Origin of the sequence: Nonomuraea sp. ZG12 (assembly GCF_052068115.1) — a bacterium.
Taxonomy (GTDB): Bacteria; Actinomycetota; Actinomycetes; order Streptosporangiales; family Streptosporangiaceae; genus Nonomuraea.
The window spans coordinates 56,785-111,997 of record NZ_JBQHCW010000010.1 but is presented as its reverse complement, the minus strand read 5'-3'; the positions used below and the strand labels follow the sequence as shown (position 1 = coordinate 111,997).

58 protein-coding genes (2 of these 58 running past the window's edge) are annotated in these 55,213 nt (G+C 70.2%); 25 read left to right on the top strand and 33 right to left on the bottom strand.

Annotated features, from left to right (window positions below):
- Positions 1 to 183, top strand: partial view of a hypothetical protein gene (locus ACTMTF_RS26520; protein ID WP_441113099.1) — the 3' portion only. The gene continues 150 nt to the left of window position 1, outside the view; the window shows 183 of its 333 coding nt (coding positions 151-333); its start codon lies beyond the left edge, outside the window; the stop codon is at positions 181 to 183.
- Here ACTMTF_RS26520 and ACTMTF_RS26515 read toward each other — a convergent pair.
- The 3 genes from ACTMTF_RS26515 to ACTMTF_RS26505 form a co-directional block, all read right to left on the bottom strand.
- A complete protein-coding gene (locus ACTMTF_RS26515) occupies positions 180 to 749 on the bottom strand; it encodes a TetR/AcrR family transcriptional regulator (protein ID WP_397005792.1) in 570 nt (189 codons plus the stop codon). The two genes, ACTMTF_RS26520 and ACTMTF_RS26515, sit on opposite strands and share 4 nt — an antisense overlap.
- A gap of 123 nt (positions 750 to 872) precedes the next feature.
- Complete coding sequence (locus ACTMTF_RS26510; protein ID WP_441113098.1) at positions 873 to 2,636, bottom strand: SDR family oxidoreductase; 1,764 nt, start codon at positions 2,634 to 2,636, stop codon at positions 873 to 875.
- A gap of 19 nt (positions 2,637 to 2,655) precedes the next feature.
- On the bottom strand, positions 2,656 to 3,732 hold the full coding sequence (locus ACTMTF_RS26505; protein ID WP_441113097.1) for a CapA family protein: 1,077 nt from the start codon (positions 3,730 to 3,732) through the stop codon (positions 2,656 to 2,658).
- A gap of 167 nt (positions 3,733 to 3,899) precedes the next feature.
- Here ACTMTF_RS26505 and ACTMTF_RS26500 point away from each other — a divergent pair, with 167 nt between their 5' ends.
- Both ACTMTF_RS26500 and ACTMTF_RS26495 read left to right on the top strand, forming a co-directional pair.
- A complete protein-coding gene (locus tag ACTMTF_RS26500) occupies positions 3,900 to 4,307 on the top strand; it encodes a Fur family transcriptional regulator (protein WP_441113096.1) in 408 nt (135 codons plus the stop codon).
- A gap of 11 nt (positions 4,308 to 4,318) precedes the next feature.
- Entirely contained in the window at positions 4,319 to 5,767 is a 1,449-nt protein-coding gene (locus ACTMTF_RS26495; RefSeq protein WP_441113095.1) for a catalase, read from the top strand.
- A gap of 121 nt (positions 5,768 to 5,888) precedes the next feature.
- On the opposite strand, the gene ACTMTF_RS26490 is transcribed toward ACTMTF_RS26495, so the two are convergent.
- Both ACTMTF_RS26490 and ACTMTF_RS26485 read right to left on the bottom strand, forming a co-directional pair.
- Positions 5,889 to 6,110: a DUF397 domain-containing protein gene (locus ACTMTF_RS26490; protein ID WP_397005802.1), complete on the bottom strand. Its 222-nt coding sequence runs from the start codon at positions 6,108 to 6,110 to the stop codon at positions 5,889 to 5,891.
- A gap of 55 nt (positions 6,111 to 6,165) precedes the next feature.
- Positions 6,166 to 7,029: a helix-turn-helix domain-containing protein gene (locus ACTMTF_RS26485; RefSeq protein ID WP_397005804.1), complete on the bottom strand. Its 864-nt coding sequence runs from the start codon at positions 7,027 to 7,029 to the stop codon at positions 6,166 to 6,168.
- A gap of 328 nt (positions 7,030 to 7,357) precedes the next feature.
- Here ACTMTF_RS26485 and ACTMTF_RS26480 point away from each other — a divergent pair, with 328 nt between their 5' ends.
- From ACTMTF_RS26480 to ACTMTF_RS26450, 7 genes are all read left to right on the top strand, one after another.
- A complete protein-coding gene (locus ACTMTF_RS26480; protein WP_441113094.1) occupies positions 7,358 to 7,501 on the top strand; it encodes a hypothetical protein in 144 nt (47 codons plus the stop codon).
- A 160-nt stretch (positions 7,502 to 7,661) separates the two neighbouring features.
- Complete coding sequence (locus ACTMTF_RS26475; protein ID WP_441113093.1) at positions 7,662 to 7,877, top strand: hypothetical protein; 216 nt, start codon at positions 7,662 to 7,664, stop codon at positions 7,875 to 7,877.
- Complete coding sequence (locus ACTMTF_RS26470; RefSeq protein ID WP_441113092.1) at positions 7,878 to 8,525, top strand: hypothetical protein; 648 nt, start codon at positions 7,878 to 7,880, stop codon at positions 8,523 to 8,525.
- A 100-nt stretch (positions 8,526 to 8,625) separates the two neighbouring features.
- Positions 8,626 to 10,815, top strand: a complete 2,190-nt coding sequence (locus tag ACTMTF_RS26465; RefSeq protein ID WP_441113091.1) for a molybdopterin-dependent oxidoreductase — start codon at positions 8,626 to 8,628, stop codon at positions 10,813 to 10,815.
- Position 10,816: 1 nt separating this feature from the next.
- Positions 10,817 to 11,428: an HD domain-containing protein gene (locus tag ACTMTF_RS26460; protein ID WP_441113090.1), complete on the top strand. Its 612-nt coding sequence runs from the start codon at positions 10,817 to 10,819 to the stop codon at positions 11,426 to 11,428.
- A 120-nt stretch (positions 11,429 to 11,548) separates the two neighbouring features.
- Complete coding sequence (locus ACTMTF_RS26455) at positions 11,549 to 12,370, top strand: Rieske 2Fe-2S domain-containing protein (RefSeq protein WP_397005816.1); 822 nt, start codon at positions 11,549 to 11,551, stop codon at positions 12,368 to 12,370.
- Positions 12,371 to 12,398: 28 nt separating this feature from the next.
- The gene (locus ACTMTF_RS26450; protein ID WP_441113089.1) at positions 12,399 to 13,232 is read left to right on the top strand and encodes an NAD(P)H-binding protein; all 834 of its coding nucleotides are present in this window, start codon (positions 12,399 to 12,401) and stop codon (positions 13,230 to 13,232) included.
- Here the strand turns inward: ACTMTF_RS26450 and ACTMTF_RS26445 are convergent, their stop codons facing one another.
- The 4 genes from ACTMTF_RS26445 to ACTMTF_RS26430 form a co-directional block, all read right to left on the bottom strand.
- On the bottom strand, positions 13,233 to 13,451 hold the full coding sequence (locus ACTMTF_RS26445; RefSeq protein ID WP_189142088.1) for a hypothetical protein: 219 nt from the start codon (positions 13,449 to 13,451) through the stop codon (positions 13,233 to 13,235).
- 30 nt (positions 13,452 to 13,481) lie between these two features.
- Positions 13,482 to 14,237 (bottom strand): sulfite exporter TauE/SafE family protein, encoded by a 756-nt coding sequence (locus ACTMTF_RS26440; RefSeq protein ID WP_441113088.1) that lies wholly within the window; start codon positions 14,235 to 14,237, stop codon positions 13,482 to 13,484.
- 56 nt (positions 14,238 to 14,293) lie between these two features.
- On the bottom strand, positions 14,294 to 15,223 hold the full coding sequence (locus ACTMTF_RS26435; RefSeq protein WP_441113087.1) for an SPFH domain-containing protein: 930 nt from the start codon (positions 15,221 to 15,223) through the stop codon (positions 14,294 to 14,296).
- 78 nt (positions 15,224 to 15,301) lie between these two features.
- A complete protein-coding gene (locus ACTMTF_RS26430; protein ID WP_441113086.1) occupies positions 15,302 to 16,090 on the bottom strand; it encodes an ABC transporter ATP-binding protein in 789 nt (262 codons plus the stop codon).
- Positions 16,091 to 16,160: 70 nt separating this feature from the next.
- Here ACTMTF_RS26430 and ACTMTF_RS26425 point away from each other — a divergent pair, with 70 nt between their 5' ends.
- Positions 16,161 to 16,877 (top strand): hypothetical protein, encoded by a 717-nt coding sequence (locus ACTMTF_RS26425; protein WP_397005827.1) that lies wholly within the window; start codon positions 16,161 to 16,163, stop codon positions 16,875 to 16,877.
- Between the two features lie 22 nt (positions 16,878 to 16,899).
- Here ACTMTF_RS26425 and ACTMTF_RS26420 read toward each other — a convergent pair whose 3' ends face one another.
- The gene (locus ACTMTF_RS26420) at positions 16,900 to 17,541 is read right to left on the bottom strand and encodes a response regulator (protein WP_441113085.1); all 642 of its coding nucleotides are present in this window, start codon (positions 17,539 to 17,541) and stop codon (positions 16,900 to 16,902) included.
- On the bottom strand, positions 17,538 to 18,653 hold the full coding sequence (locus ACTMTF_RS26415) for a GAF domain-containing sensor histidine kinase (RefSeq protein ID WP_441113084.1): 1,116 nt from the start codon (positions 18,651 to 18,653) through the stop codon (positions 17,538 to 17,540). Before ACTMTF_RS26415 ends, ACTMTF_RS26420 begins: the two co-directional genes overlap by 4 nt.
- A 110-nt stretch (positions 18,654 to 18,763) precedes the next feature.
- Between ACTMTF_RS26415 and ACTMTF_RS26410 the strand changes: the two genes are divergently transcribed.
- The 3 genes from ACTMTF_RS26410 (at position 18,764) to serB (ending at position 21,754) form a co-directional block, all read left to right on the top strand.
- Entirely contained in the window at positions 18,764 to 19,420 is a 657-nt protein-coding gene (locus tag ACTMTF_RS26410) for an SDR family NAD(P)-dependent oxidoreductase (RefSeq protein WP_441113083.1), read from the top strand.
- A gap of 44 nt (positions 19,421 to 19,464) precedes the next feature.
- Positions 19,465 to 20,475, top strand: a complete 1,011-nt coding sequence (locus ACTMTF_RS26405; RefSeq protein ID WP_441113082.1) for an S-adenosylmethionine:tRNA ribosyltransferase-isomerase — start codon at positions 19,465 to 19,467, stop codon at positions 20,473 to 20,475.
- 61 nt (positions 20,476 to 20,536) lie between these two features.
- Positions 20,537 to 21,754, top strand: a complete 1,218-nt coding sequence (gene serB / locus ACTMTF_RS26400) for a phosphoserine phosphatase SerB (RefSeq protein WP_397005837.1) — start codon at positions 20,537 to 20,539, stop codon at positions 21,752 to 21,754.
- Positions 21,755 to 21,768: 14 nt separating this feature from the next.
- On the opposite strand, the gene ACTMTF_RS26395 is transcribed toward serB, so the two are convergent.
- The 4 genes from ACTMTF_RS26395 to ACTMTF_RS26380 all read right to left on the bottom strand — a co-directional run bounded on the left by ACTMTF_RS26395 (position 21,769) and on the right by ACTMTF_RS26380 (position 26,060).
- The gene (locus ACTMTF_RS26395) at positions 21,769 to 22,245 is read right to left on the bottom strand and encodes a SixA phosphatase family protein (protein WP_441113081.1); all 477 of its coding nucleotides are present in this window, start codon (positions 22,243 to 22,245) and stop codon (positions 21,769 to 21,771) included.
- Between the two features lie 215 nt (positions 22,246 to 22,460).
- Positions 22,461 to 24,746 (bottom strand): sodium-translocating pyrophosphatase, encoded by a 2,286-nt coding sequence (locus ACTMTF_RS26390; RefSeq protein ID WP_441113080.1) that lies wholly within the window; start codon positions 24,744 to 24,746, stop codon positions 22,461 to 22,463.
- A 536-nt stretch (positions 24,747 to 25,282) separates the two neighbouring features.
- Positions 25,283 to 25,708 carry an ATP-binding protein gene (locus ACTMTF_RS26385; RefSeq protein ID WP_397005843.1) on the bottom strand — a complete coding sequence of 142 codons (426 nt, stop codon included), beginning with the start codon at positions 25,706 to 25,708 and terminating at the stop codon, positions 25,283 to 25,285.
- Position 25,709: 1 nt separating this feature from the next.
- On the bottom strand, positions 25,710 to 26,060 hold the full coding sequence (locus tag ACTMTF_RS26380) for an STAS domain-containing protein (RefSeq protein WP_101786510.1): 351 nt from the start codon (positions 26,058 to 26,060) through the stop codon (positions 25,710 to 25,712).
- A 395-nt stretch (positions 26,061 to 26,455) separates the two neighbouring features.
- Here ACTMTF_RS26380 and ACTMTF_RS26375 point away from each other — a divergent pair, with 395 nt between their 5' ends.
- Positions 26,456 to 28,822 (top strand): DEAD/DEAH box helicase, encoded by a 2,367-nt coding sequence (locus ACTMTF_RS26375; protein WP_441113079.1) that lies wholly within the window; start codon positions 26,456 to 26,458, stop codon positions 28,820 to 28,822.
- Positions 28,823 to 29,424: 602 nt separating this feature from the next.
- On the opposite strand, the gene ACTMTF_RS26370 is transcribed toward ACTMTF_RS26375, so the two are convergent.
- Positions 29,425 to 30,033, bottom strand: coding sequence for a TetR/AcrR family transcriptional regulator (locus ACTMTF_RS26370; RefSeq protein WP_441113078.1), 609 nt, complete (start codon positions 30,031 to 30,033; stop codon positions 29,425 to 29,427).
- 91 nt (positions 30,034 to 30,124) lie between these two features.
- On the opposite strand from ACTMTF_RS26370, the gene ACTMTF_RS26365 reads away from it, so the two are divergent.
- Positions 30,125 to 30,874: an SDR family NAD(P)-dependent oxidoreductase gene (locus ACTMTF_RS26365; protein ID WP_441113077.1), complete on the top strand. Its 750-nt coding sequence runs from the start codon at positions 30,125 to 30,127 to the stop codon at positions 30,872 to 30,874.
- A 120-nt stretch (positions 30,875 to 30,994) separates the two neighbouring features.
- Here ACTMTF_RS26365 and ACTMTF_RS26360 read toward each other — a convergent pair whose 3' ends face one another.
- On the bottom strand, positions 30,995 to 31,678 hold the full coding sequence (locus ACTMTF_RS26360) for an FMN-dependent NADH-azoreductase (RefSeq protein WP_441113076.1): 684 nt from the start codon (positions 31,676 to 31,678) through the stop codon (positions 30,995 to 30,997).
- A gap of 65 nt (positions 31,679 to 31,743) precedes the next feature.
- On the bottom strand, positions 31,744 to 33,975 hold the full coding sequence (locus ACTMTF_RS26355; protein WP_441113075.1) for an LLM class flavin-dependent oxidoreductase: 2,232 nt from the start codon (positions 33,973 to 33,975) through the stop codon (positions 31,744 to 31,746).
- A 168-nt stretch (positions 33,976 to 34,143) separates the two neighbouring features.
- On the opposite strand from ACTMTF_RS26355, the gene ACTMTF_RS26350 reads away from it, so the two are divergent.
- Positions 34,144 to 34,524 carry a winged helix-turn-helix transcriptional regulator gene (locus tag ACTMTF_RS26350; protein WP_441113074.1) on the top strand — a complete coding sequence of 127 codons (381 nt, stop codon included), beginning with the start codon at positions 34,144 to 34,146 and terminating at the stop codon, positions 34,522 to 34,524.
- 74 nt (positions 34,525 to 34,598) lie between these two features.
- Here ACTMTF_RS26350 and ACTMTF_RS26345 read toward each other — a convergent pair whose 3' ends face one another.
- The 8 genes from ACTMTF_RS26345 to ACTMTF_RS26310 all read right to left on the bottom strand — a co-directional run bounded on the left by ACTMTF_RS26345 (position 34,599) and on the right by ACTMTF_RS26310 (position 42,318).
- Positions 34,599 to 34,976 carry an Rv3654c family TadE-like protein gene (locus ACTMTF_RS26345; protein ID WP_441113073.1) on the bottom strand — a complete coding sequence of 126 codons (378 nt, stop codon included), beginning with the start codon at positions 34,974 to 34,976 and terminating at the stop codon, positions 34,599 to 34,601.
- A gap of 713 nt (positions 34,977 to 35,689) precedes the next feature.
- Positions 35,690 to 35,974, bottom strand: a complete 285-nt coding sequence (locus ACTMTF_RS26340; RefSeq protein ID WP_441113242.1) for a TadE family type IV pilus minor pilin — start codon at positions 35,972 to 35,974, stop codon at positions 35,690 to 35,692.
- A 92-nt stretch (positions 35,975 to 36,066) separates the two neighbouring features.
- The gene (locus ACTMTF_RS26335) at positions 36,067 to 36,390 is read right to left on the bottom strand and encodes a DUF4244 domain-containing protein (RefSeq protein WP_441113072.1); all 324 of its coding nucleotides are present in this window, start codon (positions 36,388 to 36,390) and stop codon (positions 36,067 to 36,069) included.
- A gap of 553 nt (positions 36,391 to 36,943) precedes the next feature.
- Entirely contained in the window at positions 36,944 to 37,579 is a 636-nt protein-coding gene (locus ACTMTF_RS26330; protein ID WP_441113071.1) for a type II secretion system F family protein, read from the bottom strand.
- A 337-nt stretch (positions 37,580 to 37,916) separates the two neighbouring features.
- Positions 37,917 to 38,627, bottom strand: coding sequence for a type II secretion system F family protein (locus ACTMTF_RS26325; RefSeq protein WP_441113070.1), 711 nt, complete (start codon positions 38,625 to 38,627; stop codon positions 37,917 to 37,919).
- Positions 38,624 to 39,784: a TadA family conjugal transfer-associated ATPase gene (locus ACTMTF_RS26320; protein WP_441113069.1), complete on the bottom strand. Its 1,161-nt coding sequence runs from the start codon at positions 39,782 to 39,784 to the stop codon at positions 38,624 to 38,626. The genes ACTMTF_RS26325 and ACTMTF_RS26320 overlap by 4 nt, the downstream gene beginning before the upstream one ends.
- Entirely contained in the window at positions 39,781 to 40,830 is a 1,050-nt protein-coding gene (gene ssd, locus ACTMTF_RS26315; protein ID WP_441113068.1) for a septum site-determining protein Ssd, read from the bottom strand. The genes ACTMTF_RS26320 and ssd overlap by 4 nt, the downstream gene beginning before the upstream one ends.
- Positions 40,831 to 41,538: 708 nt before the next feature.
- Entirely contained in the window at positions 41,539 to 42,318 is a 780-nt protein-coding gene (locus ACTMTF_RS26310) for an oxidoreductase (protein WP_441113067.1), read from the bottom strand.
- A 316-nt stretch (positions 42,319 to 42,634) separates the two neighbouring features.
- On the opposite strand from ACTMTF_RS26310, the gene acs reads away from it, so the two are divergent.
- From acs to ACTMTF_RS26290, 4 genes are all read left to right on the top strand, one after another.
- Positions 42,635 to 44,608 carry an acetate--CoA ligase gene (acs, locus tag ACTMTF_RS26305; protein ID WP_441113066.1) on the top strand — a complete coding sequence of 658 codons (1,974 nt, stop codon included), beginning with the start codon at positions 42,635 to 42,637 and terminating at the stop codon, positions 44,606 to 44,608.
- Between the two features lie 373 nt (positions 44,609 to 44,981).
- Positions 44,982 to 45,410 (top strand): phage holin family protein, encoded by a 429-nt coding sequence (locus tag ACTMTF_RS26300; RefSeq protein WP_397005895.1) that lies wholly within the window; start codon positions 44,982 to 44,984, stop codon positions 45,408 to 45,410.
- The gene (locus tag ACTMTF_RS26295) at positions 45,400 to 46,320 is read left to right on the top strand and encodes an alpha/beta fold hydrolase (RefSeq protein ID WP_397005897.1); all 921 of its coding nucleotides are present in this window, start codon (positions 45,400 to 45,402) and stop codon (positions 46,318 to 46,320) included. The genes ACTMTF_RS26300 and ACTMTF_RS26295 overlap by 11 nt, the downstream gene beginning before the upstream one ends.
- Positions 46,317 to 46,760 (top strand): DUF309 domain-containing protein, encoded by a 444-nt coding sequence (locus ACTMTF_RS26290; protein WP_397005899.1) that lies wholly within the window; start codon positions 46,317 to 46,319, stop codon positions 46,758 to 46,760. The genes ACTMTF_RS26295 and ACTMTF_RS26290 overlap by 4 nt, the downstream gene beginning before the upstream one ends.
- 10 nt (positions 46,761 to 46,770) lie before the next feature.
- Here the strand turns inward: ACTMTF_RS26290 and ACTMTF_RS26285 are convergent, their stop codons facing one another.
- Positions 46,771 to 47,961, bottom strand: a complete 1,191-nt coding sequence (locus ACTMTF_RS26285) for a MarP family serine protease (RefSeq protein ID WP_441113065.1) — start codon at positions 47,959 to 47,961, stop codon at positions 46,771 to 46,773.
- Positions 47,962 to 48,042: 81 nt separating this feature from the next.
- Between ACTMTF_RS26285 and ACTMTF_RS26280 the strand changes: the two genes are divergently transcribed.
- Complete coding sequence (locus ACTMTF_RS26280) at positions 48,043 to 48,561, top strand: HEAT repeat domain-containing protein (protein ID WP_441113064.1); 519 nt, start codon at positions 48,043 to 48,045, stop codon at positions 48,559 to 48,561.
- Here ACTMTF_RS26280 and ACTMTF_RS26275 read toward each other — a convergent pair.
- Together ACTMTF_RS26275 and nth are read right to left on the bottom strand one after the other, a co-directional pair.
- Positions 48,538 to 49,185: an NUDIX hydrolase gene (locus ACTMTF_RS26275; protein ID WP_441113063.1), complete on the bottom strand. Its 648-nt coding sequence runs from the start codon at positions 49,183 to 49,185 to the stop codon at positions 48,538 to 48,540. The two genes, ACTMTF_RS26280 and ACTMTF_RS26275, sit on opposite strands and share 24 nt — an antisense overlap.
- Before the next feature lie 85 nt (positions 49,186 to 49,270).
- The gene (gene nth / locus ACTMTF_RS26270) at positions 49,271 to 50,026 is read right to left on the bottom strand and encodes an endonuclease III (RefSeq protein ID WP_397005907.1); all 756 of its coding nucleotides are present in this window, start codon (positions 50,024 to 50,026) and stop codon (positions 49,271 to 49,273) included.
- 250 nt (positions 50,027 to 50,276) lie between these two features.
- On the opposite strand from nth, the gene ACTMTF_RS26265 reads away from it, so the two are divergent.
- A complete protein-coding gene (locus ACTMTF_RS26265) occupies positions 50,277 to 50,957 on the top strand; it encodes a Crp/Fnr family transcriptional regulator (RefSeq protein ID WP_441113062.1) in 681 nt (226 codons plus the stop codon).
- Here the strand turns inward: ACTMTF_RS26265 and ACTMTF_RS26260 are convergent.
- Genes ACTMTF_RS26260 through ACTMTF_RS26245 form a run of 4 tightly spaced genes read right to left on the bottom strand, consistent with a single transcriptional unit; the run spans position 50,939 to position 53,179 of the window.
- Positions 50,939 to 51,727, bottom strand: coding sequence for an MBL fold metallo-hydrolase (locus tag ACTMTF_RS26260; protein WP_441113061.1), 789 nt, complete (start codon positions 51,725 to 51,727; stop codon positions 50,939 to 50,941). The two genes, ACTMTF_RS26265 and ACTMTF_RS26260, sit on opposite strands and share 19 nt — an antisense overlap.
- Positions 51,724 to 52,530, bottom strand: coding sequence for an NUDIX hydrolase (locus ACTMTF_RS26255; RefSeq protein ID WP_441113241.1), 807 nt, complete (start codon positions 52,528 to 52,530; stop codon positions 51,724 to 51,726). The genes ACTMTF_RS26260 and ACTMTF_RS26255 overlap by 4 nt, the downstream gene beginning before the upstream one ends.
- A 38-nt stretch (positions 52,531 to 52,568) precedes the next feature.
- The gene (locus ACTMTF_RS26250) at positions 52,569 to 53,027 is read right to left on the bottom strand and encodes a RidA family protein (protein ID WP_441113060.1); all 459 of its coding nucleotides are present in this window, start codon (positions 53,025 to 53,027) and stop codon (positions 52,569 to 52,571) included.
- Positions 53,024 to 53,179 carry a hypothetical protein gene (locus ACTMTF_RS26245; RefSeq protein ID WP_165959776.1) on the bottom strand — a complete coding sequence of 52 codons (156 nt, stop codon included), beginning with the start codon at positions 53,177 to 53,179 and terminating at the stop codon, positions 53,024 to 53,026. The genes ACTMTF_RS26250 and ACTMTF_RS26245 overlap by 4 nt, the downstream gene beginning before the upstream one ends.
- A 78-nt stretch (positions 53,180 to 53,257) precedes the next feature.
- Between ACTMTF_RS26245 and ACTMTF_RS26240 the strand changes: the two genes are divergently transcribed.
- Entirely contained in the window at positions 53,258 to 54,259 is a 1,002-nt protein-coding gene (locus ACTMTF_RS26240; protein ID WP_441113059.1) for an ArsA-related P-loop ATPase, read from the top strand.
- Positions 54,256 to 55,213: the 5' portion of an ArsA family ATPase gene (locus ACTMTF_RS26235; protein WP_397005917.1), read on the top strand. The gene runs 170 nt beyond the window's last position; the window shows 958 of its 1,128 coding nt (coding positions 1-958); its start codon is at positions 54,256 to 54,258; the stop codon falls past the right edge of the window. Before ACTMTF_RS26240 ends, ACTMTF_RS26235 begins: the two co-directional genes overlap by 4 nt.

Here is a 55,213-nt window from a genome sequence, read left to right as displayed (position 1 = left end):
GCCCGCGAGGCGAGAGGGGTCCGGACGGTGTCGATCCCGATCCGCTGCCTGCGCCCGCCCGGCCCGCCGAAGCAGCTTCAGCGGCAGCCTCCGGCCGCGGCGCTCGAACCGGACGAGCGCCGGGCCGGACGGCACGCCGACCGGGGGCGGCCCGGCGGAGCCGGATCCACTCGGGGCGGCTAACTCGCCTGGGGGGTCCAGGACTTGAGCTGGCGGGCCAGGAAGCCGCGCACGAGCTGCTTGGCCGCGTCGACGATCTCCGGTGAGCCGTCCGGGTCGTGGCGGAAGGCCAGCTTGAGCACCGCGTCCCCGGCCTCCACGGCCACCAGCACCGCCACGTCCAGCTCATGGCTGTCGGCCAGGCCGTACTCACTGAGCAGCAGCCCGCGCAGCCGTCCGGCGATCACGGCGTTGTTGTCGGAGTCGGAGTCGAGCAGGTTGAGGTCGACGGCGTCACCGAAGTGCAGGCTCTTGAAGCCCGGCACGGTGCGGTGCATGTCGACGTACTCGTCGATGATCGCGTCGACGGCCTCCCACCACCCCGTGTAGTCCTCCTCCATGAACCTGCGCCCGACCCTGGAGACGAACTGCTCGACGTTGCGCCTGGTCAGCTCCTGGGTGATGGCACGTTTGTCCGGGAAGAACTGGTAGACCGAGCCGATCGCGACGCCGGCTCGGCCCGCGATGCGCGTGGTGGACAGCGATTCGTAGCCGATCTCGTCGAGGAGCTCGGCGCAGGCGTCGAGCATCCGCTCGACCCGACGGGCGCTGCGGCGCTGTGTGGGCTGGCGCCGCAGCGGTTTGGGCTGCGCACAGATCTGTTCAACTTGCGGCGAGGACACAGGCCCATCTTCCCCCCATGGGCCCGATCGTTACCTGGGAATGCGCGGATTTCCCGGGAAGGCCGCCAACCTGGCCAGGCCGCGCGCCACCGTGGGCGAGATCCTGGACAGCGCGTAGCCGATCTTCCCTTCGAGGTTGACCGGCACGACGGCCTCGTTACGGTGCACGGCTCGCAGGATGTGCGCGGCGACGCGCTCCGGCGGGTAGCCGCGCCGCCGGACGGCCTCCTCCGACAGCTTGCGGGAGGCGGTGCCCACGTAGGTGGCGTTGCGGGCGATGGAGGTGGACACGAAGCCGGGGCAGATGGCGCTCACCCCGATCCCGTGGCCGGCGAGTTCGGCCCTGAGGCAGTCGCTGAGCATCTTCACCCCCGCCTTGGCGACCGAGTAGGCGGGCAGGGCCCGCGACGGGGTGAACGCGCCCAGGGAGGCGATGTTCACGATGTGGCCGCCCTCGCCGCGCTCGACCATCTGGGCGGCGAAGAGCCGGCAGCCGTGGATCACGCCCCACAGGTTCACGTCGACGGCCCGGTGCCAGTCCTCCAGGGTGTGGTCGAGGAAGCCTCCGGCGACCACGTTCCCGGCGTTGTTCACCACGATGTCCGGCACTCCGTACCGGGACCGGACGTCTCCCGCGAACGCCTCCATCCGCGCGGCGTCGGCGACATCGAGGTGCGCCGCGTGTGCCGTACCTCCCAGGTCCTCGGCGATGTCGTCGGCGGCGCGCCGCGCCGCCTCGGCGTCGAGGTCGGCGCAGATCACCTCCGCCCCGTGCGCGGCGAAGGCGCGCGCGGTGGCGCGGCCGATGCCGCTGCCCGCGCCGGTGACCACCACCAGCCTGTCCGCGAACGCCTTGCGGCCCTGTGCGACCTTCGCGCCGCGCAAGCTCCTCGCCGCCTCTCCACCCTCGATGTGCTCGGCGAACTCGCCGATCATTCTGGCGATCAGGTCCGGGGCGCCGCGCTGCGCCCAGTGCCCGGCGTCGGCCCTGCGGTGCCAGAGCCGCGTCACCCCCCGCACCTGCGACCGCAGCAGCGCGGGGGTGACGAACGGGTCGCGCCGGCATTCGACGAGTTGTACGGGCACGTCGACGTACGGCTCGGCGGCGGGCCGCCCGGTGAGCGTGTTGGCGCGGTAGAGCTGAACGCCGTGGGCGGCGTCCTCGCGGAGCGTGGCGGCCGGATGCCCGGGGCGCGGTTCGAGCCCTTCGGCGAACCGCAGCGTCCGCTCGAACACCCACGGGAGGACCGTGCGCCAGGCCAGCTCGGGCAGGACCGGAAGCTGGAAGACGCCGATGTACCAGGATCTGGCCAGCTGCGCGGCGACCTCGCGCCGCCTGCCGTGCCGCAGGAAGTGGCCGAACTGGCCCGGTCCAGGGCCGCCGAAGCAGGTGAAGGAGGCGACCCGCTCGCGGAGGCCCGGCCTGGCCACCGCGTCCCAGCCCTGTATCGCGCCCCAGTCGTGGCCGACCAGGTGGACCCGGGGCTTGCCGACGGCCTCCAGCACGGCGGCCAGGTCGGCGGTCAGCCGGTCCAGGTGGTAGTGGTCGCGTCCGCGCGGCGCGGAGGAGGCGCCGGCGCCGCGCACGTCGTAGCGGACGACGTGGAAGCGGTCGCGCAGGCGTGCGGCCACCTCGTCCCAGACGCGGTGGGTGTCGGGATAGCCGTGCACGAGCACGATGGTGGGATCGTCCGGGTCGCCCTCCTCGACCACGGCCAGCCGCACGTCACCTGTCCACACGTCACCGGACCGCACGCCAGGGGACCGCGCGTCGGGGGACCGTACCCAGCGCATCGCACCTCCCTGTGGACGATCAGCCGCGGCGGGCGGACAGCCCCGCGCAGGAGCGCAACGCCTTCCAGTCGGCGACGGCCTGGGTCCGCGCCGCGCCGGTCATCGGCACCGGCAGGCCGCCCTGGATGGTCGCCGGCGTCCAGGTGTCCTTGAGCACCTTGCGGCCGTTGATGGTGAGCGTCAGCACCCCGGTCCGCCCGGTGGTCGCCGGGTTGGAGTTGTAGAAGACGAAGTTTCCGAGGCCGTAATGGATGTAGGCGTTGTCGAGGTACCCGCCGCCGAGCAGGATATGCGCGTGCCCGCCGACCACCACGTCGGCGCCGGCCCTGACCAGCTTGGGGGCGAGGGAGAGCTGGGCCTGGTTCGGGCACTTCTGCAGTTCGGTGCCCCAGTGCAGGTGCACGATCACGGTGTCGGAGTTCTTGCGCGCCCGGCGTACCTCCTTGATGAGGCGCGCCTCGTTCTTGGCCGAGGCCAGCCCGCCCTGGTCGGGGGTGGCCGTCCAGGCCTGGATGAACTCGCTGTCCATCACCTGGGTCGCGCCGATGATCGCCACCCGGTTGCCGTTGACGGTCTTCCTGTACGGCTTGTACGCCTGGGCCTCGTCGGCGCCGATGCCCACCACGGGGAACCTGGCCTTCTTGCCCGCGGCTAAGGAGTCGGCCAGCCCGGTCTGCATGTAGTCCATGCCGTGGTTGTTGGCCATCGACACCACGTCCACCCCGGCGGCCTTGAGGGCGGTCAGCGCGGTGGGGGGCGCCCGGAAGGTGAACTGCTTGCCGGGGGCGGGGGTGCCGCCGGTGGTGATCGCGGTCTCCAGGTTCACCATCGCCAGGTCGGCCTTGCGCAGCACGCCGGCGATCGGCCCGAGCGCCGTGCGCGGGTCGGCGAGCTTGGGGCGGAGCATCCCCTCGAAGTGCACGTCCCCGCCGAAGGAGATCGTGTACGGCCGCCGCTCGGGGGTGGCGGAGGTGGAGGGGCTGGCCTTGGCGGCGCCGGCCTGCCGTTCACGCTCGGGTGCCGGGGATTCGGTGGCTGAACAGGCGATGAGGGAGGCGGCGACAGCCATCACCGCGAGGGCATGGGGGAGTTTCATCGGTCGCCATTTCAGCTCGATTCACACTTTCAGGGACCGAGCATGCCATGTGCGACCGATTGGTGTCTGTCCCCCTATGTCCTCCCAGCTGGCCGGGAGTGGCGACACACAGACTGGAGTGGTTCTCAAACTTGAAGCATTCAGGTTTAGGGCCTAGGTTGGGGTCCATGGGAGACGCTGACCTGCTGCGTCACGCCGGGCTGCGAGTGACCGCGGCACGGCTGGCGATCATGCGGACCGTGCGTGCCGGCGACCACCTCGACGTGGACGCCGTCTGCCGCGGCGTGCGCGAGCGCGTGGGCCAGGTGTCCCTGCAGGCCGTCTACGACTCGCTGCATGCGATGCACCGCGCCGGTCTTCTCCGGAAGATCGAGCCGATGGGCAGCCCTGCCCGCTACGAGGCCCGGGTGGGCGACAACCACCACCACCTCGTCTGCAGGCGGTGCGGCACCGTGACGGACGTCGACTGCGTGACAGGGGTCGCCCCCTGTCTCGATCCCGTCGAGTCCGCCGGCTACCTCGTGGACGAAGCCGACATCACGTTCTGGGGCGTGTGCCCGAGCTGTCAAAGATGAGGATCGCGACTATGACCAACAGGCCTATCACCACCGACGATTCGGGCGTTCCCGCCCCGAGTGACCACCACTCGCTCTCCGTCGGCCCGAACGGCCCCCTGCTCCTTCAGGATCACTACCTGATCCAGAAGATGGCGCATTTCAACCGCGAGCGCGTTCCCGAGCGCGTCGTGCACGCCAAGGGCGGAGGCGCCCACGGCATCCTGCGGATCACCGAGGATGTCAGCCAGTTCACCAAGGCCGGGCTGTTCCAGAAGGGCAAGGAGACCCCGCTCTTCGTGCGCTTCTCCACCGTGGCGGGCGAGCTCGGCAGCGCCGACACGGCCCGCGACCCGCGTGGCTTCGCGATCAAGTTCTACACCGAAGAGGGCAACTACGACATCGTCGGCAACAACACGCCGATCTTCTTCATCCGCGACCCGCAGAAGTTCTCCGACTTCATCCACACCCAGAAGCGACGCGCCGACAACCACCTGCACGACCACAACAACCAGTGGGACTTCTGGACGCTCCAGCCCGAGTCCGCCCACCAGGTCTCCTTCCTGATGACCGACCGCGGCACCCCCGCGAGCTGGCGGCACATGCACGGCTTCGGCTCCCACACCTTCCTGTGGTACAACGCCGCCGGCGAGAAGTTCTGGGTGAAGTACCACTTCAAGACCGACCAGGGCATCCAGAACTTCACCGCCGCCGAGGCCGCCGCGCTGACCGCCACGGACGCCGACTACCACACGCGTGACCTGTTCAACGCGATCAAGCAGGGCGACCACCCGTCCTGGACGGTCAACGTGCAGGTCATGCCGTTCGAGGCCGCCGCGGACTACCGGTTCAACCCGTTCGACCTGACCAAGGTGTGGCCGCACAGCGACTACCCCGAGATCACGATCGGCCGGTTCACCCTTAACCGCAACCCGGTCAACTACTTCGCCGAGGTCGAGCAGTCGAGCTTCGAGCCGGCCAACATGGTGCCCGGCATCGGCCCGTCCCCGGACAAGATGCTCCAGGGCCGGCTGTTCTCCTATCCGGACGCCCACCGCTACCGCATCGGCCCCAATTACCTGCAGCTGCCGATCAACCAGCCGAAGTCGCCCGTCCACAGCTACAACGTCGACGGCCCGATGGCCTACACCAACCCGCAGGACCCGATCTACACCCCCAACAGCTTCGGCGGACCCACGGCCGACCCGTCGCTGTACGAGGGTGAGCACTACCACGTCACGGGTGACCTCATCCGCGCCGCGGCCGGCAGGCACGCCGAGGACGACGACTACGCCCAGCCGCGCGCCCTGTGGGAGAACGTGCTGTCGGACACCGACCGCGCCCACATGGTGAGCAACATCGTCGGCCACGCCTCGGCCCCCGAGGTGACGGACGACATGAAGAAGCGGGTCGTGGAGTACTGGACCAACATCCACAAGGACCTCGGCCACAGCGTCAGCCAGGGCCTCGGCCTCGCCTGACCACGCCAGGAAAAACGGCCCGTGTTCCATATTTCTGGAACACGGGCCGTTTTTATATATTTATCGATTTCCGTACGGATACGACCGTGTTTTCGCTGACGCGATCAGCCGGAGCCGTTCGTCAAAGGCTGGGTGTGAGCGCGGTCAGGTCGAACTCGCCCTCACGGACCCCGGCGGTGAAGGCGGCCCACTCCTCCGGGGTGAACACGAGCACGGGGCCGTCCTGCTCCTTGCCGTCCCTCACTGCGACACTGCCGTTTGCCAGCGGGGCAACCTCGACGCAGGTGGCTGCGCCATTGCAGAAGCTGCTCTTCTGCCAAGCCGCTGTGGTGTCGATCTGCATTTTCTCCCCAAATGGGTAAAGGGGCGCCATTGCCCCTTATCGTGCCTATGTTAAATCAACGTCGCCATAGCATTGCTTTACGCTGGATAAGGACGCGTGATTCATCCTCGTCCAGCGCTTCCGACCGCATATGATCATAGGCGGTCTCATATCCCGCTACACGTTCGAGATCTTCGACAAAGTCAGCAGTGTACAACTGCTCCAGATACACAACATCGTCGAATGCCGCGAACTTCAGATGGATGAACGCACCCGTGTTGACCGGATGGAGTGCCTCCAAAGTCAACACCTGGACGCTGACGTGCGGCAGGAGGGAGACCTCCAGGAGATGCTCCATCTGCTCGCGCATCACCGCGGGCTCGCCGAAGCGGCGCATGAGCGCCGACTCGTCCAGCACCACGGTCAACCGAGATGGATCGGCTCTGTGCAGGACACGCCGCTGCCGATCGAGGCGTGCCTCGACACGACTGCGGACGCCGCTGTGGGTGATCCGGGCGATGCCGCGGGTCGCAAGGATGACCTCCCGCGCATAGTCCTCGGTCTGCAGGAGGCCAGGCACGACCTGGGGTTCCCAGTTGCGCTGGAATGTGGCCTCCGCCTCCAGCCCGAGGAATCTTGTGTACTCCCCGGGCAGGGTGTCTTCGTAATCTTCCCACCACCCGCGCTGGTCCGCGTCACGCAACAGGCCGAAGAGTTCGTCAAGTTTGTCACTGTCGATGCGATAGAGCGTGGCCATCGCCTTGATGTCGTCGGCGACCGGCATGGTCTTGGCCGCCTCGATCCTGCTGATCTTGCTCGGCGACCAGCCGAGCTCGCCGGCGGCCTTGGCTCCGGTCAGCTTGCGTCGCTCACGCAGGAGGCGCAACTCCTGGCCGAGCCTGAGCCTGCGGACAGTGGGACTGCCCTGCTTCGATGGCACCGTCGACCTCTCCTTGCCGGAAATGGAGGTGTAGCCGGAAGGGATCGTTTCGAGCCCGCGGTTTTGGGCCGTTCACCCAATCTTACACTGCAACTTGCACGTGTAGTGGCACCAGGGCTTGCCAGAAGGCTGACACGGGGAGAGCCTAGGAGCAAGCAGAGCTCCGGGGCGCACGCAGTTGCGTGCAAGTTGCATGTAAACATGCTCCGCAAGGGCATGAACAACATGTTAAGAAAACAGAATCTTTCTTCCGCAAGGTATTGCAGCACAGATGACCGCGGGGGACGATCGACACCAGGAAGGCACCGGGGGAAGAGGAGGCCGAAGGATGATGACGCGGCCCCTCATATCGGACCTTCCGCCCATCATCGCGAGCGGCCACTCGGGCCGCCACACCGGCAACGTCGCCGTCCCGGATCTGAACGACTACCCCAGGGAGGCCACCTGCCGGAAGGATCTCTCACTCAGCTGAAGAACCACCGCGACCGTCGCTCGTTCGAGCACCTGAGAGCCGGACCGAGACCGACCCCGCTCGTCGCGTCAAAGGGCTGCCACCCTGCGACGAAAGCGGCCGTCGGCCTGCAGTCCGGCGAAAGAAGCCACCTCGAATAATGCCGCGAAAGGGGTCTTCTATGTACTCACAAGGTACCAAGAGACTCAGTCGAATCAAGTCCTGGATCCAGGATCTCATCGCTCGCGCCGACCGGGACATCTGCCTGGAACCCGACGAGTTCGCCTGCCGTAGGGGCTGGACCGTGACGCGCGCCGGCTTCGGCGCCCGCCACTACCGTGACCCCCGCTTCGACCAGCTCAAGCTCGGTCGCCGAGTGCCGGAGGAGGTGTCCTGAGTGTCGAGGAACCCACGGAACCAGATGTACCCGGCCAACGAGGACCTGCCCGCGGCCGGCGGCTCGGGGCCGATCGTCCGGCTCTGGCGGATCCGTACCGAGTTACTGCTGGTGGCGGCACTCGTTCTGGTCGCCATGACCTTGCTGAGCGCGACCCGGCAGGGCGCGTGGCTGCCGTTCATCCTGGTGAGCAGCGCGGTCTCGGCGCCGGCCGTGACCAGGACGGGCCGCAACTGGGTCATGGCGCACATATGGTGCGTGATCTCCAGGCACCGGCTGCAGCGGGTCTGCCTGGAGACCACGATGCACACCAGGGCCGGCCGGATCCCCCTAGTGCTGTGGATCACGCCGACCCACACGGGCGAGAAGGCACTGATCCTGACGAGGGCCGGCATCAGCGCCGAGGAGTTCGAGGCCTACAGCGAGGAGATCGCCGCGGCCTGCTGGTCCAGGAGCTCCCACGTCTACCGCCACCAGCAGCGGGCCAACCTGGTGATCGTGGAGATCGTCCGGCGGGACGAGGTCGCCGGCACCGCCTCCCCCGGTCTGGACCGGCTCTACGGCAGGCGAGCCTGGGTCGCGCTGCGGTCCGAGCTTGAGGAACCGCCTGATCTGCGCGGGACCCTGGTCCTTCCGCAACTGGGCTAGGGGCCTGCGCGCGAGCCCCGGAGACCGCGGGGGCTCCGGGGCTTCCCCCTGCGGGTCGTACGGTTCAAGATGAGTTCCTCGGACGAACTCAGGAGTGGCGATGACCTCGACCGTCCACAGGACCTGTCCCCTGTGCGAAGCCGTCTGCGGCCTGACGCTGATTCTCGACGACGGCGGGCACGTGACGAGCGTGCGGGGCGACCAGGACGACCCGTTCAGCAAGGGCTTCATCTGCCCCAAGGGCGCGAGCCTCGGCAAGCTGGACGAGGACCCCGACCGCCTGAGCAGGCCGCTGGTCAGGGAGGGCGACCTGTGGCGGGAGGTCGGCTGGGACGAGGCGTTCGCCGCCGTCAAGCGGGGCCTCGACCAGGTCGTGGCGCGGCACGGCCGCCAGTCGACCGGCATCTACCTGGGCAACCCCAGCGCGCACACGATGGCGGGAGCGCTGTACGGCGCGCCGCTGATCAGGGCGCTGGGCACCCGCAACATCTTCTCCGCCAGCACCGCCGACCAGATGCCCAAGCACGTGGCCAGCGGGCTGATGTTCGGCCATCCGCTCGCCATCCCGGTGCCCGACCTGGACCGCACCGACTTCCTGCTGATGCTGGGCGCCAACCCCCTGGAGTCCAACGGCTCGCTCTGCACCGCCCCTGACTTCCCCGGCAGGCTCAGGGCGCTGCGCGAGCGGGGCGGCAGGCTGGTCGTGGTCGATCCGCGCCGCACCAGGACCGCGCGGCTGGCCGACGAGCACGTGTTCGTCCGGCCCGGCACGGACGCCTATCTGCTGTTCGGCCTCGTGCACACGCTGTTCGCCGAGGACCTGACCCGCGTCTCCGGCCCGGTCAACGGGCTCGACCAGGTGCGCGAGGCCGCCAAGCACTTCCCGCCCGACGTGGTGGCCCGCCGCACGGGCGTGCCGGCCGAGGTGATCGTACGGCTGGCGCGCGAGCTCGCGGGAGCCAGGACGGCGGCCGTCTACGCCCGCATCGGCACCTGTACGACCGAGTTCGGCACGCTGGCCCAGTGGCTGGTGGACGTGCTGAACGTGCTCACCGGCAACCTCGACAGACCCGGCGGGGCCATGTTCGCCAAGCCCGCCACCGAGTCCGGCGGCCGGCGCCGGCCGTACACGGTGGGGCGGTGGAAGAGCCGGGTGCGGGGGCTGCCGGAGGCGAACGGCGAGTTGCCAGTGGCGACGCTGGCCGACGAGATCGAGACGCCGGGCGACGGCCAGATCAGGTTCATGGTCACGGTGGCGGGCAACCCGGTGCTGTCGGCGCCGCACGGGGACCGGCTGGACCGGGCGTTCGCAGGGCTCGACTTCATGGTGTGCGTGGACCCGTACCTGAACGAGACCACCAAGCACGCCGACGTCATCCTGCCGCCGCCGCGGGTGCTGCAGGCGGGTCATTACGACTTCGCGCTGCTCGGGCTCGCGGTGCGCAACTACACCCGCTACTCGCCGCCCCTGCTCCCGCTGGACGGGCAGCCGTCCGAGGCGCAGATCCTGGCCAGGCTGACCATGATCGCCTCTGGGCTGGAGGGCGACCTGGACGAGTTCCTGATCGGTCAGCTGCTCGCCAAGGCCGTGGAGACGCCCGGCTCGGGCGTCGAGGGGCGCGAGGTGGCCGAGCTGCGCGCGGCGCTCGACGGGCGCACGGGCGCCGAGCTGCGGCTCGACCTCATGCTCAAGCTCGGCCCCTACGGCGAGTGGGCCGGCAAGGGCGACCTGTCGCTGCGCAAGCTCCTCGACAATCCGCACGGTCTCGACCTGGGACCGCTGCGGCCGCGGCTGCCCGAGGTGCTGAGGACCGCCTCGGGGCTGGTCGAGCTGGCGCCGCCGCAGCTCATCGAGGACGTGGAGCGGCTGCGTGCCCGGCTGGAGGAGGAGCCGCCGGAGATCGTCCTGATCGGGCGGCGGCACCTGCGCTCCAACAACAGCTGGATGCACAACGTGCGCGCGCTGGTCGGCGGCAGCAACACGTGCACGCTGCAGATCCACCCGGCCGACGTGGCCCGGCTCGGGCTGTCCGGCGAGGCCGTGGTCCGGTCGGCCAAGGGCGAGCTCACGGTGGCGCTGGAGCCGACCGACACGATCATGCCCGGCGTGGTGAGCCTGCCGCACGGGTGGGGACACGCGGGCAGCGCGCAGGCGGTGGCGGCCGCGCACGCGGGGGTCAGCGTCAACGCGCTCACCGACGAGTCCGCCATCGACATACCGTCTGGTAACGCAGTGTTCAACGGAGTTCCGGTGAGTATTTCGCCAACCGGTATGATCACCGCACATTAGGGTGTCGCGCGTGACTATCGTGCCAGAAGAGGACCGCCTGACCACCCAGATCGCCTTCGCCGTCGAGATCGACAAGTTGAAGCGGATCATCCGCCGCAACCTCCTGATAGACGGCTCGCGACGGGAGAACGACGCAGAGCACTCCTGGTATGCGGCCACGCTGGCCATGGTGCTGGGCGAGCACGCCCCACCGGGGACCGATGTCCAGCATGTGATCGCCATGCTGCTCGTGCACGACCTGGTGGAGATCGACGCCGGGGACACCTTCATCTACGACCCCGTCGCGGTGGCCGAGCAGGCCGAGGCCGAGCGGGCCGCCGCCGACCGGATCTTCGCGATCCTGCCCGCCGAGCAGGGCGCGCGGTTACGGGCGCTCTGGGACGAGTTCGAGGCCCGTGAGACGGATGAGGCCAGGTTCGCCAAGGCGATCGACCGGTTCGCGCCGATCCTGGCCAATCACCACACCGAGGGCGGCACCTGGCCGCTGTTCAAGGTGACGGCGGCGCAGGTCAGGGAGAAGGTCCGGGTCATCGCGGAGGGCTCACCCTCCCTGGGAGCGTACGCCCGCGAACTGGTCGAGTCGTCCGTGGCCAACGGGCACCTGCCCGAGTGACCCCCGTATCGCTGGGGTAGGGGACTCGTCGTGAAAGAGACAGTTCGGGCGAGACGTCGGCACTTGCGGCGTTTCGTGGGGCCGGTCGACCTGACCGATCGGCTCGAAAGGTCCAAGTCCATGGACAGGCCGATCATGGGGCTGGCCAAGGCCGTACGCGCGCGTATCCGGCCGGGTCTGCTGCGGGACGTGCTGCACGGCGTGCCGACCGGCAAACCCCTGCACCCGCCCCTGGCCGGGGTCACCCTCGGCTGCTGGATGTCCGCCGCCCTGCTCGACCTGGCCAAAGCCGATCCCCGCGCCGTCCGGGTGCTGCTGGCCGCCGGGATACTGAGCTCTCTGCCCACCGCCGCGGCCGGTGTGACCGACTGGTCGTCGCTGCACCGCGAGCAGCAGCGCGTGGGCTTCGTCCACATGCTGTCGAACGTGACCGCGCTCGGCCTGTTCTCCGCGTCCCTGGTGTCACGGGTGCGGGGCCGTCAGCGCGCCGGCCGCATGCTCTCCTACGCCGGCCTCACGGCGGTCGGCCTGGGCGGCTACCTGGGCGGCCATCTGGCTTACCGGCTCGCCGCGGGGTCCAACCACGCTCCCCAGGTGTCCCACCTGGTGCCGCTGGGCTGGCACGACCTGTGCCTGTACAAGGACCTGCCGGAGGGCCGGGCGGTCTCGCGGCGGCTGGGCTATCTGCAGTTGTTCGTGCTGCGGCACAACGAGGGCGTGACCGTGCTCGTCGACCGCTGCCCGCACCTGGCCGGCCCCCTCCACCAGGGCAGGCTGGTCATGGAGAACGGCGAGCCCTGCGTGGTCTGCCCCTGGCACGGCAGCACCTTCAGACTTGAGGACGGCTCGGTGAAGCACGGTCCCGCCACCGCCCCGGCGCCCACCTTCGAGACCCGGGTCCGGCGCGACGGCACGATCCAGGTGCGGCCGAGCTTGACCTGAACCTTTGTTGAGGTCCTACGGTCGCCACATGAACAGAATTCTTGTGACCGGCGCGACCGGCAATGTGGGCAGGCATCTGGTGACCACGCTCGCCGAGGGGGGTGTCCCCGTCCGCGCCCTGGTGCGCGACCCCGGCCGGGCCGGGCCGCTGCCAGAGGGCGTCGAGGTGGCCACGGGCGACCTCACCGTGCCCGGGACCGTCGCGCCGGCGCTGGCGGACGTCGAGACCGTGTTCCTGCTCTGGCCCGGGTTCGAGGCGGGGGCCGCGCAACCGGTGATCGACCTGATCGCCGAGCACGCCCGCAGGGTCGTCTACCTGTCGGCCCACGTTCCCGACAGCGACGAGCCGGTCACCTTCCACCAGGAGATCGAGCGGTCCATCCGGCACTCCGGCCTGAACTGGACGTTCCTGCGGCCGGGCGGCTTCGCGGCCAACACCCTGGGCTGGGCCGAACAGATCAAGCAGGGAGTCGTCCGGTGGCCGTACGGGCAGGCCGCCAGGGCGCTGATCCACGAGAAGGACATCGCGGACGTGGCGGTGCACGTGCTGACCTCGGCCGGGCACGGCGGGGCGGCGTACCAGCTGAGCGGGCCCGAGAGGCTGACGCAGGCGGAGCAGGTGGCCGTCATCGGCGAGGCGGTCGGGCGCGCGGTCCGCTGGGAGGAGCAGTCGCCGCGGGAGGCGCGGGAGCAGCTGCTGGCGGCCTGGGGTGACGCCGCGTTCGTGGACACGGCGCTGGCGGCCTGGGGGGCGTTCGTGGACGCGCCCGAGGAGGTCACCGACACGGTGGAGAAGCTGCTCGGCAGGCCGGCGCTGACCTTCCGCGCGTGGGCGCGGGACCACGCGGCCGACTTCCGCTGATCATTTCTCGTCGGCGGGGTGCTCCACCAGGGCGAGGATGCGGCTCGACATGAAACGGGCGGTGCGGATGGCCGTGCCGCTGCGGGTGACCTCGCTCACCTCGACCAGCCCTCGCCGGGTGGCCACCTCGACGCGGCGGCCCGCGCGGGTGGCTATGACCTCGTAGGTGCGCGGGGTGCCACCCGCGTCGATGACGATCTCCACCCGATCACCCTTCATGCACGGATTTATACCCATAAGAGCCGGAAATTATCCGTACACCAGTGCGAAAATCGCCACAACGCCCACGCACACGATGACGCCCCGCAGCACCGGCGCGGGGATGCGGCGGCCGACCTTGGCGCCCAGGAAGCCGCCCAGCATCGCGCCCACCGCCACCGCGAGCACCGCCCACCAGTCCACGTCGGCGATCAGCAGGAACAGCACGGCCGCGGTCGCGTTCACCAGCAGCGCCAGCACGTTCTTGGCGGCGTTCATCCGTTGCAGGCCGTCGTCCAGGAAGGCGCCGAGCAGGCCGACGACCAGCACGCCCTGGGCGGCGCCGAAGTACCCGCCGTAGATCCCCGCCCCGAAGACCCCCAGCCACAGGGCCGCGCCGCCGTGCGGGCGCGGCTGCTCACGCCTGGCCGCGAGCCACGCGTTCAGCCTGGGCTGGATCAGGACCAGCACGCAGGCCAGGCCGATGAGCACCGGCACGACCACCTGGAAGACGTCCGGGTCGAGATAGAGCAGGAGGATGCCGCCGATCAGCGCCCCCGAGGCCGAGCCCATGCCCAGCCGCACCAGCCGGTCACGCTGCCCCCGCAGCTCGGCGCGGTAACCGTAGGCGCCCGTGACCGAGCCCGGCACCAGGCCGATGTTGTTGGAGACGTTGGCCACCACGGGGTCGATGCCGACGGCCACCAAGGTCGGGAAGGTGATCAGCGACCCGGACCCGACGACCGCGTTGATCGCCCCGGCCGCCAACCCCGCCGCGCACACGGCGAGCGCCTCCCAGACCGTCACTCTGACCCCTTTACGTCCCCCGATATTGCTAGCCGAGCTTAGAGGGGGACCGTGGGTCAGGCGTCCGGGGGGTTCGGGGGCTTGTCGGGAGCGAAGAGACCGCCGAGGCTCTCCAGCACCTTGCCCATCTCCGACGGGACGATCCAGAGCTTGTTGGCGTCGCCCTTGGCGATCTCCGGCAGGGTCTGGAGGTAGTGGTAGGCCAGCAGGTGCTGGTCGGGTTTGCCCTCGTGGATGGCCTTGAAGACCATGCCGATCGCGTCCGCCTGCCCCTTGGCCCGCATGGCCTCGGCCTCCGCGTCGGCCTGGGCGCGCAGGACCGCCGCCTCCGCGTCGCCGCGGGCCCGTAAGACGGCCGCCCGCTGCTCGCCCTCGGCCTCCAGGATCGCCGCCTGCCGCTGCCCTTCGGCGGTGAGGATGGCGGCCCGCTTGTCCCGGTCGGCGCGCATCTGCTTCTCCATCGAGTCCTGGATGGAGGCCGGCGGGTCGATGGCCTTGAGCTCCACCCGGTTGACGCGGATGCCCCATTTACCGGTGGCCTCGTCGAGAGTGCCCCGCAGCTCGGTGTTGATGTCCTCGCGGGAGGTGAGCGTGCGCTCCAGGTCCATGCCGCCGACGACGTTGCGCAGCGTGGTGACGGTGAGCTGCTCGACGCCGGTGAGGAAGTTGGCGATCTCGTAGGTGGCGGCCTTGGGGTTGGTGACCTGGAAGTAGATGACGGTGTCGATGGAGACGACCAGGTTGTCGGAGGTGATCACCGGTTGCGGCGGGAAGGAGACGACCTGCTCACGCAGGTCGATCAGCTCCTTGATCCGGTCGACGAACGGGACCACCAGGTTCAGTCCGGGATCGAGGGTGCGGTGGTAGCGGCCGAGCCGCTCGATGATCGCGGCCGTGGCCTGCGGGATGATGCGGATCGTCCGCGCCACTCCGAAACCCACCGCCGCGACCACGACGAGGGCGACGATGAGCTGCTCCACGGTCATGGCGACGCTCCGAAGTGGAATGATCCGACTTCGTGAATGATATTTGGTTTATACGGTGAGTGGCCGTAATAGAGCGATCTAGTACGGCCTGGCGTACCAGCGGCCTTGGGCATTGCGGTCCAGCGTCAGCGGCACCCCGAACGTCTGCGACAGGCTGTCGGCCGTCAGCACGTGCTCGATCGGCCCCTGGTCCACGATCGCGCCGTGCCGCAGCAGCAGCGCGTGCGTGAACCCGCTCGGCACCTCCTCCACGTGATGCGTCACCAGCACCAGCGCGGGCGAGCGGTAGTCGCCGGCGAGCACGGCCAGGCGGCGCACGAGGTCCTCGCGACCGCCCACGTCGAGCCCGGCCGCGGGCTCGTCGAGCAGCAGCACCTCGGGATCGGGCATCAGCGCCCTGGCGATCTGCACCCGCTTGCGCTCCCCCTCCGACAGCGAGCCGAACCGCCGCCGGATCAGATGCGCGGCGCCCATCATGTCGATCAGCTCGACCGCACGGGTCACGTCGTTGGAGTCGTACTCCTCGGTCCACCGGCCCAGCAGCGCGTAGGAAGCCGTCAGCACCAGGTCGATGACCTTCTCGTCCGCCGGGATGCGCTCGGCCAGCGCGGAGCTCGCCAGCCCGATGCGCGGCCGCAGGTCGAACACGTCCGCCTGCCCCACCCGCTCCCCGAGCACCTCGACGATCCCGTCACTCGCGAACAGCGTCGTGGCCGCCAGCTGCAGCAGCGTCGTCTTGCCCGCGCCGTTGGGACCGAGGACGACCCACCGCTCGTCCTCGTTGACGGTCCAGTCGATGCCACGAAGCAGGGTCGCCCCATCGCGTCTGAACGCGACATCCTGGAAGCGCAGCACCTGACCACCCATTCCTCGTTCCCCCCTTAGGAGTAACCCACGGGGACAAACCTATTGCAGGGCGAGCGCATATCGTGGATCGGTGCGCCCTGAATCGCCTGTCTGCCCCGCGCTCGTCGCCTGGGGCAACGCCTGGCTCGCCGGTCACGTCGGTCTCGACGAGGCGGCTGACCACGTGGAAGCCGTCGCCGGACCCACCGTCGTGGGCCAGGTGCCGTTGCGTAAATACCTTGCCAACCTGCGCGTCGACCGGCTGAGCGAGCTCCGGCTCGCGCTGCCGGCGCCCGGCGACCCCTTGGGGCTGTCCGGGCCCGCGGCGTTCAACTCGGCCGCCGTCGACGCCGGGCAGGCCGCCATCGCCGTGCTCCCCGACCGGTGTCTCGGGCTGGTCCCCTCGCTGGACCTGCGCGGGTCGTCGTACGTGGGCGTACGACTGGACGTGCACGAGACGGGCCCCGTACGCCTGGACCTGCCTTCGGTGGCGGAGGCAGAGCGGGAGCTGTCGGACGCCGTACGGTCGGCGACGGACGCGCTGGCGTCCGTGGACGGCCCCGCGCAGAGCCGCCCTGACGACCTGGGACGTGGCGGCGAGCTCGCGCCCGGCTATCCCGCGCGGGCCCACCGGGTCTCCGCCCTGGCGACCAGGCTGGGCGCGGTGCTGCGGCTGGTCGAGGAGCGCGGGCTCACCTCGGGGCAGATTGCCACGCGCGGCGCCGTGCTGCGCGAGCTCGACCGGGCCGTACGGCGCGCGGTCGTGGCCGCGCACCACGCCATCTTCGAGCCGCTGCGCAACCAGTAGGGACCGGGTCAGGCAGTAGAGATCAACCAAGGCCGTGGCGGACGGCGTAGAGAGCCGCCTGGGTCCGGTCCTGCACGCCCAGCTTCATCAGCACGTTGGAGACATGGGTCTTGACCGTCTTCTCGGCCACGGCCAGGTTTCGGGCGATCTCCCGGTTGGAGCAGCCCGCCGCGATCAGCGCGAGCACCTCCCGCTCGCGCTCGGTCAGCGACGTGGGCGCCGGCACGGTGTTGCCGTTCTGGCCGGTTTGGCTGCTTCGGCCGTCGGCCAGCATCGCCTCGGCCGCCTCCGGCGCGAGCAGCACCTGTCCTCCGTGGACGGCGCGCACGCCCTGCACCAGCGCGGACGGGTCCACGTCCTTGTAGAGGAAGCCCGCCGCGCCGGCCCGCATCGCCGGCGCGACGTCCGCCCGGTCGCTCACCGAGGTCAGCACGACGATCCGGGTGGCCGTGCCGGTGAGCCTGCCCAGCGTGGCCAGGCCGTCGAGCACCGGCATCTTGAGGTCCAGCAGCAGCACGTCCGGCGTCAGCCGCTCGACCAGCTCGACGGCCTCCGCGCCGTCGCCCGCCTCGCCGACGACCGTGATGTCGTCCTGCAGATCCAGGAACGTGCGCAGGCCCTGCCGCACCACCGGATGGTCGTCGGCGATCAGCACCCGGATCACACGCCCACCTCCACACACACCGTGGTCCCCTGACCGGGAGCCGAGCTCACGGTCATCACCCCGCCCACGGACTCCGCCCGGTCCCGCATCGACACCAGCCCGAGGCCCCGCGACCCACCCTGCTCGAAGCCCACGCCGTCGTCCCGCACGGTCAGCGACAACCTGCCGTTCTCGTACGCCAGCCGCACCGACACCTGGTCGGCGCCGGAGTGCCTGAGCGCGTTGTGCAGCGACTCCTGCGCCACCCTCAGCACCGCCACCTCGACCGCGGAGTCCATCGGCGGCAGCTCCCCGGCCTCGAAGGTGACCAGCGAGGGATGCAGGCGGTCGAGCATCCGCACGTGCTTGCGCAGGGTCTCGGCCAGGCCGTGCCGGTCCAGCTCGGCCGGCCGCAGCTCGACGATCACCGCGCGCAGCTCGGACAGCGCCTCACCGGCCAGCCGCTGCACCCGCTCCAGCTCGACCGCGGCCTTGTCCGGGGCGCTGTCGAGCATGGCCCCGGCCGCCTGCGCGGTCAGCCTGAGCGAGAAGAGCTTCTGGGTGACGGCGTCGTGCAGCTCGCGGGCCACCCTGTTGCGCTCCTCCAGCATGGCCAGCTCGCGACCGCGTTCGTACAGCCTGGCGTTGGCCAGCGCGATGGCGGCGTGCGCGGCGAAGAGCGTCAGCAGGTCCTGGTCGTCCTCGGTGAAGCCGCCAGGGGTGCGCTTGTTGGCCAGGAAGATGATGCCGAGCACCTCGCCGCCGTCGAGGATCGGCACGCCGAGGAAGTCCTTCATCACCGGATGCGCCTTCGGCCACCACTCGAACCTGGGGTCGTCGCGCAGGTCGGGCAGCCTGACCGGGGCCCCCTCGCGGAGCATCGCGCCGAGCATGCCATGCTGTCGCGGCAGCGGCCCGATGGCGTCCCACTGCTTGTCGGTGATGCCCTCGGCGACGAACTCGGCGAAGGAGCCCTCCTCGTCGGGCACGCCGAGCGCGGCATAGCGGGCGTCCAGCAGCCGCTGCGCCGAGCGGACGATCACCTGCAGCACCTCGCGCACCGACAGGTGACGGGTGACGGCGAGGACGGCGGAACTCACCGCCTGCAGGATCTCGGCTCGTTCGGCAGGCACGGCACCCACTCTATGGTCCTAGGACCTCTATGGTCCTAGGACGATATGCCCAGGCCCGACCGGACCTTCCGCCCGATGTGCGCGCGGCGGCCGATTCCTACCGTCGAGACATGACGAACACCGCACTCATCACCGGCGCCTCCCGCGGACTCGGCCTCGCCCTTGCCAGGTCCCTGGCGGCGGCGGGCTGGCACCTCGTCCTCACCGCCCGTGGCGCTACCGACCTGGAGCGGGCCGCCGCCGAGCTGGGCGCCACCGCGATCCCCGGCGACGTGACCGACCCCGCGCACGTCGCCCGGCTCTCCCGCGCCGCACCCGAGCTGGACCTGCTGGTCAACAACGCGAGCGGGCTGGGCGCGACCCCGCTGCCGCCGCTGGCCGGCTACCCGCTGGAGGCTTTCAGGGACCTGCTGGAGACCAACGTGACCGCCCCGCTGGCGCTCATCCAGGCCACGCTGCCCGCGTTGCGCGCCCGTCACGGCGCGATCGTGAACGTCACCTCCGACGCCGCGAGCGGCGCCTACGAGGGCTGGGGCGCGTACGGCGCCACCAAGGCCGCGCTGGAGCAGCTGTCGAACGTGCTGGCGGCCGAGGAGCCCCGCGTCGCCGTCTGGTGGGCCGACCCCGGCGAGATGAACACCCGCATGCTGGCCGACGCGGTCGGCGAGCAGGAGGCCGCCGCCGCCACCGACCCGGCCAAGGTCGCCGCCACCCTGCTCGACCTGGTGCGCTCCAGGCCCGCCAACGGCCGGGTGAGCCTGCAATGACTCCTGCAGCGACTCCGCCGATCACCCCTGCGACGACCTCTTCGATGATTACGCCGCTCGACTTCACGCTGCCGACCGCGCTGTCCGCGCACGAGCCGCCGGAGGCCCGGGGACTCGCCCGCGACGCGGTCCGGATGCTCGTCTCCAGCGGCGACCGCGAGCCCGCGCACCACCGCTTCACCGACCTGCCCCGCCTGCTCTCCCCCGGCGACCTGATCGTGGTCAACAACTCGGCGACGCTCCCGGCCGCCGTCCGGCTGGACCGGCTCGCGGTGCACTTCTCCACCGCACGGGAGGACGGCACCTGGCTGGTCGAACTGCGCCGCCGTACGTCCGCCGCGAGTGAGCCGTACGACGGCGGCGAGCCGGGCGAATGGCTGCCGATGCCGGGACGGGCGACGCTGCGCCTGCTCGGGCGCGAGACGCCGCGCCTGTGGCGGGCCGAGCTGGACCGGGACGTGGAGGCGTACCTGCGCGAGCACGGACGGCCGATCCGCTACTCGTACGTGGACCGGGACTGGCCGATCGAGGCCTACCAGACCGTGTTCGCCACCGTGCCGGGCAGCGCCGAGATGCCCAGCGCCGGCCGGCCTTTCTCCGCGGAGCTGGTGACGGCCCTGGTGGCCCGCGGCATCGGGATCGCGCCCATCACCCTGCACACGGGGGTGGCCTCGCCGGAGAAGGACGAGCCGCCCTACGCCGAGCGCTACGAGGTGCCCGAAGCCACCGCCCGCCAGGTCGACCTGGCCAGGAACGGCGGCGGCCGGGTGGTGGCGGCGGGCACCACCGTGGTGCGGGCGCTGGAGACGGCCGTGGACGGCGACGGCCGGGTGACGGCGTCGGCAGGCTGGACCACCCGCGTCATCACCCCCGAGGCGGGCGTGCGGGTGGTCACCGGGCTGATCACCGGCCTGCACGAGCCGCGCTCCAGCCACCTGCTGATGCTGAGCGCGATAGCCGGGCGACCGGCGCTACGCCTGGCCTACGAGGCGGCCCTGCGGGAGGGCTATCTGTGGCACGAGTTCGGCGACACACACCTGATCATGACCGGCTGATCTACGCGAAAGCCGTACCTGCTACGCGAGCACCAACTCGGGCGCAGTACCGTGGTCGAATGTGGACCAGCGTACCCTCCTGATCACTCTCACCGGCCCTGACCGGCCAGGCGTCACCTCGCGCCTGTTCTCCGTCCTGTCCGGCTTCCCCGTGACCGTGTCCGACATCGAGCAGGTCGTCATCCGTGGCCGCCTCACGCTCGGCGTCCTCGTCACCTACGCCGGCGGCCCGTCCACCGGCACCGGCAGCACGCTCGGCGCCATGTGGACCGCCGTGGAGCGCGTCGCCGAGGACCTCGGAATGGAGGTGGAGCTCTCCACCGGGTCCCAGACCAGGGAGCACCGCCGCCGTGGCCGCCTGTCGGTGAGCGTCCTGGGCGCCACCCTGCAGCCGGCGGCCATCGCCGGCATCGCCGGACGGATCTCCGCCGCCGGCGCCAACATCGACCGCATCGAACGCCTCGCCCAGTGGCCCGTCACCTGCATCGAGCTGTCGGTCTCCGGCGCCAACCCCGACCAGCTCAGGATCGACCTGGCAGCCGAGGCCGCCGCCCAGCAGGTCGACGTGGCCGTGCAACGCACCGGCCTGTCGCGGCGGGCCAAGCGGCTCATCGTGATGGACGTCGACTCCACGCTCATCCAGGGCGAGGTCATCGAGCTGCTGGCGGCCCACGCGGGCTGCCTCGAAGAGGTGGCCCGCGTCACCGAGGAGGCCATGCGGGGCGAGCTCGACTTCGCCGAGTCGCTGCGCCGCCGCGTCGCCCTGCTCGAAGGGCTGTCCGCCGAGGTCTTCGAGCAGGTGCGCAAGGAGGTCGTGCTCACTCCCGGCGCCCGCACGCTGGTGCGCACCCTCAAGCGGCTCGACTTCCGCTTCGCCATCGTCAGCGGCGGATTCACCCAGATCACCGACGCCCTGGTCGACGACCTGGGCATCGACTACTCCGCCGCGAACGTGCTGGAGGTCGTCGACGGCAAGCTGACCGGCCGGGTGGTGGGCGAGATCGTCGACCGGCCGGGCAAGGCCAAGGCGCTGGAGCGCTTCGCGCACGAGGCCGGGCTGCCGATCAGCCAGACCGTGGCGATCGGCGACGGCGCCAACGACCTCGACATGATCGCCGCGGCCGGGCTGGGCATCGCGTTCAACGCCAAGCCCGTCGTCAGGCAGGCCGCCGACACCGCCGTCAACACGCCGTACCTCGACTCGATCCTCTATCTGCTGGGCATCTCCAGGGCGGAGGTGGAGGCCGCCGACGCCGAGGACGGCCTGCTGTCCCGCTGAGTTGTCAGTGGTTGTCAATGGCCGTGGGGCTGCTTGGGACTCCACAGGGTGACCAGGCTGCCGTCGCCCGGCCAGAGGTCCGCCCACGCCGACTCCGTCCGGATCACCGCGAACGCGCCCGGCGAGAAGCCGAAGTCCTCTCCGGTCAGCGACAGGGCCAGGTCCAGCACGCCCGGGTTGTGGCCGCACAACACGACGGTCCGCCGCTCCGGCTCGGCCTGGTGCACCAGCTCCAGGAGCTCCTCGGCCATGCCCTGATAGATGAGCCGCTGATAGTCGGTCTCGACATCGGGCAGGGCGAGCTGGGCGGTGCGCCTGGTGCGCTGCGCCGGCGAGCACAGCACCAGGTCGGGCTCCAGGCCCAGGCCGCGGATCTCCGCACCGGCCCGCTTGGCGTCCAGCTCGCCGCGATCGGTGAGTTGCCGGTCGTGGTCGGGAACGCCAGGCGCCTGGCCGGCCTTGGCATGGCGCAGCACGATCAGCGTGCGCATCGTGATCATCCTCTCGACGCCCAGATGGCGAGTCCGACGAGCACCGCCAGGATGGCCAGCATCACGAGCAGGATCATGGCCAGCGTCTTTCCACCGGAGGGCGGCTTGTCTTCCATCCGCCAAGTTTCGCACCGTGACCGCCCGCCCGGCCAACGCCCCCCGACACGGCACGACGCCCGCTCCGGTCGTACGTGGAGCGGGCGTCGTCAGGCAGGTCAGGAGGCCACGGGCTCCGTCTTCCTGTCGTTGTCGTTGTTGATCGGCTCGACGGTGACCGTACGGCGCTTGGAGATGATGATCGCGCCCACGACCACGCCGACCGCGAGCACCGTGATGCCGATGCGCACCGCCGGGTTGCTCGCGTAGAGCACCACCGAGGGCGCCACCAGCAGCGCGACCAGGTTCATCACCTTGATCAGCGGGTTGATGGCCGGACCTGCGGTGTCCTTGAAGGGGTCGCCGACCGTGTCGCCGATGACCGTGGCGGCGTGCGCCTCGGAGCCCTTGCCGCCGTGGTGGCCGTCCTCGACGAGCTTCTTGGCGTTGTCCCAGGCACCGCCGGAGTTGGACAGGAAGACGGCCATCAGGGTGCCGCACGCGATGGCGCCCGCCAGGAAGGCGCCCAGCGGCGCGTAACCCAGCGCGAACCCGACCGCGATCGGCGTCAGGACCGCCAGCAGGCCGGGCGTGGCCAGCTCGCGCAGCGAGTCCTTGGTGCAGATGTCGACCACCCGGCCGTAGTCCGGCTTGACCGTGCCGTCCATGATGCCGGGGTTGTTGCGGAACTGGTCGCGTACCTCGAAGACCACCCGCATCGCGGCCCGTCCGACCGCCGAGATGGCCAGGCCGGAGAAGAGGAACACCACCGACGCGCCGATGATCAGGCCGACGAGCACGTTGGGCGCGTCCACGCTGAGGCTGAACACGGATCCGGCCGGCAGCTCGCCCTCCACCGCCGTCCTGAAGGCGCCGAACAGCGCCGTCGCCGCGAGCACCGCGGTGGCGATCGCGATGCCCTTGGTGATGGCCTTGGTCGTGTTGCCGACCGCGTCGAGGCTGGTGAGCACCTGGGCGCCCTCGCCCTCGACGTCGCCGGACATCTCGGCGATGCCCTGCGCGTTGTCGGAGACCGGACCGAAGGTGTCCATCGAGACGATGACGCCGACCGTCGTCAGCAGCCCGGTGCCGGCCAGCGCGACCGCGAACAGCGCGACCGTCACGTTGCCGAAGCCGAGCAGGAACGCGCCGTAGACCGCGCCGCCGATGATCAGCGCAGAGTAGACGGCCGACTCCAGGCCGACGCTGATGCCGGCCAGGATGACGGTCGCGGCGCCGGTGCGCGAGCTCTCGCCGATCTCACGCACGGGGCGCCGGGTGGTCTCGGTGAAGTAGCCGGTCAGCAGCTGGATGGCGCTGGCCAGGACCAGGCCGATGAGCACCGCGCCGATCGCGATGATCCGCGGGTCGGCGTCGGACTGCACGCCCGAACCGGACAGGGCGCTGAAGCTGCTGGGCAGGTACCAGAACGCCGCCACCGCGACCAGGACCGCGGAGATCGCGGCCGAGATGAAGAAGCTGCGGTTGATGGCGGCCATGCCGTTGCGGTCGCCGTCGCGCATGCGGGTGACGAAGATGCCGATGATCGCGGTGATCACGCCGATCATCGGGACGATGAGCGGGAAGATCAGGCCTTCCTCGCCGAAGGCCACCCGGCCCAGGATGAGGCTGGCGACCAGCATGACGGCGTACGACTCGAACAGGTCGGCCGCCATGCCGGCGCAGTCTCCGACGTTGTCGCCCACGTTGTCGGCGATGGTCGCCGCGTTGCGCGGGTCGTCCTCGGGGATGCCCTGCTCGACCTTGCCGACCAGGTCGGCGCCGACGTCGGCGGCCTTGGTGAAGATGCCGCCGCCGACGCGCATGAACATCGCCAGCAGCGCAGCGCCGAAGCCGAAGCCTTCGAGCACGCCCGGCGCGTCACCCTGGTAGACGAAGACGACCACCGCCGCGCCCAACAGGCCCAGGCCGACGGTGAACATGCCGGCCACGCCGCCGGTGCGGAAGGCGATGCGCATGGCGAGCTTCTCGCCCGACTCACGGGCCGCGGCGGCGACGCGGACGTTGCCGCGCACGGCCAGCCACATGCCGATGAACCCGGTCAGGGCGGAGAACACCGCGCCGACCACGAAGAAGATCGAGCGGCCGATGCGTACGTCGGTCTCGCCCGGTAGCAGAAGCAGCAAGAAGGGGATGATGACGACGAAGATCGCCAGTGTGCGGAACTGCCGCGTAAGATAGGCGGCGGCCCCCTCCTGAACGGCACGGGCGATATTTTGCATGCGCTCCGTGCCCTGGTCGGCGGCCAGCACCTCGCGCACCAGGCCGCCTGCGACGGCTAGCGCGATCAGTGCGACCGCGGCGACCACGATCACGATGGTGAGGTTGTTAGAGCTCAGGGCCAGATTGGACGCTGGCTCCAGTGCCAGCAAGTGCCTAGACATCGTTCTCCTCGGCAAGACCGGTCGTCCTGCCCGGGTGGCGCTGCAATGTCGGCTGGGCGGGTGCGGCACCATCCGGGTTATGGGTGCCGCTTCCGGTTGAATCCGCGGTTTCGCCAGATCACCTTGGCCGGTGCCGGGAGTCTACGCAGGGGATTCTCAGATATGAAGGCTCTGGACGCGGGGAATTGTGCGCCTGTCCAGTAAGCGCCTGACAGCGGGGCGTTTTGGGATCTGACAGGCGGTATTTCCCTGGCTTTACGGGCATGACTGCGCAGAAAAAAGTGCCGACCGAAACCGCCCGGCGAGTCGCGCGCACATGACAAGACCGGAGCCTCCGTAAAAATCTTCGGAGACTCCGGTCTCACGGCACACCCGCACGTCCGGTGGCCGACGCCGCCGGCGGGTCGAGCCGTACACCGCCCTGAACGCCCCTCTGCGGCGCTACGCGACCGTGGATGGCTTGGGTGTCGCAGGTTGTCCTTAACGCCGGCCTGCGGGCTTCCTGGAGTCTCTGGAACGCTCCTACGGAGGCCCGGTCAGCTCGGGTGGCCGTTGACGGCGGGCCAGCTCATGCGGATGCGCATGCCCTTGGGGCTGGGAAAGACCTCCACGTCGTCGGCCAGGCCCGCGATCACGGCGATGCCGAAACCGGACATGAACGAGTCGGAGAGCATGCCCAGGTCAAGGGGTTGCTCCTGCTTGATCTCATCACTGGGCGCCTGGTCACTGACCGTGACCTCGAACCGCCCAGAGTCGTCCTTGAGCTCGATGCGAATGGGCTCGCCCGGGCAGTGTGCGCGATGCGCCTCGACCGCCCGGGAGCACGCCTCACCCACGGCGAGCCGGACCTCGTCCAGCAGGGACTCCTCCACGCCGGTGCGGCGGGCTATCGCCGTCGCCACCAACCGGGCGGTCCGCACATGGGCGGGAAGAGCGCTGAACGTCAGCTCGACGGTAGCCATGCTACTTGTCTTTGCCGTGAGCTTCCTTGGCTTCGTCGACCGAAGCGTAGATCCCGAAGACCTTGGTCAGCCCGGTGATCCGGAAGATCTTGAGGATGCGCTCCTGGGTGCACACCAGCTCCAGGGAGCCGTCGTGCGCACGAACTCGCTTGAGCCCACCGACCAGGACACCAAGACCCGTCGAGTCCAGGAAGTCCACCTTCTCCATGTTGACGAGCAGGTGGAAGTTGCCCTTGTTCACCAGGTCGATGAGAAGCTCACGCAATCTCGGCGCCGTGTAGACATCGATCTCACCTTCGACCTCCACGATGGTGAGTCCGTCTTCGGTGCGGTGATCCAACTTCAGATCCACAGATCCTCCAGCGCCTCGCCTGCGAAACTACCCTTGCGGGCCTGGCACTCTGGAGTGCCGGACCCCGACGCGCGGCATTCAACCACGCGCCTGGCTTGTGTCTACACGAAATCACGATTCCCGACGACTTTGCCCACGGACGCAGACTGGAAACAGTGACTTCCTCCGCATCCTCCCCACACCGAACGGGTCCACTCCTCCAACACCTGCTCGGAGTTCCCGCACGTCATGAGCGTGTTACCCATGTGGAGCATGTTCCAGCACGTCAGGCCGGTCAAGCCAAATGGCCTGATTGGGCGCCCGAACTCCTGGTTACGCGCTCGGCGAACCACGGCGTCACGGGACTGTGGCCGCACCAGTACGAGGCCGCCAACCTGGCCTATCGTGGCCGAAACGTGATCATCTCCACCGGTACGGCCTCCGGGAAGTCACTCGCCTACCTGACCCCGGCGGTCGCCTCCTGTCTCGACGGCGGCACCGTTCTCTACCTCACGCCGACCAAGGCCCTGGCCGCCGACCAGCTCCGCGGCATCCGCGACCTGCGCATCACCCAGGTGCGGGCCGCCTGCTTCGACGGTGACACACCGTTCGAGGAGCGCACCTGGGTCCGCAAGAACGCCAACTACGTCCTGACGAACCCCGACATGCTGCACCGCGGCATCCTGCCCCGGCACGCGCAGTGGTCGGCGTTCTTCCGGCGGCTCCGGCTGGTGGTCATCGACGAGTGCCACGGCTACCGCGGCGTGTTCGGCTCCCACGTCGCCCAGATCCTGCGCCGCCTGCGCCGCGTCTGCGCCCGCTACGGCGCGCAGCCCACGTTCCTGCTCGCCTCGGCCACCGCCAGCGAGCCCGGCACGTTCGCCAAGCGGCTCACCGGGCTTGAGATGGCCGAGGTGACGACGGACGCCTCGCCGAAGGGCTCGACGACCGTCGCGCTCTGGGAGCCGCCCCTGACGGAGCTGCGGGGCGAGGGAGGGGCGCCGGTGCGGCGCACGGCCACCGCCGAGGCGGCCGACTTGCTGGCGGACCTGGTGCTGGCTGACGTCCGCACCCTCGCCTTCGTCCGCTCTCGCCGCGGCGCCGAAACGGTCGCCCTCGCCGCCCGCGCCAAACTCGCCGACGTGGCTTTCTCCCTGTCCCACCAGTTCGGTACGACCCGTACCGTCCCTACAGGCCCGGCCCTGCCCGCTGCGCCCGGCCGGCCTGGCACGGTCGAGACCGCCCCTGCCACGGGCGCAGGGCCTGGGACGGACGAACCCCTGACCGACCAGCCCCGCGCCGACCGGCCCGGTCCTGGCTCACCCGCGTCCGACCGGGTCGGCTCGGGGCTGGGCCTCTCCGGTCGGCCCGGGGCGGGCCAACCGCCCTCTGAGGTGGGCGGGCCCGCCGGTCCTCAGGCCGACGACGCTCAGGCATGGGCGCTGCCGGAGGTCTCCGACCTGCCCGAGAAGGTCGCCGCCTATCGGGCCGGTTATCTGGCCGAGGACCGCAGGCTCCTGGAGAAGGCGCTGCGCTCGGGCACCCTCATGGGACTGGCCACCACGAACGCGCTGGAACTCGGCGTGGACGTGTCCGGCCTGGACGCCGTCCTGATCGCCGGCTGGCCCGGCACCCGCGCCTCCCTCTGGCAGCAGGCCGGCCGGGCGGGCCGCGACGGCCAGGACGCGCTGGCGGTGCTCATCGCCCGCGACGACCCCCTGGACACCTACCTCGTCCATCACCCCGACGCCCTGTTCGGCCGGCCCGTCGAGGCGATCGTCCTGGACCCCGACAATCCGTACGTCCTCGGCCCCCACCTGTGCGCCGCCGCCGCCGAGATCCCCCTGAGCGAGGACGACCTGCCCATCTTCGGCAACACCGCGGCCACCGTACTCGACACCCTCGTCACCGACGGCCTGCTGCGCCGACGCCCGGCCGGATGGTTCTGGACCAAGCGCGAGCGCGCCACCGACCTGGCCGACATCCGGGGCGGCGGCGGGGCGCCGATCCAGGTCGTGGAGTCCTCGACCGGCCGCCTTCTGGGCAGCGTCGACGAGCCGTCCGCGCACACCATGGTCCACACGGGCGCCGTCTACATCCACCAGGGCGAGACGTTCCTGGTAGAGCTTCTCGACCTCGAAGCCGGCGTGGCCCTGGTGTCCAGCGCGCAGCCTGACTACTCCACCTTCGCCCGCGACATCACCGACATCTCCCTCCTTTCCACCCTCCGCTCCCACGCCCTGGGCCCCGGCACGCTGAACTTCGGCGAGGTGGAAGTCACCCGGCAGGTCGTCTCCTACCTCAAACGCCGACTCCAGTCAGGCGAGATGCTCGGCGACGAACCCCTGGACCTACCGCCCCGCACCCTGCGCACCCGCGCCGTCTGGTGGACCCTGCCGGCCTCCGAGGTGGCCGCCCTGGCCGAGGAAGGCTTCGACCTCGGCGGCGCCGCCCACGCCGCCGAACACGCCGCCATCGGCCTCCTCCCCCTGTTCGCCACATGCGACCGCTGGGACATCGGCGGCGTCTCCACCGAACTCCACGCCGACACGGGCCTGCTCACCGTGTTCGTCTACGACGGCCACGAGGGCGGCGCGGGCTTCGCCGAACGCGGCTACGCCCGCGCGACCGACTGGCTCACCGCCACCCGCGAGGCCATCGCCTCCTGCGAATGCGAGCGCGGCTGCCCCTCCTGCATCCAGTCCCCGAAGTGCGGCAACGGCAACGAGCCCCTGGACAAACGCGGCGCCCTCCGCCTCCTCGCCACCCTCCTCACCCCCTGACCACACCCCACCGCCTTCTCCGCAGCGGCGAGCCGGATTCGGGCCGGTGCGAACATGGAGGCGAGCCTGAGCCGGCGGAGTTCACCAGGCGCGGTGCGGCTCGATCCGTCCAGGAAACCGTTTCTTGCTCGGGCGAACAGTCGATCGAACGACATGGCGGGGCCCGACCAGTTCTGTCACCTCAAGCACGTACAGATGTCATGAGATTGACCGTAAATGTTCGGACAAGAGCTCCGAGCCGTCGCGCAGACGTTCCAAACCGTCACAGGGGCCCCAGGAGACAGTTGCCGGCGAGCTGGATCGAAATGGTCATGTCGCCGTGGATGCCACGTATCAGCGCGCGCTTTTCAGCTCATACGTCGGCGGCCTCACCGGCCGCTCAGGTGTCGATGTCTGCGGAGCCGCCGGCCAGGATGGCGAGTCGAGCCGACTGGGCCTGCGTCCCGACACCCAATTCCACGTGACGCCGAATCCGGAGTCGGACCGTTCCAGAAGACGTTGACCCATTGATTGACCGTGACACGGAGATCGGCAGAGAAGGCGCATCGCTGAAGATCAATCGCTCTTCACAGGACATAACCGATAACGGGGGCACGTAGTCGTCAGCCGGGCGGCCAGTTTCGCAAGGCGGCGTCGACCACCTGCTGGAGTTCGTCGCGGCCGGTGCCGCCGGCTGCTTGGACGGCGATGCCGTTCGCCATGGTCATGACGTAGCGGGCGAGCAGCCCCGGATCGGCATCCGGGGGCAGATCGCCTTCGTCGACGGCTTGCTGGAACCGGTCGCGGAGGCGTGAACGGCCCTCGTCGCGCCAGGCGACGAGGGTGTCGCGGGCGACTCGTCCTGGTTCGCCGGCGGCCAGCGAGCCCTGGACGCCCAAGCATCCGGCGGGACAGCCGGGCCGAGTGGACGCCCTCACCGAGCCGGTGAGGAAGGCCGTGGCCACTCCCCGGGCGGTCGGCTCCTCCAGCGCACGTGCCGCGTACGCGGCCGGACCTTCGGTGTAGCGCTCCAGGGCCTTGCGGAACAGTTGCTCCTTGTTGCCGAAGGCCGCGTACATGCTCGTGCGGGTGATGCCCATGGCGCTGGTCAGGTCAGTCAGGCTGGCGCCCTCGTAGCCCTGCTCCCAGAACACCAGCACTGCCCGCTCGAGGGCCTCATCGGCGTCGAACCCCCGCGGCCGACCTATCGGCGCCCTCCGAGTGATTTCCACATCCGCATCATACCCCTTCTGTACCGAACGGCACGGAAGTGCTACGGTCTCGTTCAGTACCGATCGGTCTGGAAATATGTGGAGGTTACAGATGCGAAGGCTAGAAGGTAAGACCGCCGTCGTCACCGGCGGCGGCACGCGGGGCATCGGCCGAGCCGCCGCCGCACGGCTGGCGGCCGAGGGGGCTCACGTGTTCATCACCGGCAGGCGCAAGGCCGAGCTGGACGAGGCCGTCGAGACCATCGGTTCGGCGGCCACCGCGATACCGGGCGACATCACGGACCCGGCCGACCTGGACCGGCTGTACGACGCGGTCCGCAATCGTGGCCAGGGCCTCGACGTGCTGTTCGCCAACGCGGCCACCGCCTCGTTCGCGACGCTTGAGCAGATCACCGAGGACGACTACGACCGTATCTTCGGAGTCAACGTCAAGGGCACGCTCGCCACTGTGCAGAAGGCGCTGCCACTGCTCAACGACGGCGCCTCAGTGATCCTGAACGCCTCCACCGCCGCCGAGAACGGCACACCGGCCTTCGGCGCGTACGCGGCGTCCAAGGCCGCCGTCCGGTCATTCGCACGGACCTGGGCCAACGAGCTCAAGGGCCGGGGCATCCGCGTCAACGCGATCTCGCCGGGGCCGATCGACACCTCAGGAATCACCGAACTCGTCGGCGAGCAGAACGCGGCCGCCTTCAAGGCGAACCTGGGCGCCGACGTCGCGATAGGCCGGATGGGACGCCCGGAGGAGGTCGCCGCCGCCGTGGCCTTCCTCGCCTCCGCGGACAGCAGCTACATCATCGGCACCAACCTGTACATCGACGGAGGCGAGAACCAGATCTGAGCCCGCTACCCGGCGACGCCCCGCCGGCCATCGTCGCCACCGACCACGCCGGACTCCGTTCCACATCTCTCTGAGCCCCTCGTCCCGAGTCGATAGTGGGGGATGAACGCCGGCGCGCGCCTATACCGGTCGCCGGCCAGCTGACAATTCACTCTCAGATCGAGCGCGGGTCACGAGGGTACGTCCGCTCTCGCTCGCCTGGTTCTCGGCGTCGATCCTGATCCGCTCGGCCATGTCGGCGAACTGGTCGAGGGCGGGGTTGACGCCGACGAGGGTGAACTCGCGGGTGACCACGTCGAGTTCGAGTTCCCAGACGTCCGCGAGGATGCGGCGCATCCATGCGGTGGCGTGGTCCCATCCCTCTTTGGGCGTGCCCGGGGAGTAATTGCCGCCCTGCACGGTGACCAGGACCGCCGGCTTGCCCGAAGTCACGGACCGGATGTCCGTGGCCATGCGCGGGTCGGTGGCGACGAGGTCGACGTAGGTCTTGAAGTGCTGGGACACGCCGAAGTTGTACAGCGGGACGGCGAAGAGGTAGGCGTCAGCGCCGGCGAGCTCGTCGACCAGCGTACTGGCCAGGTCGAGCGCGGCCCGCTGGGAGGGCGTGCGCCGGTCCTCGGGGGTGGCCGAGGCGGTGACGGCGCCGGCCCACGCGTTGCTGGGGAGGGGGGCGAGGCCGAGGTGCCTGCGGGTCACGGGGGATTCGGGCACGGCGTCGCGCCAGTGTCGTTCGATGATGTCGGCGAGAGCGCGGCTGATGGAGCCCTCGCTGCGGATGCTGGAATCGAGGCGGAACAGGGACATGGTTCTCCTTGAGGCGGTGTGATGGTGCGGCGAACGTCCGGGCAGCACGTGCCCGGCCGGAAACGTCAGCGCCGCGTGTCGTCAGAGGTCGGTGTATGTGCGCCCGCCGCAGGGGCGATGGCGAAGTTGTCGCGGAACAGGCCGGTCGGGTCCCACCGGCGTTTGAGGTCCCGGAGCCGTCGTAGATGCGCGGGCGGGAAGGCGCGTGCCAGGGCGTCCGGGCCGGTGTCGGTCTCGAAGCTGAGGTACGTGCCCTCGAACAGCGGGAGGAGACGGCGCCAGCGCTCCTCGTACTCAGGCGAACCGCCCCCGAGGGCCGCGATCAGAAAGTTGGCGTCGCGCCAGGCGTACGCCGTGGCTTCCACGGAGGTGTGAGCGGCGGCACCCCCGGCGGAGCGGATCGTGAGGATGAACCTGCTCTTCGTCGCCAGCAGGTCGGCGATCGCTTCAGTGGTCTCGCCGGTGAGGTGCCGCACGAGCCCGGCGTGCGAGACAGGCTCACCGCGGCCGTGCTGCAGCTCATCTTCCGGGGCAAGGGTGAGCAGCGCGCTGTACGGCGTGAGCTGGATCGACTGGTCGGCGAGCGGGGCCAGGTCCCCGAGCGGGGTGAGGCGCTCGACGATCGTGTCCGGGTCGTCGGAGTCGACCACGACGAGCGCCTGAACGGCGGCGGGACCTCCGGGACGGGTGGGGCCGATCATGAGGGTGCCGGTGACGCTGGGGTGGGCGTTCTCGATCGCTGCACCCCAGCCGTGCAGGAACGCCGCGACGTCGTCGGGGACGAACGTCAGCATCGCGAAGCCGACCCGCTCGCTGACGGGGTGGGCGTCGATCTCGAAGGACACTGCGACGCCGAAGTTCGCGCCGGCGCCGCGCATGGCCCAGAACAGGTCGGGGTTCTCGTCGTCGCTTGCGTGGACGAGGTCGCCGGAGGCCGTGACGACGTCGACCGAGCGGATGTGGTCGATGGTCAGGCCGTGTTGCCGGACGAACCAGCCGATGCCGCCCGTGGTCGCCAGCCCGCCCACGCCGACGCCACCGTGATCGCCGGCGGTGATCGCGAGGCCGTGCGGGGCGAGCCGGCGGGCGACGTCTCCCCAGCGGGCGCCGGGACCGATCCGGACGCGGTGGCCGTCCAGGACCGTGACGTCGTCGAGCGCGCCGAGAGCGATCACGATACCGCCGTCGTTGAGCGAGCGTCCGGACAGACCGTGCCCGCCGCTGAGCAGGCCCAGCGGTACGTCGCGATGCCGGGCGGCGTACCGGACGGCGTCCCGCACCTCGGTGGGGGTCTGCGGACGCAACACCAGGCCGGGGTCGGCACCCCGGAAGTAACCAGCGGTGTAGCGGGCGTGTCCGCGGTCGCCCGGGGTCAGCGCCCGGGCCGCCAGGGCCTCGGGCACCGGGTCGCCACCGAACGCGACGACCCGCCGGGAGACGGCCGCGTGCCCTGAGCGGGCCTCGGCGACGCGCTCGCGGATCTCGGCGGCGGTGCTCTGGGCGAAGCGACGCAGTTCCGCCGGGTCGTCGCTGGCCACGACGAACACGCTCACCCCGTCCTCGACGGCGATCCGAGCGAGGTCTCCGGCCGTATCGCGGGGAGTCACGTTCAGCAGGCGCGTGATGTCCCGCGGATCGCGACCCGCCCGGGTCGCTTCCTGGTCGATGATGCGGTTCCCGCGCGCCAGGTCGCCGGGCTTGAGCCAGGGCAGGCTGGGCAGCCACCCGTCGGCCTTCCTGCCGATGATGCGCTGCATCCGCGGCTTGTACGCGCCCAGCCAGACGGGGATCTCGTGCGCCGGGGATGGCCCGCGCTCCACATCACCGACCTGGTAGAACCGGCCGTCCAAGCGCAGCGGGCCGGGGTCGCCACCGGCCCAGATCCCGCGGATGACGTCAAGCGCCTCGTCGAGCGCGCTCACCGACTCGCCCGCGGTCCGCCGGGGGCCACCCATCGCCGCGATGGCGTCCCAGAATCCTCCCGTCCCGAGTCCGAGCACGGCCCGGCCGCCGCTGAGCAGGTCCAGGCTCGCCACGGACCGGGCGAGCAGGGCGGGCGGACGCATCGGCAGGTTCAGCACGTTGCCGGAGACGTGGATCCGGGAGGTGCGGGCGGCCACCCAGGTCAGCAGGGTCCAGGTGTCCAGGAACCCTGCCTGGTACGGGTGGTCCTGGAACGTGACCACGTCCAGGCCCACGTCCTCGCTCAGCACGGCCAGGTCGACCACCTGCTGCGGCCTGGCGTTGATAGGTGTGATGAAGCTGCCGAACCGCAGCTCGTGACCATAATCGGGCATGGCTCCATGCTGTCGGCTCCTCACCAGGGACCACAAACAAGCAGTAACTGACTTACGAAAAGTAAGTTGCGTTCAGGCTGTCGTGACGTCTCCTCACCCCGCGCTGAAGCCCCTGTCGTGCACGGCGAGTGACTGGCTTCTCAGCAGTAATGGACTTATGTTTAGTAAGTGCCGTCTCCAAGACCTACCCGACCGCAGACGCAGTGGGACCACAGCGACGAGGCTGAGTGCCGCCGCGCCAGCCGTGCCCTGGAGGTCGTCGGCCAGCGCTGGGCACCCGGCATCTTGCTCGCCCTGGCCCGCGGCGCCGAGCGGTTCACCGACATCGCCGCATCGGTTGCCGGCATCTCCGCACGCATGCTCACCCTCCGACTGAAGCAACTCGAGAGCGCCGGGCTGGTCGAACGTACGGTCGTACCCACGACGCCCGTATCCGTGCGCTATCACCTCACGCCGCGAGGGACCGATCTCCTGGCCGCGCTCCAACCCATCGCCGGTTACGTCCGGCGGTGGAACGACGACCCCGGCGCGTCCGCTTCGAGTGCGTGATCGTGCTGCCACGTCTCGGGGGGACCGCGCGGCGCGAGCCGGCTCATGATCACACCCAGCTGGCTGGAGCGTCCTCATTCACTGGGCCGGGGATGCTCTTGACGGGCTGGTCCTGCTCTCGATCTACCGGTCAGGGTGCGCGTACCGAAACCGGGGAGTGAGATCTCCAGCGACGTCCAGACGTCTGCTACTTCGCCGGTGATCGTGCAGTTGGACAGCGCAACACCGTTCTCCTCAGCGAGGGCCGTCGCATGAGCACAGGCTGACTTCGGGTCGATGATGGCGAGTTTGGCCGCCGCCAGGGCACTCAGGTCGGCGGCATCGTTCAATCGGTGACGGGCGACGCGTACGGAACCCACCATGGCGAGAGCCGTGGCCACGGCCATGAGGAGGCCCATGAGGGCGACGGCCCACAGGGTGGCCGATCCTCTGTCACTACGTCTGGCAGACATTTGACTCCCTTGGTGGGCTCTGATCCGGTAGGTAACGAAGGGTCGATCCAGTTAGCGGCAAGGTGCCGATCCGACTCGCAGGTGTGGCACCCGGATCCGGGCTACGAACACCGACACAAGAACAAAAGCCGACCTGGCCGTAGAGAACGTGTCAGCCCGACGTCGGCGATCCGCCGACCCGGCATGGAACGAAGTACCGACGCGACGTAGGGGCGAAGTGCTGACCCGAACTGGAAGCAAAGCGTCGGCTCGACGCGGAAGAAAGTTGTCGGTCCTGGCCACTGAGCTCCAGGCGACCGGCGAACACTAGTCCGGCACCGACGAGATGCTGAACCGCCAACGACAGCGGCGGGCCGTCATTTTGTCTGTGGTGCCAGGTCGGCGTCTTGATTGTGTGTCGGACCGGCAGATGCCTGACGATCCGACTGACAAGGTGCCTGCTCGGTTCCCAGGCCAAGGCGCGCAACGCCCCCAGGTGAAGGCGGTGTTGATGACGTGCCCGGAGTGCTGACGGCGGCCTGCGGCACCGTTCGGGCTCGGGCTCATCTCCGAACTCGGCTCAAGGCTCAGGCTTAGGACTCGGGTTTACGGAAGTGCGAGTGCGGGGGGTTGGTGTGGGGTGCGGGGTGGACGGCACTTTGTCGATTTTGAACGGACTTGCATTGGCTAGGAGTGCTCTGGGATGGCACTGGTCGGGACGGATGGCCGCTGAGTCAGGACTCCGTGGCGGCGGTTGCGGATGCGGTGACTTGGACTGCGGGGAGTGTCGGGCCCCAAGGGGGTCGTACTTCGACGGAGATGTGGATTCTTGTCTGTTCTGGGGTGCGGCTTACGTTGACCTGGGTTTTCTGGCCGGTGGCTGCTCGGACGAGGGCGCGGACCTCGTCCAAGGACTCTCCTCTGGCGGCCGCTCGTGCTGCGACTCGCGCCGCGTCGACACACTCCAGTTGGACCGCTACGGACTGGATGGCCCAGAGCGCCGCTGCCAGGACCACCATGAGCGCGGGCAGCATCGCGGCGGTCTCGGCCGTCACTGAGCCTCGGGATGTCGATCGTCGCGTTGTCTTTGAAAGTGGCGTCGGGTGGGCGGTCATCCGTTGATCTTGAGTGCGCGGTCAATGAGTGACGAGAGCATCTCGTTGACCTCTGGGCTGTTGACGATTTTGAAGAGCAGCGCGGCGAATGCGCAGGCCGCGATCGTACCCACCGCGTATTCCGCCGTGGACATGCCGCGGTCCTGGTGGGCACCCGTGAAACGGGCTCGTCTGTCGAGCCACCAGTGCTGGCAGCGGGCACCCAGGCGCTGGCTTCGGGCCCTCAAGCCGCTCCTCCTGGAGGACCGCGCGTTGTCCGCCGTGACACTGGGCTCATCCGAGTTGATGGCTTTGTTCGGGCCGATGGCGCTGTCAGGCATGGGTTTCTCCCGGTGCTAGTTGCCGATCATGAGGAGGTGACCGGCGTGTGGATTCCTAGGCTCGCCGAAGCAGGCCTTGCGCCAACGAGCCGAGCGTCGTTCTGTGGAAAACGTTGGCTTATCCACAATCGAAGAGTTGGCCTGGGCCTTTACAGCCATTCGGCGCCGGTTTGGGGCTGTTTCAAGGCGCTCGCCGGGCTCTGACGGGTGTGTCCCCGGTGGGGGCTGTGTGAGGCGGCCCTCACGAGCGGCGGCCCTCACGAGCGGTGTGCTGCGCGGCGCAAGGCAAACCCTGAGAAACGCCTCTTGCGCATCGGTGCTGGCCCTTGAAGCACAGATACTCCCTCGCAGCACCGATGCCGGCCCTTCAACGCCCGATGACCGCAGCCGAAGTTGGGACGGACTTCGATGCGGGCAGGGTGAGAGGCAAGGCCTCCGCGGTGCCGAACGGGCAGGACCGGGTAACCCGGCTGCTCTGCCCTCAGCGTCGCCGGACGGGCCGGGCGTCCGGATTGCCCGGCTCTTCGAGGCAGTCAGAGAGCTGGGCGACTGCTCACGGCAGGATGATCGCGGAGGCGAGCCCGGCGACCACGGGGATGATGCCCAGCAGGACGAAGGCCGGTAGGAAGCACAGGCCCAGTGGGGCCACCGCTTTGACGCCCACGCTGCGTGCCGCCGCCACCGAGGCGGCTCGGGTGGCGTCGTGGGCGTCGTCCGCCAGGCGGGCCAGTACGTCCGCGACGGGTGCGCCGCTTTGGGCGGCTCGGCTCATCGCTCGGGAAAGAGGGGCCATGGCGGGATCGCGGGCGAGGAAGGCCCAGGTGGGTTCGGGGTCGGCGCCGAGGCGTAGTTGGGCGCTGACCCAGCTCAGGCGGTCGCCCAACGGGCCTCCTATCGCCGTCGCGGATGCTTGGGTGGCGGCGGTGACCGGCTGGCCGGCGAGGAGGCAGGCGGCCATGAGGTCGGCGGCGAAGGGGAGGTCGGCGGCGATCCGGCGGCGATCTCGTTGGAGCTCCGGAGATTCTCTCTTGTGGAGGGTGGCGGCCGACACGGGGGTGAGGAGCAGGGCCGCGACTACGCCCACGACGCCGCCGATGAGCAGGCCGACGACGAGGCCCGTGCAGGCGGCGGGGATGAGTGTGCGGGCGGTCAGCCGACGTGCTGGAGGCTCGTCCAGCCAGGTGGGCAAGGGCTGTTCCGCGGAGCCGGGGTGGATTGTCCTGGACTGACCCTCCTCCGTGCTTGGCCGGACGAGCGAAGACGCCTCGCCGGAGTGCGGCCCGGCGCCGCGAGGCCCGGCTTCACGAGGCCCCGTTCCGCGGAGCCGGGATCCGCCAGAACCGGCACTGCCGGACGAGCGGCTGAGGGGTGCCTGTGGAGGGCGTCGGCTCGTCCCGTAGGACCTGGGACGCAGCCTCGCCAGGCGTTGCGACGGCGTGGCGGCAGGCGTCCACAGCCAGGCCGCCAGAGCCGCGCAGATCGTGGAAATGAGCTCCGGTATCACTTGCTCGTCCGATTCGGGCCGGTCAGGATTCTGTGGCGTGTGCGGCCATCCGGTGGGTCCACCACAGGCCGCAGGCGTCGAGGGCGATCCCGCTGGTCAGGCAGAGCAGACCAGGGACGCCGCCGAGCAGGAAGTCGAGCGGTCGCATGCCGAGACCCGCGCCCATGAGGAGGCCCAGAGCCGGCAGCGCGGCCAGCATTCTGGCCGTGGCACGCGGGCCCGCCAGCTGCGCGGCGACGTCCTGGCGGTGGGCCTGGGCGGTCCGTAGTGCGGCGCCGACCCGTTCGACCACGGCGGCGAGCCCGGCGCCCGCGCTCACGCCCACGTCCCAGCAGGCGGCCAGGCGGATCAGCCCCTCGCCGCCTTGGGCCGGGGCCGCGGACACCAGAGCGCGGGACACGTCGCCGCCGTCTCTCGCCGCCGCCAGAACCGGGCGCAGCGCCTCAGGGTCGGGAAGGTCCACCGCCGAGACGGCCCTGGTCAACGCCTCCCCCGGGGTGCGACCGGCGGACAGTTCGGCGGACAGCGCCTGGCACAGCTCTGTCGACGCCCGGCGCCACGCCTCCGCACGGCGGGCGGGGCTGGGACGTCTGAGCAGCTCATGTGGCCGGCGCCGGCGGACATCGTGCTCTCGGGCGATCAGCCTGTGGAGCCGGAGGGCCGCGATCTCCGGCCCTGTCCACAGCCACACGGCCAGGGCTGTGGAAAAGGCGGCGACCAGGAGCCCGGTCATGATCCGGGGCTCGCCGTCATGGCTGCGTAGCCGGGGCCCGGGCAGGGGCGGCCGTCGGGGTCGAAGGTGACGGCGGGGACGGCCTCGACCAGGCCCGCCGACGATCTGGACAGCAGGCAGATCTCCGAGACGCGGCGTCGGCCGTCGGGGCGGGTGCGGGTCAGATGGATGACCACGTCCAGTGCCGCGGCGAGCTGGCTGTGCACGGCCTGCCTGGTCAGGCCCGCCGCGCAGCCCAGCGCCTCCAGGCGGGCGGGCACGTCGGCCGCGGTGTTGGCGTGCAGGGTGCCGCAGCCGCCCTCGTGGCCGGTGTTGAGGGCGGCCAGCAGGTCCACCACTTCCGAGCCGCGCACCTCTCCTACGACGAGGCGGTCCGGGCGCATCCTCAGCGCCTGTCTCACCAGGTCGCGCAGGCTCACGCCGCCCGCGCCCTCAAGGTTGGCCGGCCGGGACTCCAGGCGGACCACGTGTGGGTGGAGGGGGCGCAGCTCGGCGGAGTCCTCGACCAGCAGAAGCCGCTCGCCCGGGTCCGCCAGCGACAGCAGGGCCGACAGGAGGGTGGTCTTTCCCGTGCCCGTGCCGCCTGTCACCAGGAAGGCTCGCCTGCCCGACACCAGGGTGGTGAGCATCGGGACCACCGGCGGCGTGATCGTGCCCGCCGCCACCAGATCGCCGAGCGTGAACGTACGTCTCGGTGGCAGGCGGAGGGAGACGCAGGTGCCGCCGGAGGCGATGGGCGGCAGGACGGCGTGCAGGCGGACGCCTCCGGTCAGGCGGGCGTCGACGTACGGGGAGGCGTCGTCCAGTCGTCTGCCCGCGGCGGCTGCCAGGCGCTGGGCGAGCCTGCGGACCGCGCCGTCGTCGGTGAAGGTGACCGAGGTGAGGCGCAAGCCCTGCCCGTCGTCGACCCACACCTCGCGGGGACCGTTGACGAGCACGTCGGTGACGTCGGGCTCGGCGAGGAGGGGCTCCAGTGGGCCCGCGCCGATGAGGTCGGCGCACAGGGCACGGGCGACGGCGAGGATCTCGGCGTCGCCGTAGACCGATCGCTCCGCCCGGAGGGCCACGGCCACCTGGGCGGCGGTGGGCTCGACTCCCGCGCGGGCGAGCCGTACGCGCACGGCTTCGACCAGCTGTGCGGGCACGTGCGCGCTCATGCGGGCTCGGACGGCAGCAGGTCGCGGAGGAGGGCGGCGCAGAAGCCGCCCAGCACGGTGCGGGGGCCGAGTTTCGGCAGGTCGCCGCGGTTGAGGGTGGCCGTCAGGCGAGGTTGGTCGGCCAACTGCCCGGCTGCCGGGATGCCGAGGGAGGCGGCCGCCACGTCGTGGTCGAGGATGCCGGGGCGGAAGACCGCGCGGATGTCGGCCGTGTGCCGGCCGGCCTGCTCCAGGACCTGGGCGGCGGCCAGGACTCCGCGCACGTCGGCGGTGGCCACCAGGAGGGTGCGGCTCGCCCGGCCGAGCGCCTCGATCGCGGACGGGTCGAGATGGCGCGGGAGGTCGACGACCACCAGGTCGAAGCCGCGGCGGCCCGCCTCCAGGACCGACCGCATGGCCTGCGCGGGGATGGCCTCGGTCGCGCCTCGGTGGAACGAGAGCACCGCCAGGTCGCCGAAGGACGGCAGCGCGGCCTGGAGTGCGGCGGAGCTGATGCGGCCCTGTCTGGCCACGAGGTCCGCCCACCTGGCGCCCGGAGTCTCCTCCTGGCCGAGCAGCGCGTCGAGGCCGCCGCCCAGCGGATCGGCGTCCACGAGAAGAGTGCGCAGGTGGTCGCCGGAGGCGCGCAGGGCGAGGCAGGCGGACAGCACGCTGGCTCCCGCGCCGCCCCGGCCGCCGATCGCGCACAGGACGGCGCCCGCACGCGGGTGAGGCTCCATCGCGTCGGCGAACTCGTCCACGAGGCGGCGCTCCTCCTCGGGCAGCGACACCACCGCCTGGGCGCCCGCGGTGACGCATCTTCGCCACGTGTCCGGATGATCGGGATCGCGGGTCACCAGAAAAACCCGGTCGCGGGCGGGCGGCGCGGCGGCGGCCAAGGCGTCGGCCAGGTCGGCGCCGACTACCACCAGGGGCGCGAGGCTCCAGAAGGGGCGGGCGTGGGCCGGGACGTGGGCGACGTCGAGCTGCGCTCCGGCCGCGGCGGCGATGCGGACGAGGTCGTCGAGCAGGTCTCGATCCTCGGTGATGACCAGTGGGCGGTGCATGCGGGCCTCCCTGTCGTTCGGGGAGGTCAACCATGCGCGAACCCAGGGCCGCCGCGAGGAGGCGAACGGGATTCTGTGGACAGAGGGCTCTCTGGCCGCACAGGCTGTGGAAAAGCCCGGGAAAAAGGGGCGACCCCCGCCGGGGGGGAGAGCGGGGGTCGCCTGACCGGTCCGGCTCTGGGGGGGTAGAGCCGGTCCCGTTTCAGAAGAAAGCTTTCATCACTTGACCACGGCACAGCAAGGGAGTGGAAACCAATCCCCATGCACACTCGCTGCAGTTTCGGGTGATACCCCCGTATGCTGCCCGATCGACTCGACTTTCGTCGAGGAGCAAACTCGCGTTTTCGCCAAGTTTTTTGCCAATGAGATAACGATCACATAAAGATGATCACTGTCAGTGACCGTCACGGCTTGATGACCGCCACGCGCGAGCACCCCCCGGCCATGCACGCTGCGTAGCCGCCATGGCCGGGTAAAGGTCTTGGTCCCAGGGGTTCCCATCAGGGCGGATCCGTCGTACAAAGGTGTCACGGACCAGTTGTCCGGGTGCATCCACCGGGCACCCACGCGCGACCAGCCGCGGGAGGCGCGTCGAGACGGGCTTGACCCGATCCGACGAATAGAGGTGCACGCTTGGTAACCCGGTGTGATGCACCGGCAGACGGCGTCTCATGACTGAGACGCCGTCAGCTATGCCACCAGCCGCGGTCAGCCCCTCTGCATCGCTTCGCAGATCGCCGCCGTCTCGCGTACACCGAGCGTGACCGCCGAGGCACACTGTTGTATCCATTGCGCCACCCCCTCGGGCGTACCTGTCAGGTAGGCGCGCAAGCCCTCGGCGTACGGCTGATCGAGATGCCCGACCTCCACGGCGACCAGCGATTTGGGATCCAGGCCGTACTCCACCAGGGTGAGCCGCTCGGCGGCTCGCGCGACGACGCCGTCGGCCGTGCCGAACGGCCGCAGCACCGCCAGCTCGGCGTGCACGACGGCGGCCAGCACGAGCGCCGGCGCCTTCGTCGGGGCGGACAGCAGGGTGAAAAGGCTTTCCAGACGAGCTGACGCCTCTTCGACGGTCGGCGCCGGGCCCAGGCCCAGAGGATCCGGGGCATCCGGGACGGCTCGGGGGCGGCCCAGGTCCGGCTCGTCCGCCAGGCCCGCCGCGGCCACGGTGTGTAGCCGGGCGAGCACCTGCCTGGGTGCCCGCCGCCAGGTGGATCCCAGCCGGCCCAGCTCGGCGGACGCGCGCAGGGCGCCCTGTACGACCGGATCGTGCGCTTCGTCCCTGCGCAGGGACTCAAGAGGTACGTCCACGCCCTCGATCGCCGCGGAGGCACGGGCGCCACGCAGGGAGGACTCCGTGGACACCGCCGGGCTGGCACGGCGCAGGACACGGTGGCGGTAGAGCCGGTCCACGGCCTCGCGGGCGGCGTCGACCGCCTCGCCGACACCGGGGAGCTGCGCGATCGCGGCCAAAGGGTCAGTCACAGGACCCGACCCTACCCGCGAGCCCGCCCGGACCCGCTGGCAGGCGACGCCGACGCTGACGCGACCTGGCAAGAAGCAATCCCCGTAAACCCGTACGGGGACCCAAAAAGCACGAAAAAGGCTGCTTCATTGCTTCGTTCCATAATTAATGGATCCCGAGATGACAACGTTTTAATAGCTTTTGTCATGCGTCCTGACTGACAAGGCGGCCGCTCCAGTCAACGGTACAGACCTGTCTAGACCTCTTGTGGTGGAGGGCCCTGACCTGGTGAAGTGGGAGACGACCTATCCCATCTGGCCGTAGAAGGAGCACGAGGTGGCCCCGGAGACCCCCGGCAACGAACCCCAGGCGCTGTCCAACCTGCTGCACGAGAACCGCAGGTTCGCGCCACCGGCCGACCTGGCGGCGGCCGCCAACGTGACCGCGGACGCCTACACCGAGGCGTCCGCCGACAATCTCGGCTTCTGGGACCGTGCCGCCGAGCGGCTGACCTGGACGAAGCGGTGGGACACCACCCTGGAGTGGAACCCCCCGTTCGCCAAGTGGTTCGTCGGCGGAGAGCTGAACGTCGCCTACAACTGCGTCGACCGTCACGTCGAGGCCGGTCACGGCGACAAGGTCGCTTACCACTGGGAGGGTGAGCCGGAGGGCGACAGCCGCACCCTCACCTACAGCGACCTGCAGGCGGAGGTCTCCAAGGCGGCCAACGCCCTGCAGGAGCTGGGTGTGGGCAAGGGCGACCGGGTGGCGGTCTACCTGCCGATGATCCCTGAGCTGCCGATCACGATGCTGGCCTGCGCGCGCATCGGCGCGATCCACTCGGTGGTGTTCGGCGGATTCTCCGCGAACGCCTTGAAGAGCCGCATCCACGACGCCGACGCCAAGCTCGTCGTCACCGCCGACGGCGGCTACCGCCGTGGTGCCCCGTCGGCGCTCAAGCCGACGGTGGACGAGGCCGTCGCGGAGTGCCCGCAGGTGGAGAACGTCCTGGTCGTGCGCCGTACCGGCCAGGAGGTCGCCGTCAACGAGCGCGACGTGTGGTGGCACGACGTGGTCGACCGGCAGAGCGACCAGCACACCCCCGTGTCCAACGACGCCGAGGACCCGCTCTACATCCTCTACACCAGCGGCACGACCGGTAACCCGAAGGGCATCCTGCACACCACCGGCGGCTACCTGACGCAGACCGCCTGGACGCACGACGCGGTCTTCGACCTCAAGCCGGACAAGGACATCTACTGGTGCACGGCCGACATCGGCTGGGTGACCGGGCACTCCTACATCGTGTACGGCCCGCTGGCCAACGGCGCGACGAGCGTGATCTACGAGGGCACGCCGGACACCCCGCACCGGGGCAGGTTCTGGGAGATCGTCCAGAAGTACAAGGTGACGCTCCTCTACACCGCTCCGACGGCGATCCGGACGTTCATGAAGTGGGGCGACGACATCCCCGCCAAGTTCGACATGTCCAGCCTGCGCGTTCTGGGGTCGGTCGGCGAGCCGATCAACCCGGAGGCCTACGTCTGGTACCGCGAGCACATCGGCGGTGACCGCTGCCCGGTCGTGGACACCTGGTGGCAGACCGAGACGGGCGCGATCATGATCAGCCCGCTGCCGGGCGTCACGGCGACCAAGCCCGGCGCCGCCATGCGGCCGCTGCCCGGCATCAGCGCGGACGTGGTCGACGACCAGGGCAACAGCGTGCCGGACGGCGGCGGCGGCTTCCTGGTGATCCGCGAGCCGTGGCCGGCCATGCTCCGCACCATCTGGGGCGACGACCAGCGCTACATCGACACCTACTGGAGCAGGTTCGAGGGGATGTACTTCCCCGGCGACGGCGCCAAGAAGGACGAGGACGGCGACCTGTGGCTGCTCGGCCGCGTGGACGACGTCATGCTGGTCTCCGGCCACAACATCTCCACCACCGAGGTGGAGAGCGCGCTGGTCAGCCACCCGAAGGTGGCGGAGGCCGCCGTGGTGGGCGCCACCGACCCGGTCACCGGCCAGGCCATCGTGGCGTTCGTGATCCTGCGCGGCAGCGCCGAGGAGGGCGCGGACATAGCCGGGGAGCTGCGGGCCCACGTGTCCAAGACGCTCGGCCCGATCGCCAAGCCGCGCCAGATCCTGGTGGTCCCTGAGCTGCCCAAGACCCGCTCCGGCAAGATCATGCGCCGTCTCCTGCGCGACGTGGCGGAGAACCGCAGCATCGGCGACGTCACCACGCTGGCCGACAGCACGGTGATGAACCTGATCTCGGAGAAGCTCCCCTCGGCCAAGACCGAGGAGTAAGCCCACAAAGTCCGGCAATCGGCCGTACATCTCGAAATTTCGGGATGTACGGCCGCGCCTGTTACCGGCCCGGCCCGTGGATAGGCTCCTTACATGCTCGGGGTACAGGCTCGGGGCACACGCTCGGGGTGACGCCGGGCGCGTCAGCCCTCGGCGCTATGTTCTTTGATCGGGTAGTTCTGTGAGTGGTGATTGCGGGGCTCGTGGTGGGCAGGTTCCTGGGGTGTTCGGCCGGCCGGCTGTGCGGCTCGGACCGGCGAGGCCGTCGCGAGGGCTCCGCCGCCGGGACATACGACAGCGCCGATTTACGTACGAGGTACGAAAGCGCTGAATGATGATTGACACGGCCACCAGGCCTCGATAGGAGACGTTCATGCCGCAGACTCCCGAGGAAGAATCCCTGGGCTCGCTGGTCGCTCAGGCGAGCAGTCACATCTCCGACCTCGTCCGCTCGGAGATCGAGCTCGCCAAGGCCGAGCTCAGGTTCGACGCCAAGCGGGTCGGCACGGCGGGTGGCCTGTTCGCCGGCGCCGCCTTCATCGCGCACCTGTGCCTGATCCTGGCCTCGTTCACGATCGCGTTCTTGCTGGCAGAGTGGCTGCCCCTGTGGGCGTCTTTTCTCATCGTGACGGTGTTCTACCTGATCGTCGCGGGGCTGCTGGTCTTCATCGGGATGCGCCGGCTCAAGGGCCTGGCCGGGATGAAGCGGACCACCAGATCGCTCAAGGGCCTGAAGGACATCGCCACACCGGAGGAGCAGCCTCTCCCGGTGGCCGGGCCGGTGAGCCGTGATGGCACCTGACGAGGGGGTCGTCCGGATCGAGGGGCCGTGGACACACCGTGCCGTGCACGCCGGCGGCACCCGCTTCCACGTCGTGGAGGCCGGTGACGGCCCGCTGGTGCTGCTCCTGCACGGTTTCCCGCAGTTCTGGTGGACCTGGCGGCGGCAGCTGAGGTCCCTGTCTGCGGCGGGGTTCCGGGCGGTCGCGGTGGACCTGCGCGGCTACGGCGGCAGCGACAAGCCACCGCGCGGCTACGACCTGCCCACGCTGGCCGCCGACGCGACCGGGCTGATCCGGGCGCTCGGCGAGACGGGGGCGATCGTGGTCGGCCACGACTGGGGCGGCCTGCTCGGCTGGACGATGGCGGTGCTGGAGCCCAAGTCCGTATACCGGCTGGTCACCGTGTCCGCGCCGCATCCGCTGCGGCTGCGCAGCTCGGTGTTCGGCGACCCGGTCGGGCAGCTCAGGGCGAGCGGGCGCCGGCTCGGTTTCCAGCTTCCGCTGCTGCCTGAGCGCCGGCTGACCCGCGACAACGCCGCGCTGGTCGGCAAGCTGCTCGACGGCTGGTCACGGCCCGGCTGGCCGGATCAGGAGACCGCCGGCACCTATCGTGAGGCCTTCCAGATCCCGGCCGTGGCGCACTGCGCGCTGGAGTATCACCGGTGGTTCGGCCGCTCCCAGTTCCGCCCCGACGGGCTGCGTTACGCCAAGGCCATGCGCACCGAGATCGAGGCACCCACCCTGCAACTGCACGGAGCTCAGGACCGGTGCATCCTGCCGCGCACCGCGCAGGGATCGAGCCGCTACGTCGCGGCTCCGTACCGGTGGAGGCTGCTCGAAGGGGCGGGCCACTACCCTCATGAGGAGGCACCTGAGGTGTTCGACAACGAGCTGCTCGGCTGGCTGGCGGACCCGGAGCCCGACCGATGAGAGACCGTGATCCCGAGGGACGGCCGCGTAACTCCCGGCCGCGAGACGCCTATGGCCGGCCGCTTCCGCACGGCTCGCCGGGCCTGCCGAGGGTGCCCGACGACTACGCGCCGAGCAGCGAGCAGGCGCTGGCCGACGGCCGCCGGTTCCTGAGCGAGGGCCTGCCGTTCAACGCGCACGAGGTGTTCGAGGGGCGCTGGAAGTGCGCTCCGGAGGAGGAGCGCGAGCTGTGGCAGGGGCTCGCGCAGATCTGCGTGGGCTTGACGCACCTGCAGCGGGGCAACGGGCGCGGCGCGCTGACCCTCTTCGGCCGGGGAGCCGCCCGCGTGCAGGGCTACGGCGAGCCGTACGACGCGGTGGGCAGGGCGGCCTCCGGGCTGAGCCACGACAGCGACCCGGCGCAGGCCATCAGGCTGGTCCTGAAGGCCCTGCCGGGCTGACCGGCGGGGGTCAGTCGCAGCCCTGCGTGTCGGCGGCCGTGGTGTCGATACGGCCCCGGTCGGCGTCGGGCTTGACCTCGGCGGCCGTCAGCGCGTAACCGGTCTCCTCCTGGCTGATCGCCGCCGCGAAGATCACGCCGAACACCCGGCCGTCGACGGTGAGCAGCGGGCCGCCCGAGTTGCCCGGCAGCACCCTGCCGCGGACCGCGTACACCGAGCGGGTGACGTTGGAGCTGCGGTAGATGTCGGGGCCCTCGGCGTCGAGGCGGCCACGGATGCGGGCCGGCTCGGCGGTGAAGCCCTTGCCCTTGGGGAACCCGGCGATGATCGCGTTGTCGCCCTTCTCGGCGCTGCCGTCGAAGGCCAGGGTCGGCAGGTTGAGCCCCGGGACGTACAGGACGGCGATGTCACGACGGGGGTTGTAGCGCACGACCTTGGCCGCGTGGCGCTGGTTCTCCGAGTCGATGACCTGCAGGTCGCGCGTCACGCCCGCGACGACGTGCGCGTTGGTCATGATGCGGTCCCTGGCGTAGACGAAGCCGGTGCCCTCGATGTGCTTGTTGCAGCTCTCGGCGTTGCCCTGCACCTTGACGATGGCCCGTTGCGCACGGCCCAGCTTGGCGCCCTGCAGGACGCTCTGCGCGGGCGGCGGCACGTCCACGATGTGGCCGGCGCCGATCGCGTCGAAGACCGGCGGGAACTCCGAGCGGTCGATGAACTTCTTGAACGGCTGCTGCCAGTTGCGCGCCGCCTGCGGGATGGCGTCGTCGACCGTGGTGAGCAGCAGCGACCCCTTGACCTGGTCCACCAGCGGGGAGAACGACGTCGAGACGACCAGCGAACCGATCAGCCAGGCGATCACCAGCACCGACAGCGCGCTGGCGAACGTGCCGCCGACCGCGTCGGCGACCTTGGCGGGCTCCCAGGTGACGTGGCTGCGCACCACGGCCCCGATGGTGGAGGAGGCGAACTGACCGATCGTCGCGGACAGGAAGACGATCACGATCGCGAGCAGTGCCTGCGGAGTGTCGCCGTCGACGATGGCCCTGGAGATCGGTGGCGCGATGAAGACACCGAGCACCGCCCCGCCGACGAACCCTACGAAACTCATGACGCCGATGATGAAGCCCTGCCGGTAACCCGAGACGCCGAAGGCGATCACGAGGCCGATCAATATGAGGTCAAGCAGATCACCGCGCACTCTTCAAAGCTAACCAGGGATCTGGTCAAGTGTGCACGTCTTCCGCCAGGGTGCGTTACCGCGCTGGCTACCGTGATCAGTATGCCGCCGGCCCCGAGAACAGTTCGCGAGCTCATCGAGGCCGCTCTCGACGACCCCGATCCCGACGGACCGGTGCGCTGGCAGGTCATCTCCGTGCTGCGGGAGCGGGGCGATCTCGAGTGCTTCATCGAGGCGCGGCGGCTGTGCGCCGCCGACAGCGTCGCGGAGCGGCTGCTGGGCGTCGACATCCTCGGCATGCTCCCCGCGTACGTGGACCGCACGCTGCCCGTCCTGCGCTATCTGGCGGCCGGTGAGGACGACGCCATGGTGCTCTACTCGGTGCTGATCGCCTTCGGCCACCTGGCGGACCCGCGCTCGCTGCCCTCGGTGATCGACCTGGCCGGCCACTCCGACTCCAGGGTGAGGTACGGCGCGGCCTACGCGTTGCAGCACGTGCTGGGCAACCCGCCCGACCGGGCCGGGCTGGACATGTTGCGCAGGCTGACCGGCGACAGCGACGCCGACGTGGCCGGCTGGGCCTCGCTCGGCGTCGCGCTAGCCACGGGCCGCGAGGTCTAGCACGTCGGGCGGGATCTCCTCCACCCGGTCGCGGTCCCAGGGCCGCTCCAGCCCGCCCTCGCGCAGCACCGCGTCGAGCACCATCGCGGTGAACCCCCACACCAGCATGCCCCGCACCCGGAACGCCGGCCCGGCGAACCCGCTGGGGTGCCGCAGCACGATCCGGTTGTCCCGGTCGACCAGCTCGGCGACGGGCACCCGCTCGACGGACTCGACCTCGGTGGGCGAGGCCGCGTGCACCGCCGACGGGGTGTGCCACCAGCCGACCACCGGGGTGACGCGGTTGTCGCTGTGGCCGACGTAGAGCTCGGGCATCGTGCACAGCACGCGCACCCCGCCGGGTTCGAGACCGGTCTCCTCCTCGGCTTCGCGCAGCGCCGCCGCGACCGGCCCGTCGTCCTCCGGGTCCACGCCGCCGCCGGGGAAGGCCGGCTGGCCCGCGTGCCTGCGCCCGTGCGCGCTGCGCTGGATGAGCAGCACGTCGGGGCCGAGCGGCCCCTCGCCGAACAGCAGCAGCACCGCCGCGGCCCGCCCACCGCGCGCGGGCGGCCGCAGCATGGCGGGGACACGGGTCCGGGCGGCCTGCGCGGCCAGTCGGGTGAGCCAGTCGGGCACGTCAGTCACGCAACCTCCAACACAGCAGGGCCTTGAGGACTTCCCGGGATCAGGAAAGGTGGCGGGCGTACCAGGCCCTGAGGGTTTCCCCGGATCAGGAGAAGGGGCCGGGTCGTACCAGTTTGCGGGCCTCTTCGACGCTCGTGGGGCCGGTGCCGTACGAGGGACAGAGCGCCGCGAGCGGGCAGACGCCGCAGGCGGGTCGGCGCGCGATGCAGATGCGGCGGCCGTGCCAGATCACCCGGTGCGAGAAGACGGTCCACTCGTTCTTGGGGATGAGCTCGCCGACGATCTGCTCGATCTTGACCGGATCGGTCTCGTCGGTCCAGCCGAAGCGCCTGACCAGCCGCTGGAAGTGCGTGTCGACGGTGAGGCCGGGCACGCCGAACGGCTCGCCGGTCTCCGGGTCGTAGGCGTTGCCCAGCACGACGTTGGCCGTCTTACGGCCCACTCCCGGCAGGGTGATCAGCTCGTCGAGCGTCCTGGGCACCTTGCCGCCGAAGCGGTCGCGCAGGCCGGCCGACAGCCCGAGGAGTGACCTGGCCTTGGCCCGGAAGAAGCCGGTCGGCCTGATGATGGCCTCCAGTTCCTCGGGGTCGGCGACGGCCATGTCGTCGGGGGTGGGGTAGCGGGCGAACAGGGCCGGGGTGGTCAGGTTGACCCGCACGTCGGTGGTCTGCGCCGACAGCACCGTGGCGACCAGGAGCTGGAAGGGGTCGCCGAAGTCGAGCTCGCAGTGGGCGTCCGGGTAGGTCTCCGCGAGGATCCGGTTCATCCGCCGGGCCCGCCGCACCAGTCCCAGCCGGGTCTCCGGCTTACGCCTGCGCGCACCCGCCACGTTCGTCGCCATGCCGCAAGGGTAAAACCCCGAGCTCCTGCTCGCGCCCCTGACGGCTGGGGAGAGGGGCCGAAGAAAGGGTACGAGTAAGCATGTCACCGGTTTTGTTCGTACACTTCGCCTTGGGGATCACCGCGGTCGACAGAGCGCGCGAATCATCCGGCTTACGACACACGAGGCGAGCCTGGCCCATCGGGCATTCCTCTAACCTATGTGTGCCGCCTGCAGTGGGGTGCGTCACAATGGCAGCAGAGGAGGCAGAGTGAACACCGAAGATGTGCTGGGCAAGGCTCCCCTGTTCGCCGCGCTCGACCGCGAGAGCGCCGCGGCGCTGCGCACGAGCATCACCGAGGTCCAGCTGGCCAAGGGACAGACCCTCTTCCACGAGAACGAGACGGGTGACCGCCTCTACGTCGTGCTGGACGGCAAGATCAAACTTTCCCGCACGTCGCCCGACGGACGCGAGAACCTCCTCAGCGTGCTCGGCCCGAGCGAGATGTTCGGCGAGCTGTCGCTGTTCGACCCGCGACCGCGCACCGCGACGGCGACCGCGCTGACCGACGTGCGGCTGGCCGGGCTGGGTCACGACGACCTGCGCCCCTGGCTGACCGGCCGCCCCGAGGTGGCGCTGCACCTGCTGCGCGCGCTCGCCCAGCGGCTGCGCCGGACCAACGACGTGCTGGCCGACCTGGTCTTCACCGACGTGCCCGGACGGGTGGCCAAGCAGCTGCTCGACCTGGCCGAGCGGTTCGGCACCAAAACCGACGACGGCGTGCGCGTCCACCACGACCTCACCCAGGAGGAGCTGGCCCAGCTCGTGGGCGCCTCCCGCGAGACGGTCAACAAGGCCCTGGCCGACTTCGCCCAGCGTGGCTGGCTGCGCATCGAGGCCAAGGCCGTCGTCATCCTGGACATCGACCGGCTCTACAACCGCTCCAGATAGTCGAGCTGGGACCGCACCGACATCTCGGCGGCGGGCCAGAGCGACCTGTCCACGTCCGCGTAGACGATCTTCACGATCTCCCTGGGGGTGCGCGCGCCCTGCCTGCGCGCCTCCTTGATCTGCTCCAGCCGCTCGCGCCGGTGGGCGATGTAGCCGTCGAGCGCGCCGATCGGGTCGGGCAGCACCGGGCCGTGGCCGGGCAGCAGCGCCTGCGCCTCCAGGCTCTCGGCCGCCAGCCTGAGTCTGTCGAGGCTGCGCAGATAGTCGGCCAGGCCGCCGTCGCTCGCGATGATCGTGGTGCCCCGGCCGAGCACGGTGTCGCCGGTGAGCATCGCCCGGTCCGCCGGCAGCCAGAAGCACAGGGAGTCGAAGGAGTGCCCCGGCGTGCCGTACACCTGGATCTCCAGCCCGTCCACGGTCACCACGTCCCCGTCGGCCAGACCCTCCTCCCCCAGCCTGTGGCGCGGGTCCAGGGCCCGCACGGGGGCGTTCACCAGCTCGGCGAAGCGCTTGGCGCCGCCGCTGTGGTCGAGGTGGCCGTGGGTGAGGAGGATCTCGGTCACCCGTCGCTCGCCCAGGTGGGCGCGGACCCTGCGCAGGTGGGCCTCGTCGTCCGGGCCCGGGTCGACGACGACCACGTCGTGCGTGCCGATGACCCAGGTGTTGGTGCCGTCGAGCGTCATGATCGACGGGTTGGGCGCGAGCAGGTTCTCGGCGTGCTCGGTGCGGGAGCCGTCCGGGGTGTCCAGCGGGATGTACAGGCCGCTCATGGGCTCACCAGCCTGAACTCGCCGTCGACCTCCACGACCTCCGGCATGATCGTGACGATCTCCCGCTCGGCCGCGAGCACGGAGTTCACGTCGGCGTGTCCGGCCAGCTCGCTGAGCGTGCGGTGGGTGGGCGGCAGCAGGAAGATCTCCCCCTTGCGCGCCAGCTCGAGCGCCTCCGCCGGGCTCTGCCAGATCACCTGGTCGGCCTCGCCGCCGACGTCACGGGTGCGCTGGCCCTCGGGCAGCACGGCGGCGAAGAAGCGGGTGTCGAAGCGCTTGGGCTCGACCCTGGGCGTGATCCAGTGCGCCCAGGGCTTGAGCAGGTCGGCGCGGAGCACGAGGCCGCGCTTGGCCAGGAAATCGGCCAGGGCCAGGGACCGGTCGATCAGCGCCAGCCGGTCGGCCTCCCAGTCGTCGCCGGTGGTGTCCTCGACGACGGAGCCGGGGGCATGGCCGGCGAGCAGCACGCCCGACTCCTCGAACGTCTCGCGTACGGCGGCGCAGACCAAGCCCCTGGCCACCGCCTCGCTGGTGCCGAAGGCCCGGCTCCAGTAAGCCGGTGACGGGCCCGCCCAGGCCACGGCCTGGTCGGTGTCACGCGGGTCCACCGAGCCGCCGGGGAAGACGTACGCACCCGCTGCGAAGGCCATGGTGGCCTTGCGGCGGAGCAGGTAGACCTGGATGCCGGCGGGATGGCCCGCGCGCAGGATCACCACCGTGGCGGCGTCCCGCGCGGGGGCCGGCTCGACGCGTCCGGCCAGGACGCCCCTCACTCGCTCGGCGAGCTCATCGGGGAACCGAATAGCAGCCACATTCACCCCGTCATGGTGACATATCCGGCTCAGGAGACCTCTGCGATGATCTCCACTTCCACCGGAGCGTCGAGCGGAAGGGCGGCCACACCCACCGCGCTGCGCGCGTGCTTGCCCGCGTCGCCGAACACCTCGGCCAGCAGCTCGCTCGCCCCGTTCGCGACCTGGGGCTGCTCGGTGAAGTCGGGAGCGCTGGCGACGAAGACGACGACCTTGACGATCCGCTTGACCTTGGCCAGGTCGCCGACCTCGGCCTTGAGCGCGGCCACCGCGTTGAGCGCGCAGATGCGGGCCTGCGCGCGGCCCTCGTCGACGCCCAGGTCGGTGCCGAGCTTGCCGGTCTGGTGCAGCTTGCCCTCCACCATCGGGACCTGGCCCGAGGTGTAGACCAGGTCACCGGTGCGGACGGTGGGCACATAGGCCGCCAGCGGGGCGACCACCTCGGGCAGCATCAGCCCGAGGTCGGCGATCTTCTGCTCAGGACTCACTGCTTCTCCCGCTTGAAGTAGGCGACAAGCTGCTCGGGCGTGGCGCCCTGCAGAATCTGAACGAGCTCCCAGCCGTCGGCGCCGAAGTTGTCCAGGATCATCTTGGTGTTGTGAATCAGCACCGGGGCCGTGAGGTACTCCCATTTCTTCATGGGGCTCAGCGTAGTGTGAGCAATCTCAAAGGGTGCTCACGGACTTTCAGCAAGTGACCGTTCGGTAGCCTCGAAGTCGTGGACTCTGCGGACACGGATTGGGACGGCGTGCGACTCCACGTCGTCACCGGCAAGGGCGGCACCGGCAAGACGACGGTCGCCGCCGCCCTCGCCCTGGCTCTCGCCTCAGGCGGCCGCAAGGTGCTGCTCGTGGAGGTGGAGGGCAGGCAGGGCATCGCACAGATCTTCGACCTGCCGCCGCTGCCCTACGAGGAGCGCAGGATCGCCGTGGCCCCCGACGGGGGTGATGTGTACGCGCTGGCCATCGATCCCGAGCAGGCCATGCTCGAGTACATGGAGATGTTCTACGGGATGCGCAGGGCTGGACGGGCGCTGACCAAGATGGGCGTCGTCGACTTCGCCACCACCCTGGCCCCCGGCTTCCGCGACGTGCTGGTCACCGGCAAGACCACCGAGGCCGTGCGCCGGCGTGGCAAGGACGGCAAGCGGGTGTACGACGCGGTCGTCCTCGACGCGCCGCCCACCGGCCGCATCACGCGCTTCCTGAACGTCACCCAGGAGGTGGCCGGCCTGGCCAAGGTCGGCCCGATCAAAAACCATTCCGACCTGGTCCACGGGGTCGTGAAAAGTCCGGAAACAGCGGTGCATTTCGTGACCCTGCTTGAGGAGATGCCGGTCCAGGAGACGCTCGACGGCATCGCCGAAGTACGCGGGGCAGGGCTGCCCACCGGTGGCATCTTCATCAACATGGTGCGCGAGAGCCTCCTGCCCCAGGTGACCCTCGACGCGGCGGCCCAGGGCCGCTTCGACGTCGGCGACCTCACGCTCGGCCTCAAGTCCGCCGGGCTGGCCGACAGCACCGACGCCACCTCCCTCGCCGAGGCACTCGCCGAGGAGATCGTCGAGCACGCCCGCCGCACCGAGCTGGAGCAGGCCGAACGCGAGTCGCTCAGCGAAGCCGCGCTCCCCCGCTACGAGCTGCCGCTGCTCGCCGAGGGAGTCGACCTGGCAGGGCTGTACGAGCTGGCCGAGAGCATCCGCACCCAGGGAGCAGCGTGAAGAAGCCCGCCGTCCTCGACATCGACGCCATCCTCGACGACCGAGGCACCAGGATCATCGTCTGCTGCGGCGCGGGCGGCGTGGGCAAGACCACCACGGCCGCCGCCCTCGGGCTGCGGGCCGCCGAACGCGGCAGATGCGTGGTCGTGCTGACGGTCGACCCGGCCCGGCGCCTGGCCCAGTCGATGGGGCTGACCGAGCTGGACAACACCCCGCGCCTGATCAGCGAGAGCGACGGCGGCGGTCAGCTGTTCGCGATGATGCTCGACATGAAGCGCACCTTCGACGAGATCATCGAGGCGCACGCCGACCCCGAGCGGGCCCGCCAGATCCTGTCGAACCCCTTCTACCAGTCGCTGTCGTCGAGCTTCTCCGGCACCCAGGAGTACATGGCGATGGAGAAGCTGGGCCAGCTCCGCCGCTCCAACGAGTGGGACCTGATCATCGTCGACACGCCGCCCTCCCGGTCCGCGCTCGACTTCCTCGACGCGCCCGAACGGCTCGGCCGCTTCCTCGACGGCCGGTTCATCCGCCTGCTGACCGCGCCGGCCAAGGCAGGTGGACGCAACGCCTTCCGGCTGCTCAACGCCGGCTTCGGGATCGTCGCCGGCGCCATGACCAAGCTGCTCGGCGCCCAGGTGCTCACGGACCTGCAGACGTTCGTCTCGGCGCTCGACGCGGTCTTCGGCGGCTTCAGGCAGCGAGCCGAGCTGACGTACAGGCTGCTCCAGGCGCCGGGCACGGCCTTCCTGGTCGTGGCCGCCCCTGAGCGCGACGCGATGCGTGAGGCCTCCTACTTCGTCGAGCGGCTCGCCGAAGAGCGCATGCCGCTGGCGGGCCTGGTGGTCAACCGGGTGCACAGATCACCCGCCGCCACGCTCTCAGGAGTACGCAGCGCCGCCGCGGCGGAGGATCTGGCGGCCAAGGGCGAGCACGAGCTGACCGCTGCCGTGC

Coding starts and splice junctions, on each gene's coding strand:
- ACTMTF_RS26515 (WP_397005792.1), bottom strand. CDS start 749: ATGCTCGACGCCTGCGCCGAGCTCCTCGACGAGATCGGCTACGAATCG.
- ACTMTF_RS26510 (WP_441113098.1), bottom strand. CDS start 2,636: ATGCGCTGGGTACGGTCCCCCGACGCGCGGTCCCCTGGCGTGCGGTCC.
- ACTMTF_RS26505 (WP_441113097.1), bottom strand. CDS start 3,732: ATGAAACTCCCCCATGCCCTCGCGGTGATGGCTGTCGCCGCCTCCCTC.
- ACTMTF_RS26500 (WP_441113096.1), top strand. CDS start 3,900: ATGGGAGACGCTGACCTGCTGCGTCACGCCGGGCTGCGAGTGACCGCG.
- ACTMTF_RS26495 (WP_441113095.1), top strand. CDS start 4,319: ATGACCAACAGGCCTATCACCACCGACGATTCGGGCGTTCCCGCCCCG.
- ACTMTF_RS26490 (WP_397005802.1), bottom strand. CDS start 6,110: ATGCAGATCGACACCACAGCGGCTTGGCAGAAGAGCAGCTTCTGCAAT.
- ACTMTF_RS26480 (WP_441113094.1), top strand. CDS start 7,358: ATGATGACGCGGCCCCTCATATCGGACCTTCCGCCCATCATCGCGAGC.
- ACTMTF_RS26475 (WP_441113093.1), top strand. CDS start 7,662: ATGTACTCACAAGGTACCAAGAGACTCAGTCGAATCAAGTCCTGGATC.
- ACTMTF_RS26465 (WP_441113091.1), top strand. CDS start 8,626: ATGACCTCGACCGTCCACAGGACCTGTCCCCTGTGCGAAGCCGTCTGC.
- ACTMTF_RS26455 (WP_397005816.1), top strand. CDS start 11,549: ATGGACAGGCCGATCATGGGGCTGGCCAAGGCCGTACGCGCGCGTATC.
- ACTMTF_RS26450 (WP_441113089.1), top strand. CDS start 12,399: ATGAACAGAATTCTTGTGACCGGCGCGACCGGCAATGTGGGCAGGCAT.
- ACTMTF_RS26445 (WP_189142088.1), bottom strand. CDS start 13,451: ATGAAGGGTGATCGGGTGGAGATCGTCATCGACGCGGGTGGCACCCCG.
- ACTMTF_RS26435 (WP_441113087.1), bottom strand. CDS start 15,223: ATGACCGTGGAGCAGCTCATCGTCGCCCTCGTCGTGGTCGCGGCGGTG.
- ACTMTF_RS26430 (WP_441113086.1), bottom strand. CDS start 16,090: ATGGGTGGTCAGGTGCTGCGCTTCCAGGATGTCGCGTTCAGACGCGAT.
- ACTMTF_RS26410 (WP_441113083.1), top strand. CDS start 18,764: ATGACGAACACCGCACTCATCACCGGCGCCTCCCGCGGACTCGGCCTC.
- ACTMTF_RS26405 (WP_441113082.1), top strand. CDS start 19,465: ATGATTACGCCGCTCGACTTCACGCTGCCGACCGCGCTGTCCGCGCAC.
- ACTMTF_RS26395 (WP_441113081.1), bottom strand. CDS start 22,245: ATGCGCACGCTGATCGTGCTGCGCCATGCCAAGGCCGGCCAGGCGCCT.
- ACTMTF_RS26390 (WP_441113080.1), bottom strand. CDS start 24,746: ATGTCTAGGCACTTGCTGGCACTGGAGCCAGCGTCCAATCTGGCCCTG.
- ACTMTF_RS26385 (WP_397005843.1), bottom strand. CDS start 25,708: ATGGCTACCGTCGAGCTGACGTTCAGCGCTCTTCCCGCCCATGTGCGG.
- ACTMTF_RS26365 (WP_441113077.1), top strand. CDS start 30,125: ATGCGAAGGCTAGAAGGTAAGACCGCCGTCGTCACCGGCGGCGGCACG.
- ACTMTF_RS26360 (WP_441113076.1), bottom strand. CDS start 31,678: ATGTCCCTGTTCCGCCTCGATTCCAGCATCCGCAGCGAGGGCTCCATC.
- ACTMTF_RS26355 (WP_441113075.1), bottom strand. CDS start 33,975: ATGCCCGATTATGGTCACGAGCTGCGGTTCGGCAGCTTCATCACACCT.
- ACTMTF_RS26345 (WP_441113073.1), bottom strand. CDS start 34,976: ATGTCTGCCAGACGTAGTGACAGAGGATCGGCCACCCTGTGGGCCGTC.
- ACTMTF_RS26340 (WP_441113242.1), bottom strand. CDS start 35,974: ATGGTGGTCCTGGCAGCGGCGCTCTGGGCCATCCAGTCCGTAGCGGTC.
- ACTMTF_RS26335 (WP_441113072.1), bottom strand. CDS start 36,390: ATGCCTGACAGCGCCATCGGCCCGAACAAAGCCATCAACTCGGATGAG.
- ACTMTF_RS26325 (WP_441113070.1), bottom strand. CDS start 38,627: ATGACCGGGCTCCTGGTCGCCGCCTTTTCCACAGCCCTGGCCGTGTGG.
- ACTMTF_RS26320 (WP_441113069.1), bottom strand. CDS start 39,784: ATGAGCGCGCACGTGCCCGCACAGCTGGTCGAAGCCGTGCGCGTACGG.
- ssd (WP_441113068.1), bottom strand. CDS start 40,830: ATGCACCGCCCACTGGTCATCACCGAGGATCGAGACCTGCTCGACGAC.
- ACTMTF_RS26300 (WP_397005895.1), top strand. CDS start 44,982: ATGCCGCAGACTCCCGAGGAAGAATCCCTGGGCTCGCTGGTCGCTCAG.
- ACTMTF_RS26295 (WP_397005897.1), top strand. CDS start 45,400: ATGGCACCTGACGAGGGGGTCGTCCGGATCGAGGGGCCGTGGACACAC.
- ACTMTF_RS26290 (WP_397005899.1), top strand. CDS start 46,317: ATGAGAGACCGTGATCCCGAGGGACGGCCGCGTAACTCCCGGCCGCGA.
- ACTMTF_RS26280 (WP_441113064.1), top strand. CDS start 48,043: ATGCCGCCGGCCCCGAGAACAGTTCGCGAGCTCATCGAGGCCGCTCTC.
- nth (WP_397005907.1), bottom strand. CDS start 50,026: ATGGCGACGAACGTGGCGGGTGCGCGCAGGCGTAAGCCGGAGACCCGG.
- ACTMTF_RS26260 (WP_441113061.1), bottom strand. CDS start 51,727: ATGAGCGGCCTGTACATCCCGCTGGACACCCCGGACGGCTCCCGCACC.
- ACTMTF_RS26245 (WP_165959776.1), bottom strand. CDS start 53,179: ATGAAGAAATGGGAGTACCTCACGGCCCCGGTGCTGATTCACAACACC.